The organism is Pseudomonas cerasi (genome assembly GCF_027983475.1).
GTDB lineage: Bacteria > Pseudomonadota > Gammaproteobacteria > Pseudomonadales > Pseudomonadaceae > Aquipseudomonas > Aquipseudomonas cerasi.
This window is the reverse complement of the sequence record NZ_JAQJVM010000002.1, coordinates 57,672-114,736: the sequence shown is the minus strand read 5'-3', so window position 1 is coordinate 114,736 and position 57,065 is coordinate 57,672. Positions and strand designations below refer to the sequence as shown.

The following is a 57,065-nucleotide window of genomic DNA, read 5'->3' as shown; positions in this document are numbered from 1 at the left end:
TCGGCATCTTTGGAGAAGCGCTTGGTGTCGTCGGTCTGAGCGTCAGGCTCATCGCTTTTCGGGTCCAGCGGTGGTTGACCGCCTTTCGGAGAGACCAGCGTAACGTCGGCGCCGGCCTCTTTGAACGCGTAATACGGCGCGACGAACTCTTCGAGCCAGAAACCGGTTTTCTTGCCGGTGTCGCCCAGTTGGTCATGGGATGTCAAAACCATCAGGATTTTCATGTGCATGCTCGTCTTCGAAGGGGTGAGAGGGTGTAGACAGGCAAAAACCTCAAGTGTTGTGAGAATTTTTTACCACCGAAACGAGCAGGGCCGGATGTCGACACAATGACGTGCGTCGACATCCGGCCCTGTTTCACCGCTGCGTTTAAAAACGTCGGATGAGGATCATTGCTCCTTGGTCAGATCCACCAGCGGTTCTTTGCGCACTTCGGTCTCGCGACCGTCCTGAATGTGCTTGACCTGCCCAAGGGCTTTGTCGACAGCACCTTTGTCAGCCAGCAGACTGTAGCTGATCTGGAACTGGCGTTGCTCTTTCGGCGCAATGGTTGGCACCAGATTCAGCGGTCGCTGGAAGCGGCGGTTGTAGGAGAAGCTGGTCCCCGGTTCCAGTCCGGTGACGTAGCCCTGGCCTTTGGTGTCGGTGTTTTTCCACAGCGAGAACACCGGCAACTGCTTGGTATTGAAACCGACCGACACGCCCAGGCTGCCAGCCTTGTTGTGCAGCACGGTCAGCGTGTCACCCTTGGCATCGCCGTAGGGCACGATGTTGTAGACCGTCTCGTCGTAATCCGGCGTCGGTGCGCGGTAGGTCTGCCAGTCGCCCAGGTCACCCTTGGCTTTTTCATTGAACGGCGAGACCTGCTTGACCGGCGCTTCGAAACGCGCCCCCTGTTCGAGGAACGGCGTGCTGAAGTTGCTGTGGTACAGCGCCTGGTATTCTTTCGGATAGTCGCCATTGTTGGTCAGCGTATCGTTGAGCGAAAAGCTCGTGCTGCCTGGCTCCGTGACCAGTTCGGTCTGCACCGAGAAGTCGACCTTCTTGAACGCCTGCTCCTTCAATTCACCCTTGAGACGGATCGCGTAGGGCGGTTTTTCGTCGATCTGCAGTGTCACCTTGCTCGCCGGAATGTTGGCCGCACGGCCGTGCAGGGTCAGCAGCTCGCCGTTGTCCATGCCTGGGTGGCCCACCCACTCATAGCCGCAGCGGGTCACTAACTCGTTGAAACCTTCCAGCCAGCCCAGGCCGCCGCGGCCATTGAGCTCGATGAAGGCCGGATTGACCACGTCCTTGACCGGAGAATCCCAGCCCATGCGCACATCGCCGACTGATGCCTGCAGCACGTTCATGCCACGGGTCGGGACGACTGACAGCTTCATCGTGCCATTATCGATATCGATAATGCTCACGCCTTCCTGACGACCGCCATGCAGCGTACGCATCGTGACAGTGAACGGCTTGTCGGTCTTCACGCCCAGCTGCTGACTGGTGATCTGCTGATTCTGCGCAGCCTTGTCGGTGTCGAGCAGCACATAATCCCAGGCAAACACACTGGAAGCGGCTGTAAGAGCGCCGAGGCCTACGAGCAGAGGAAGGGATTTCATGGTGATGGTCCTTCTGTAATTATTGGAATTATGGTGTTGCATACCGTCTGAACAGCTATTTAACGCCGAGTTAAACGATTCAGCAATGGGCAGAGTCCAGGCAAAGCGCTTTTAACCACGATGGCACTGACGGCGCAGAGTGCGACGTCAGTGACAGGGCGAAGGAACCCAACGAAGTCGGGCCGCAAGCAGGAGCGGGGACGTTGCTCACGTTGGTCCCTCAAAGTGAGTCGCCGAGGGCGAAAAGGTGACCTGAGTCAAACCTCAATCCACCTGACAAAGAAAAACTGCTGTGTGACGCAGAGCGTCACGAACTGCATTCCCACGCGGAGCGTGAGGAACGAGAATCCGAGTCGAAGCTGAATCCACCCGATACCACAGCCCCCTTCGTGAACAAGTTTGCTCCCACGGCCTCCGGCCAGCATCAAAAGCAGACTTGTGTATGACGATGAGCGCGGACGATGAGGAACGAGAGGTGCCTCGCCGAGTATAGCCAGGCACGTTAATCACCGGTCATCGAGATTCAGGTGACTGCCCCCGAACCTGATCGAGCCCAAGCCGCTCGGCTGCCGCCTCACCCAGCAACCGCTCGATCTGCGCATGCTCCCAACCGCTGAGCAAACTCACCGGATCAGTGCGCAGCCAGCTTTCAAACGAGCCTTCCCGACCCAGCGGACAGCGACATGCCCGACAGCGGGTCGGGCTGCCCTCGGTGACTTCCAGCGTCAGCAACCAGCCGTCAATCTCGACCTGTTGCAGCCCGAAGCCGGAGGATGTGCCGATAAGCTTCAGCGACCGAGTACCCATCGCAGCATCCCGCAGTTGCTGATACACCTCACGAGTCGTCAGAGCTTTCACAGGCGTCACTCAAATCCATTTTGCTGAGTAAAGCACGATTCCGAATCGTGCCGGTTAAAGCAGACGCTTCAAAACGTCGATGGCGCACCAAACAGGCTTTCGATCTCGGGCCGGGTCTGGTTGATCGCACCCAACTGACGGATCAGTTCGGCCTGCCTGCTGCCGCGCACACCTGCAGTGGTCATCAGCGCATCGCGCACGTAGGTGTAGACGCCGCTGACACCGAACGGCGTGATGTAGCGAACATGCTGGCTGATGCCTTGGGTGATCGTCTTGAAATGCTCGCTGGCGTAATAGGTTCTGCGCGTCCAGGCCGATTCGAACACCAACTCCATCATGACGATATTCAGGCGCGACTCTTCGACCTCATGATTAACGTCCGGCGCAGGCGGCGCAGGCTTGGCGTTATCGTAGGGTTGCGCAAGGTGCAGGCGCAGTTTCAGCACAGCCTCGGAACCGGCCATGTCACGGGCGAGCTGCTCAATGGCTTTGCGGGCTGCGGGTAGATCATCGCCGGCGAGATGAAAGTGCAGATGCATCTTGTCCAGTGTGGCGGTTTCGTTGGGGATCGGGTCAGGCAGGCGATCCACCAGGGTGCTGGAGCCATCCGGTACGTCGTAGGCGATGGTTTCTTCGAACATATTCTGCTCGTCGGAGAACAGCAGGGCGCTGGCATCCTTGAATTGTTTCTGCGCTTCGGCGGACAGAAAGCCGATCTCCACACCACCATCCAGCACGTAGCCTGGCAAGGCCGTGACGCCCTCGATGACCGGCCACAGGTGGCCATCCTTTTCGCGCGTCAAGTGATGCTGAACATACCATCCCAGGCCCTCAAGCCTGGCGCACAGCGGGCCATGAACGTCGCGCCAGTAAGTCGCGAACAGTTCATGGGGAACACCCGTCTTGCGCAGCACGGTGGTGTAGGAGTTGATGACGATGTTTTCATCGCGAGCGGCGTGGTTGCCGGAAAAATGGCTGGCGGACACTGCTGAGTCAGGCATGAGAGCTCTCTGTCATGAAGATATTTCTCTCAGGCGTCTCGTCGTAGAAGTAAGTTCAAGGAAACTTACCGGCGGACGCACCCTTGTGCTGCGATGCAGGGCGAGACGAACAGGTAACCCCGGTAGGCGCCGGCCAGAGTACGTACCGCCACGACCGACCACATCAGTGCCAGCAGCGCAACGAGCCACGTGCCAAACACATCGAAGAAGCCCAGATGCAGGGTAGCGCCGAGTTTGAGCGTCGCCACTGCATACACGCCGAGCGGGAAGGTGAACGCCCACCAGCCCAGGTTGAAGCCGATGCCCTGTTTCACGTAGCGCGCCGTAATCAGCACGGCCAGCGCCATCCACCACAGACCCAGCCCCCAGAACAGCATACCGACCACCACACCGATGCCTGCTGCTACCGTGCCGATGGATGCGAGGCCGTGGGCGGCGAAGATGGCCGGGGCGTCGCTGCCCATCACCAGCATGCCCAGTGCGCCTGTACCGATGGGCCCGAGTGCCAGCCAGCTGGAGGCGGCCATGCTTTCGTGGGGCAGTTTGTGCAACGCCAGGCGCAACAGCAGAATCACCAGAATGCTCAACGCCACGGGCACCGAGTAGGCCCAGAGTACGTAGCTGGTGATCAGCACGGTGAACTGCGAGTCAGCGGTCGCAAGATGCGTTGTCAGCGATCCCCCACAGGCCGCTGCAACTTCGGCCGCCACCACCGGTAACAGCCAGACCGCGGTCATCTTCTCGATGCTGTGCTCCTGACGGGTGAACATCATGAAAGGGATCAGCACCCCACACGCCAGGGCCATCGCCACGTCCAGCCACCACAAGGCTTCGGCAACCGGAACAATGGCACTGCCCCAGCGCGCCGGGCCGAACACCAGCAGGCCATTGATGAGGGTGGCCAGGCCCATGGGAATGGTGCCGAAGAACATCGACACGGTGGAGTGCCCGAAGACCTGACGCGCCTCATGGAAAAACAGCAACCAGCGGCTGGCGTACATCACGCTGAACAGCGTGAACAGGGCGATGTTCAGGAACCACAGCGCTTCGCCCAACGCACGCAGCGGGGCAGGGCTGCCCGGCAGCTGCGCCAGCGCCAGCGACAGAATGCCGGTGCCCATGGTCACGGCGAACCAGTTGGGGGTGAATTGCCGAATCGCCTCCAGCGGGCTGTTCAGCGCTGTGAAGGGGGCGTTGCCCTTGATTAGGATTGCGAGTCTGCTCATGGCAGTCTCCTGCGGGTGATTTCGGGATGTGCCATCAGTCTACAGATCGACAGTCAATCTTCTAAATGGGTAATCTCTCTCATCGTTACCTGTTTTTCAGGTAGGTCTACCCGGCGCGAGAGACGGCTTTGAGAATCAACCTGCGGCAATTACAGATTTTTTGCGCGATCACCCGCTGTGGCAGCACCACCAGCGCAGGCAGCGCTTTAGCACTGTCCCAATCAGCCACCAGCGCGGCATTGAACGAGCTTGAAAGCGCGCTGGGTACGCGTTTGTTTGATCGGGTTGGCAAACGCCTGGTTCTGAATGACAGCGGCCAGACGTTGCTGCCGCGTGCCATGAAAATGCTGGAAAACGCCCAGCAGATCGAGGACAGCTTTCTATTGCCTGACGCGGCGTTGAAGGCTCGGCTGCGCATCGGCAGTAGCAGCACCATCGGCAATTACGTCGTGCCACAGATCGTCGGAGCATTGCGCAGCTCGACGCCTCAACTGCGAATCGATGTGGACATCGGCAACAGCGCGCTGATCGCGCGCAAGGTTGCGCAGTTTGAAATAGACATGGGGCTCATCGAGGCACCCTGTCATCTGCCGGAGTTGATCGCCGAGCCGTGGCTGGTCGATGAAATGGTCATCGTCGCCGGCTGCGCCCATCCGCTGGCCGGGCAGGAATACGTGTCACTGGGCGAACTGCAGGGCGCGGAGTGGCTACTGCGTGAGCAGGGTTCGGGGACGCGCGAAGAAGTCGAACACTTGCTGCTCAGGCATTTGCATGACCTGCAGGACATGCGTCAGGTAGGCAGTTCGGAAGCGATCATGCGCACCCTCGCGCAAGGCATTGGCATCAGTTGCCTGTCCCGTCGTGTGGTCGCCGACCTGCTGGCGAGCGGGCAGTTGCGCACGCTCGCCAGCCCGTTGCCGCCGCTCAATCGCCGGTTCTTCATGATCAGGCATCGCGACAAGTTCATCTCGCCGAGCCTGGAGCGCTTCAGGGAGGCCTGCCGCCAGGCTGCCGATCAGGCTGACACGTTGCGCCATGGCTTGAGCCACAACGCCAGCCCGACCAGCAGCAGCGCGCCGTAAACACAGCTCAGGCCCAGTTGCAGCCAGGTGTCGTGCAATGGATGCAGCAACAGGGCGGCGATAGTCATCAGCAGGCTGGCCAGTAACCAGTGGCTACGCCACGGCAAGACATGCAGCAACGACTGGCGACGCATCAGCAGCACGCCGGTGACCAGCGCGCCGCCCAGCGCGGCGAGGGCAATGCCGGTCAGGCCGAAGGCAAAGGGCAGTGCGCCGAGCAGCAGTGCATTGCACAGGCTGCCCACTAGCTCGCAGTTGAGCGGCAGGCGCGTGTCGCCAGCGGCGTAGGCATAGCGCGCCAGCAAGGCATTCCAGGCACCGAACATCAGCGGCACGGCAAACCAGGCGAGCAGTTCCGGCAGCGGCCCGCCCTGGGTCTGGTTGGGCAGCAGCAGGGCCACCAGCGCCCCGGCTGCACCGATCAGACCGGCCACTGCCGGCAAGGTCAGCAAGGTCGCGCTGCCCAGCCCGCGCTTGAGCAACGACAGGCGCTGATCGCCGGCACTGCCGCTCATCAGGCCGAGCAGCACCTGATTCAGGCTCATCAAGGCAATCAACGGCAGGTTGATCAGTTTGCGCGCCAGGTTGACCCAGGTCACCGCGCCTTCGCCGAGCAGCGAAGCCACCATGCGCTCCAGCAGGGCAAGCCCCTGGCTGGCCAGGTTGCTGCTCAGCAGCGGGCCGATACGCTGTAACAGCTCACGCATTGCGCCGGCTTCCGATTGCCACTGCCAGGGCCGCCAGCCCGAACGATACAAGGCAGGCAACAACACACCCGGCATCAGCACGCTACCCAGCACGCACGCGCTGGCCAGCCCGGTCGACGTCGAGGCATGGCTGAATGTGGCGAGGTAGATGACCGGCGGCAGGTTGAACAGCAGCGAGCCGAGCCCGGCCAGCACGAAGCGCGAGCGAGCCTGTAGCGGTACGCAAAACAGCGCATGCAGCATGAACCCCGGAGCGCACCATGCCAGCCAGCGCAAGCCACTGGCAGCCTGCGCGTAGCCATCGGCGTCCAGCCCCGGACCGATCAGCCGCACCAGTCCCTCTGCGCTCAACAGCAGAATGACGCTAACTGCCAGCCCGGTCAGCAACAGACGCGGTGCCATGCCTCCCAGCCAGCGCTGTTGCCGTTCAACGCTGCGCTGCTGATAAAGGGGCAGGGCAGCGGCGCTGAGCAAGCCCGCGGCCAGTGACATGCGCAGCGCCTCGGGGAGGAACATCGAAACCAGAAACGCGTCGCTCTGACCTCCGGCACCCCAGGCGGCCACCAGCAGCCATTCGCGGGCAAATCCGGCAGCCAGACCAGTAAGGGTGGCCAGTGTCAGCCACAGTGTCGAACCCAGCATCGTCTGTGCTTCTGATCAGTGAAACAAGGTGAACAGGCCTTTGCCGCCCACTTTGTACTTGAGGCCGCGAGCGCGCTCGCCCTTGATCTCTGCGTTCGGGCCACTGACGATGGCGTAGGGCGGAACCGGTTTGGAGACCACGCTGTTACCGCCCACCACGGCACCTTCGCCGATGTCGGCGCCGAACGAGAGCAGCGCGCGGCTGCAGATCCACGCGTAGTCGCCGATGAACACCGGTCCGCCTACCGCCCAGAATTCAGGTTCGTTGAGATCGTGTCCACCGGCGATGATCAGCACATGTGAAGCGATGGTGACGTGATCGCCGATCACCAGCCCACCGCGTGCGTCGAGTTGGCAGTGCCAGCCCACCGTGCAGTCATTGCCGATGCGCAGGCTGTCGACGCCGAGCACCTCGGTATTGCGCCAGACCGTCGAGCCCTTGCCGATCTTCGCGCCGCCGATGCGCAACCACAGCAGGCGCAGGGTGTGGCTGGGGATCTTGCAGATGAGGATGTTGTAAGCCTGCTCCCAGGTCCGCAACATGCGGTCGCGCAGGGTCGGCCAGTTGATCCCGTACAGCGGAATAAGCGCGCCTTTGGTTTCGCTGGCCAGCAGCTTGTAGAAGCGTCGCGCCAGCGGGTGTTCGATTCTCGGCTCGATATTCAGGTAGCAGATGAACGACAGGGTGCGTTCCTTGATCCGCGTTTCAAAGCACACTTCGTTGTCCAGCATCCACTGATAGGCGGCTTCCAGCTCTTCGAGCGGCACCGCCATCTTGCGCGCGTAATCGGGCAGTGCCTCTCTGAGATTATGAGAATGCAGCATGCGGTGTTTCATGAGGAGGCTCCCGGCTCGGGTGAGGCGTCAAGGTGTCTGGATGTCATGTCGGGCCTGGCGCGCAGGCGTCTGGTTTCGTGCAGGCTGATGCCGAGCAAGAGCCAGAACAACGCAACCAGCACACTGGTGAAGCTGAAGTAATGGTCGAACAGACCGCTGAACAACGCAGCCAGTACACCGGTGGTGCAGCCCAGCGCAATGGCGTTTTCGCGAGTCAGCACGACCCGGCCGCTTCCGGGACGCACTTCCTTCCACCAACTGAGGGTGATAGCGATGAACAGCAGCATGCCGGGTATGCCGATCTTGTAGATGAAGTTCAGCCACAGGTTGGAAATGCCGAATTCTGTGTAGCCCAGCACCGGTGGGTCGGTCTTGAAACCGATGCCGAACGGGAAGGTGGCCACTGCGTCGGGGAAATGGCCGTATTCCAGGAAGCGAATCGCGGTACTGGCATCGTCATTGCTGAACAGCCCCATCAGCCGGTCTTGCAGGGGCGGGTAGAACATCAGCAGAAGAATGCCGGCCACCATGCCACCCATCAACAGCCGTCCCAGATGCGGAATGCGTCGCCGGGCCATCAGCAGCATCACTGCGATCAGGCTCAACAGCGCGCCGCGTGAGCCGGTCAGCAACAGGCCGACCACGCCAAGGGCCGCTACCGCAAGGCCCAGCCTGCGGGCCGTGCCGCTGCGCGTCATGCCGAAGCAGAAGGCCAGCGGCAGTAGCATCGCCAGCGCACCCCCCGCAACGTTGGGGTGCATCCACGGCGAACCCATGCGGCTGGCGAACGAAAGCAGGCTCTCGCTCAACACGTCGGCACCGCTGTAGCCCAGGCTGCCGAGGATCGGAATGATTGCAGTGGCCGAGCCTTTGGTGACGTAGACACCGATCGACAGCACCAGCAACAACAGCGTCCCGCCGAGCAGCGCGATGACTGCGTTTTCCAGCGTTTTGAGGTCGGTCAGCAGACGGGGCACCAGAAACAGGATCGACAGGTTGAACAGCCAGCGGATCCAGTTGATCGGGCCGTTGCCCTCGGCGATGACGGTCAACTGGCCGACCAGAAACGGAAACGCACTGAACAGCATCAACGCCACCAGCAGCCGTTCGGGGCGCAGCATATGGGGCACACGGTGGCGTTCCTGAAAGACTGCATGCAGCAGATAGCTGGCCCAGGTCAGCATGATCAGCGCTTCGGAGACCGTGGTGCGAATGCCGATCTGAATCGTCGAGTAGGGCAGGAAGGTTCCGATCAGGCAGAACAGCAGCAGCCCGCGTACCGGCCGGCGGATGATCGTGGCAACCGCCACGATACCGATTGCCGCCGCTACCACGAAGGGCGCCGGCAGCATCCAGATCATTACGCCGAACAGCAGGCTGAACAGCAGCCCCAAGGGCAAGGCCAATGGCATCAGCGCAATTCCTCCAGCGCCACGTGCACGCGTTCGCAAAAGGCTTTCAACTGGTAGCGCTGCGTCCAGTCTGTGGCAATCGCCGGATCCTCTTCAGGCGCCTGCGACAGGGTCCCCATCAACCTGATCAGGTTACCGCTGTCGACCGGCGAAAAGCGTGGACTGTCGGGCGGTGCGACTTCGTCCAGCGAGGAGCCCGAGGCCACTGCAACCGGTGTGCCGCTGTTCAGTGCTTCAATCACCGGCAGCCCGAAACCTTCACTTTTGGAGGGTTGCCAGAGCCGTTCGGCATTTTTGTAGACGGCGTGCAGTTCGGCGTCGCTCAGGCCGCTGAGCACATGCAGACCCGGTAACTGGCGCTGCGCTTCGGTCAGCGGATCATCGCCACCGACCAGCACCAGTTCCGGGGTATCGACGAATTGCATGCGCGCGGTCTGCCAGGCATCCACGAACCATTTGATGTTCTTGCGCGGTTCGCGCGTGCCCACGCACAGCCAGTAACGCAGCGGCAGGCGCAGTTGCGCGATGTCGGCCGGCTCACCCTTGAAGGCTTCCACCAACAGCGGTATGACGCGCAGCTTGGCTTTGATCCTGGGGAACATCCGTGCAGCCTCGTTTGCAGTGAATTGCGAAGGCACCCAGATCTGGTCGGCAACCTTCAGCGACCAGGCAATCGACAGGTAGTCGGTCATCCGGTAGATCCTGGCTTTCAGTCGCGAACCGTGACTGTTGTGCTGCGTGAGCTGAAACAGATCGTGCAGTTGCAGTACGTAACGCATATCGGCCGGCTTGCGCCCCAGCGGCAGGCCCATGTTGATATTGGCCATGTAGATCTGAATGCCGGCATCGCGCAGGGCTGCAGGCAGGAACTGGCCTTCGAAGCGCAGGCGATCCGGCAGCCGATGAACTGAATTCAATGGGGCAGCCCAGCGCGGGGCATGCATCAGGCGGCGTACCGGATGATCGTAGGGGGCCACGCCGAACAGCTGCAATTGCACGTCCGGGTGTTCACGGAATGCCCGTTCCAGTGCCAGGTTCTGGCGTCCGATGCCGCTGGTGGGGTAACCGGCTGCGGCGCGGTAGTCGAGTCCTATACGCATGAGCGCAATCCTTGCTTGGAGAACGAAAAGCGGGTGTAAATCACTTCCAGCTGAGCGGCGGAAACGGACCAGTCATGCCGGGCGCGAACATAAATGCGGCCGGCTTCGCCAATCTGCTCAAGCTGCAGTGGTTTGTCGGTGTATTCGGCGATCAGTGTCGCCAGCCCTGACGCATCCTCGCTGCCCAGGTAATGTTCGCCATGCCGCACCGCCAGTCCGGAAACACCCTGTGCGGTGGTCACCACTGGCAGGCCGGCGGCCATGGCTTCCAGGGTCTTGAGCTTGGAGCCGCCGCCCTGGCGCAGGGGTGCGAAGAACATCGAGGCAGTGGCCTGCAAGGCACGCAGGTCAGCTACATAACCCAGCCATTCAATGCGCGGGTCAGACCAGCGCTCGCGCCAGGCGGGCGGCATGCCGAAGCCGCCGATGGCAAAACGCACATGGGGTGCCAGGGCCCAGACCTTTGGCATGATCTCGTCCAGCGCCCATTCGATGGCGTCGACATTGGGGCCGTATTCATAGTTGCCGATGAACAGCAGGCGATGGCTGTGACGGTCCGCGTGGACGCTGGCGTAGTAATCGCAGTCGACACTGTTGACGACATAGGACGTCGCCCTGCCGCTGAGACGCGAAAGCGCCTTGGCATCGTCCTCGGTGACCGCGATCAGCTCACCGGTCTGGCGAAACACGCGGGTTTCCCAGCGCCGGTAGCGCCAGCGGTCATAGACCGCGAAGGCATTGGCCCAGCGTGGCAGACGGTCATAGCTGGCGGCACCCAGGTCCGATTCGACATTGTGCTCGGTCAGCACGAAGGGTTTGCCGGAGCGCTTGAGCGCATGCTCGAAGGGCTGAAAGGCATAAGTGTGCTGCAACTGAATAATGTCCCAGTCTTCCTCCAGCAACTGTTCGAAGGCCTTTTCCAGTTGCGGTGCGTAGCCGTTCACGCTGGCCAGCATCGGTGGCGGGGCAAACGCCACGGCCAGCAGGGTACGCAAGCTGAGCAACGGGCGTCGATCGATCACGATCAGGCGTTCCAGCCAAGGCTCCAGTGCCGCGCGGGCATCGTCGTCCAGCGGGTTCTTGGACTGCACCAGCAGCGTGATGCGATGACCACGTGCTGCCAGGTTGCGCAGCAAATGGTATTCCCGGGTTTTGCCGCCACTGGTGGTGGGCCAGGGCAGATAGGGGAGCGTCCACAGGATTCGCATGGCTCAGGGCTTCCATTCCAGAATTTGCAGAGTCGGCTTCAGCAGCAGGGTGATCCCCTGGCTGCCGGACAACGGGGTGCGGCTACCGGTCAATGGGTCGTGGACCACCGCATCGGTGATAGCCGGGAAAGTCAGCGATGTGCCCGCCGCACTCCAGAACATCAGCAAGTGCGAGCCATCCGCGCGCGTCCATGGTATGGCATACAGGTCGTCCGGTACGCTGCTTACGGCGGGTGGTTCGGCGGGCAGCAGACGTGGCCCGGTGATTTTCAGAAAGTTCTGCAGCGCGGTGTAGGCCGGTTTGGGACTGGCTTGCAGGTCAAGCAGCCCGTAACCCTGATCGCGGGCCGAGGCGCGCTCGTCCAGATCGCTGAGGTTGAACAGGAAGATGCGCTGGAAATCCATGGCGCTCATCAGCGCCAGACGCCGCAGGGTGTAGTCAGCCTGGCCGGAGGTGCCAATCAGGTGCTGCATCTCCACCGGGCCTGCATAGCTCGACCAGCCCCATTCAGTGGCCCACACCTGCTTGACGCCATTGCTGTGCAACAACTGGTTCATGGCATTGGCACGCACCAGAAAATCGCGATCCGGTATGGAATCGCCTTCCGGGTACTCGGAGTAGGGGTGATAGGCCGCGACGATATTCTGCTGGCCCAGGCCATTATCGAGCAGCGTCTGCAGCATGTAGCCAGAGGTGCTATGCATCTGACTGTAGTAAGCCATGCCTGACGTGACAATCGTCTTGTTCGGCAGGACGGCGCGGATCGCATTGGCAGTGGTGGTCAGCAAGCGGCCATAGGCAGCCGGATCCTCTTTGGGCAGCCAGACGATGTTCGGCTCGTTCCAGACCTGCCAGTTGTTGACCTGCGGATAGCGCTGGGCCAGGGCGGTCATGCGTGCGGCGAACACGTTGAAATCCGTCGGGGGGTATTGATCGCGGCTCTTTGCATCGGCCGGCGCGCTGCTGGCGAAAGGCGCTGACCCGACCAGGTACGCCAGGGTGTTGTAATTGTGCGCCTTGATCGCGGTCATGGCGGCGTCCAGCTCGGTCAGGGCGTAGCGGTCCTTTTGCGGCTCGATCACCGGCCAGTGAATGGTCAGCCTAACCCAGTTCAGGCCCAGTTCGTCCAGACGGCTCATCTGCTGTTGGTAGATGTCCGGGGCGAAGTACTGAAACTGTACGTTGACGCCCAGAAAGTCTGCCCAGACCACCTCGCGAGGCGCCTTGAGGACCGTTGCCGCCTGGGCGGCGCAGCTCATTGCTGCGCCGAGCAGTATGCTGGTGACGAGTTGCCCGAATCTGGATGGACGCTGCATGTCACTTCTCCTGGCAAGCCTGGCGAAATACATCCTGAAAATGTTCTGCGGTATGGCTCCAGACCCGGGCCTTGCCCATCTGCGCGGCGTTGTCGGCCCACTGCCTGACCAGCTCCGGTGTTGCGCAGGCGCGGGCGAGGGCTTGCGCCAGCCCGTCGACATCGCCTTGCGGGTAGATCATGCCGTTGCCATGCGAGACTTCTTCGGCAAACGAGCGCGCATCCGAAGTGATCACGCCACGTCCGCAGGCTACCGCCCAGGACAGCGCGCCACTGGTGCCGCGCAGCTTGCCGAGAATCTTCAGTTTGCTCGACTCGCGATAGGGCAGAACCATCACGTGGTGGGCCTGGATCACCTGCGCAATCTGTTCGGCAGGCAGGTCCAGTTGCCAGTCGATCAGATCGACAAGACCCAGTTGGCGGATGCGCAGTCGTAGTTGTTCCAGATAACTGCCGGACGGGCCAAAGGCCATTTCCGGCTCGCTGCCGCCGGCCAGGGTCAGGCGTACGGTCGAGCGCAGCGCAGGCTGGGCGGTGAATACGCTGGACAGTGCATCGAGCAGGTCCTCGATACCCTTGCCGCGATAAATGAAACCGAAATACAACAGACGCAAGGGATTCAACGGCGGTAACGGCATGGGGGCGATGTCGAGGTTGCCGTGATTGATGACGGCCATCTGCGCTGCCGTCAGCCCCATGCGCTGGCGCAGGCTCTGACTGCCTGCCTGGGTCAGGGTCACCAGCCGGGTCATGTGCCGCGCCAGCTGCCGTTCTTCATGCAGGCACAGCGGATCGGCCAGTACTGTGGCGATTTCCGGCAGCGGCGAGCGCATGCCGCTGACCATCGATAATGGCCACGGCAGTTTTTCGCGTCGCCAGACCAGGCGCTCGGGATCGTGCACGGTCGCGGTCAACGGCAGCCTCGGGAAACGCCGACGCAATGCGCGCAGGGCTTGAAACTCCGCCAGTCGACCGCCGCCCAGTTCGGCGTGGACCAGATCGATGCCGCTCCAGTCGGTTTCGGCCACCCGCTGTTGTGCAGCGCGGGGATCGTTGCCAACACCCTGCAGCGGTGTACTGACCTGCAGACCCAGGCCTTCAAGCGCATGCCGCAGATGTCCGGCGTAATCGGCGATGCCGTTCTGTTCGGGCGGCAGCGGCGCAAGCAACGCTATTCGCATCAGCCTCGGCTCCCGATCCGCTTGAGGAAATTCAGGACCTTTTCAGGCACTTCGAAGCGCCGACGGTTGATGATGATACCGTCGACTTTCTTGAACGCGGTGTTGAGGTTGTTGAGCGTGTCTTCCAGCATTGGCACGGTGGTGTCCTGGGCGCGAACCACCAGCACGATCAGGTCAGCCTTGCGCAAGAGCACGAAGGCGTCCTGATTCGCCGAAAGCGCCGACGCATTGATCAGCACGATTTCGCCAGGACTGGCCGGGCCGCGGCCCTCGGTACGCACCCGATGGCCCTGTTCGATCAGCAGCGCGCTTAACCGCGCGATCACGAACGATACGCCAGCTCCGTACTTGACCGAGGTAAAACCGATGGTCAATCCGCGCTCTTCTACCTGATCAAGCGGCAGAATGCCGTACACCCGATGCAGATTCGAGGTGAACGCTGCACTGCGTTCCTGAGCACGTTCCAGGTCGGGGAGGCTGGTCCAGACCGGAACACCGAAGCTGCTCTCGATCTTGTCGCCGTCGTGAATGCGCTGGTCCAGCAGGTAGAAGAAGTACAGCGCCACGGCACCGACCACAATACTCAGCGGGAATGCCAGAAACAGCATCAGCAGGCTTTTCGGGAATACACGGCTGGGGTTGAAAGTCGCGTCCTCGACGGTCGCGATATTGCTGATCTGGCTGTTGTCGAGCTCACGGTCGATACGCGATTTTTCCAGGCTGTCCTTGTACAGCGCATAGCTTTTCTCCGCTGCATCGAGTTCGTTCTGCAGGCGCGACAGTTCCGGTTCCAGATTCAGCGCCTGCTGGCGGTCGCTTTCCAGCTGGGCAATCTGCGCATTCTGTTGGGCAAGTTGGGTTTGCAAGCGCGCGTAGCTGGTCTGCTGGTCGGCATACACATTCTGCATGCGGTTGTAGATGGGGTTGGGCGTGATGCTTTCGGAACGCTGCACGGTGGCGTCCTGTTCCTTGAGCAGTTTTTTGAGGTTATTGATTTCCTCGTTGACGGCCCGAATCGGTGGCGCCTCTTCCTTGAACGAGCGAAGCATTTCCTGGCGCTCGACTTCCTTGCCGTTGATGCGGTTCTGAAGGTCCTGACGATTGGGGTTGAGGGCCAGTTCACGGCCTGCAGAGACGGTCTTGGGTTGTTCTGCCAGTTGTTTTTTCAGCAGGTCCAGACCTGCCTTGGTCGAGGCAATCGAGCGGGTGGTGTTGTTGCGCTCGGTGCGCAGATCGTTGAGCCCCTGCGAAGTGTCGGCCAGACGCTGGGAAATACTGACCGCGCTCAACTGGTTCAGGTAGTTCTGAATTTGCTTCTTGTACTCGATGATGTTCGCACCGGTCGTCTTCACTTCCCCTTCGTAAAACGCGTACAGGCTGACACGGCCCAGCGTTTTGGTGCGCTGCGTCTGGTACTCGGTGATCCAGGTCTTGAGTACGGTCTGCGCGATTTCCGGGTCGTTCCAGGTAAATCTCAACTCCATCACCGACGAGCCCGGTTCATGGCTGACCTTGAAGTTTTTCTCCAGATCCTCGGCCAGACGTTCGACCTGAGAGCGGTTTTCCACCAGCCCGATGAACTGCAGAACGTTGCGCACGCCGTTGACGAGCGCTCCGACTACGGTCTTGATGCCGTTCTTCACCGAGGCCAGAACGCCGGTTTCAGGTGGCACCATGGACAGTTCGGCGAGGTATTTCTCGGACACTGCACGCATGATCGGCCGCCCGCTGAGCATGCGCTCCTCGTCGAGCAGCGGATCGCGCAGACCGCTCGGAATCACAATGGCCTGACGATCAGACAACTCGATCGGCACCGTGCTGCTGTCGCGGCCCGGCTTGACCAGCAGCAGGGCGGTGGACTCATAGCGGTTGGGGAGCAGAAACGCGCCCAGAAGAATGATGACGAAGGTCGCCAGCACGGTAATCCTGACTTCGCGCTGGAAGATGAAGAGCAGGCGCAGCAGGTCGCGGAATGAGCGGATGTTGATCATGTCTGTTTCCCTGACAATTAATTGTTGTTGCGCAGCTCGTAATTCATGCCCAGGCCGATCGACTTCGCGAAGGGGATCAACTGGTTGAAATACAGGGACACGCCGTCAACCTTGTTGCCGACCGACGATTTGGGAACGAACACGATATCGCCGCGTTTCAACAGGACAGGTGCGCTGGGGCCACCGGCGCCGCCGGCCCAGAGAAACTTGCTGTAATCGAAGAAGTAAGTCTTGTAGAGGCCGTTTTCTTCCTGACGCAGCAAGGCGACCTGACCGGCATCGGCGTCAAGCGCCACGCCGCCAGCGCCGACAATCGCCTGGTCAAGGTTGGTAGCGACGTTGACCGGCAAAGTGACCGAGTTGCGCACCGCGCCGCCGACAAACACGGTATTGCCCGGTGACTGGGAAATGTTGATGGTCAGCGCGGTCTCTCGGTAGACGTTCTGCAGCTTGCTTTCCAGCAGGTCGTTGAGTTGCTGGAGGGTCAGGCCTGCGGCCTTGACGGTGCCGATGTAAGGGTAGGAAAAGGTGCCGTCGTTGAGCACCTGAAACAGGGTCAGTTCATAGATGGAGTTGGCGGTGAACGCCGAAATCGACGGCGCCTCGCCACTGTTGCGCACGATGCGCAGCGTGTCGCCGGGGCGGATCCGCTCCGGTGGCAGCGGCTTGCCTGCCAGCGCGCGCCCCGCCGCCTGACCGGCCTCGATTTGCGCACGGTCATCGGGCAGGCCCACCCTGGAAGGGGTATTGCACGCACTTAACAGCAATAAGCTGGCGATCAGCATCATGCTTTTCATTGGTCCTGAGCTCCTGTCATGCACAAATACGGCTCCCTTGCGGGTAATAAATTCATGTTGGCGGGTCATGCGTGTTCCGGGTGCTGTCAATTGCGTGCCGCGTGAATCAAGCGGCGCTTGCTGCTGCGCCGATCAGCTCTTCACGGCCTTGTCGGGTACACGTCCATAAATGTCGGTAAAACGTACGATGTCGTCCTCGCCCAGGTACTCGCCGCTCTGCACCTCGATCATCACCAGATCGATGACGCCAGGGTTGACCAGACGATGCGTGTGGCCCGGCTTGATGAAGGTCGATTCGTTGGTATCCAGCATGAACTCGCGCTCGCCGTTGGTGACGCGGGCCATGCCGCTGACCACGATCCAGTGTTCGCTGCGGTGATGGTGCATCTGCAACGACAGTGACGCCTGCGGGCGAACCACGATGCGCTTGATCTTGAAGCGCTTGCCCTCTTCGAGGACGGTATAAGTGCCCCAGGGGCGTGTGACTGTGCGGTGCAGGCGGTAGGCATCATGGCCCTGACGCTTGAGCTCCTGAGCGATGATCTTGACGTCCTGACTGCGGCGACCGTCGGCGATCAGCAAAGCGTCGGGGGTGTCGATGATGATCAGATTGTCGAGGCCGATAGCGCCTACCAGACGTTTGGGAGAGTCGATGTAGCAGTTGCTGACGTCGTGCAGCACGGTTTCGCCATTGCAGTAGTTGCCTTGAGCATCGCCGGGAGACAGTTCACGCACCGCCTGCCACGAGCCGATATCACTCCAGCCAAGCTGGCAGGGCACCACGGCGACTTTGTCGGAGCGTTCCATCAGCGCGTAATCGATGGAAATGTCCGGTGTCAGGGCAAACGACTCACTGTCCAGCTCGACTTGCAGCTCACGGTTGCCTTCCTTGCGCGGGCTGGATTCCAGGCACGCGCTGACGGCGCTCAGGACGTCCGGCGCATGTGTGCGCAGCTCGCGCAGCACGGCGTCGGCGCGCATGCAGAACATGCCGGCATTCCAGAAATGCTGACCACTGTCCAGATAGCCTTGGGCGGTGATCGCGTCGGGTTTTTCGACAAAACGGGCGACCTGACAGGCGTCGGCATTGAGTGCCGGGCCTTTCTCGATGTAGCCGAAACCGGTTTCCGGCGCGGTCGGCAGGATGCCGAACGTCACCAGCCAGCCCTCTGCGGCCAGCTTCTGTGCAGCGCTCACTGCTCTGGAGAATTCCGCCACGTCGGTGATCAGGTGATCGGCAGGCAACACCAGCAGTTGCGCTTCGTCGCCATACAGTTGGCTGACGTGCAATGCCGCGGCGGCAACGGCAGCTGCTGTATTACGACCGAAGGGTTCGAGGATGAAATCCAGACGTGCATTGCCTTTGTTCAACTGGCGGTAGTCGTCCACCGTGCGGAAATACACTTCCCGGTTGGTGACGGTCAGCAGACGCTCGACGCCGGGCAGACCGACCGCACGCAGAAAGGTCTTCTGCAGCAGGCTTTGGCCGTCTGGCAGGCGCATGAACGGCTTGGGCATCGCTTCACGGGAAACCGGCCAAAGACGGGTGCCGGAGCCGCCGGCAATGATGCAGGGAATGAGCGTGCTCATCAGTAAGCCTCACGGGTGAATAGCACTGCAGGCACAGTGCGCATAAGGATGTAGAGGTCGAACCAGACGGACCAGTTTTCTATGTACTCAAGGTCGAACTCGACGCGTTTTTCGATTTTTTCAACGGTGTCGGTTTCGCCCCGATAGCCGTTGATCTGCGCCAGTCCGGTAATGCCTGGTTTGACGCGGTGCCGCGAGGTGTATTCCTTCACCGCCTGCTCGAACAGAATCCCGGCTGCCTTGGTCGCCGTGGCGTGCGGACGCGGTCCGACCATCGACATGCTGCCCGCCACCACGTTGAACAGCTGTGGCAGTTCATCCAGGCTGGTTTTGCGAATGAAGCGACCGACCCGCGTTATTCTGGCGTCACCGCGGGTGGTTTGCCGTTCGGCCGTTGCATCGGCCTGGTGCTGATGCATGGAGCGGAACTTGAACACTTCGATCAGGCGATTGTTGTACCCGTAGCGCTTCTGACGGAAAAACACCGGTCCTGGCGAATCGAGCTTGATCGCCAGCGCGACCAGCAGCATCAAGGGTGATAGCGCCAGAAGCGCCAGCGATGACAGCACGATGTCTTCAGCGCGTTTAATGAACGGCGACCAGCCACTGAGCGGCAGATCCGAGGCATTGAACATCGGCAGCCGGGCGACTTCGGTGATGCGGTTGTGGGTGTGCCGAAAGGCGATCATGTCCGGCACCAGCAATACGTTGACCGGTAGCCTGCGCAGTTCGCGGATGATGTAGTCCATGCGGTTTTCCGCTGTCCAGGGCAGGGCGACCAGCACTTGGGTCACTTTCTCTTCGCGGATCAGCCGCTCCAGATCGCTGGTATTGCCCAGCAGTGGCAGGTTGGCTACGGTCTTGGGCATGCGCCCGATACGGTCGTCGATAAAGCCGGTCACCCCCGAACGAATGTCCTGATGTTCAAGCAGGTATTCGGCGAGGCGCTGGCCATTCTCCGTCGCGCCAAGAATCACGGCGTGCTGCAGGAACACGCCCTTGCGCATCTGACGTTTGAACAGCATCAGCAGCAGCAGGCGAATGATGCCGAACAGCGCAAGGCTGGTCAGGTACCAGATCAGCAGTTCTTCCGGCGGGAGGTAGCCGAACAGGCCCATTGCCTGCTGCATGAACAGCAACAGTCCGAAGGCGGCCGTCCAGGCCAGCGCCATCGCGCCCATGCGCAGATCGTTGCTGAACAGTGCTTCGGAATAGACCCCCATGGCCTGGAACACCAGCACCCCGACAAAGCCGAAAAACAGCAGCATGGTCAGGTAACCCTGCTGTGTTTCCGCTCCGCCATCCTTGATCAGCAGAATGATCACAAGGCCCGGCAGTATGCAGGCGATGCCGTGAGCCAGGCGGATGCCGAAAAGAAAGTATTCGACCAGGCTGGTGCGGGTCAGCGAAAGGCTGTCGACGGGCTGCAACCTCATGGAAATCCCTTACTCCCTGTGTGCGCCTGAATTCTGCTGACCCAGGACGTATTTCTATTTTTTGTAAGACCCGAGAGGTGTTTCTACGGGGACTGTGTCCAAGCGTAGCCAGTTACAGGTCGTGCTGATGAGGAATCCGGACCGTCTTTTGTGAATATCACTTTATATATGTCGTCCCTTACCGGATTTTATTTAAGCCTTTTCAATCATTTGTGAAGGAAATTTCCCTCAAGTGAGGGTACTGCTGTCAGTAAAGCTCATGAAACGAATAGTGACAGGACAAAAGTGCTTCAGCCCTGACGCAGGCGTTGATCCGGACAGCCCGTTGCGAGGTTCTCCCCAGTACCTGCGGGGGCAAGCGAGCTGTTGCAGAGGTGAAAAAAATTTCCGCAACGGATGGGCTTTTTCCGGCTGCCCGGGGTCAGAGTCATGCGTCGTGCGAAATGTATGCGGGCGCCGATTACACCAAGAGCGTCGCTCGCAGGTTTCAATTCGTAGGGTTCGGCAGAGGAGGTGTCATGACACAACGCAGGGCAATGCTCATTCTTCACGGTAAACAGGCACTCAACGAAGACGTGCGTGACGCGGTGGCAGACAAGCGCAAGCAGGGTTGGGAACTGGACGTGCGACTGACCTGGGAAGCCGGCGATGCCCAGCGCCTGGTCGGCGAGGCCCTGGCCGCCGGTCATCGGCATATCGTCGCAGGTGGTGGCGACGGCACCTTGCGCGATATCGCCGAAGCCTTGGCAATGGCCGAAACCAAGGCCAGCCTGACTATTCTGCCGCTGGGGACTGCCAACGATTTTGCCCGTGCGGCTGGCGTGCCTCTGGAAGTCTCCAGGGCCCTGCAACTGATGGACGTGGCTCCGCGTGCCGTCGATCTGGGTGAGGTCGGCGGCAAGCTGTTCCTCAATATGGCGACCGGTGGGTTTGGCAGCCAGGTCACGGCCAGCACGTCCGAAGACCTGAAGAAGGTGCTGGGTGGCGCTGCCTACCTGTTTACCGGCCTGACCCGATTCAGCGAGCTGCATGCGGCCCACGGCGAACTCACCGGGCCGGATTTTCACTGGCGCGGCGACCTGCTTGCACTGGGTATCGGCAATGGTCGGCAGGCGGGCGGTGGACACGAGCTGTGCCCGACCGCGCTGGCCGATGACGGTCTGCTCGACATCAGTATCCTGCCGGCGCCTCAGGAAGTGGTCGGCACGCTGAGGAGTCTTCTGGAAGGCGGGCTGGGCATCGACAATATGTTCGTTCGAGCGCGTTTGCCGTGGGTAGAACTCAAGTCCGCCCAGGGCCTGGATATCAATCTGGACGGTGAGCCGCTGTCGGGCGAGTACCTGCGTTTCGAGGCCCGGCCGGGGGCACTTCAGGTGCACCTGCCAACCGATTCGCCGGTACTGAGCGGCGCACCTGAGCTCAATCGTCCAGACTGATAATCCGTTCGCGAACGCAGAACAGCACCAACCCGGCCACGTCGAATATCTGCAGGCGCTTCATGACCTGGGCACGGTGAGTCTCGATGGTCTTGACGCTGAGTCCCAGGCCATCGGCAATCTCGCGTGTGGACTTGCCGCGCACGATCAGGCGCAGGATTTCAAGTTGGCGAGCGGTCAGGCGATAACGCTCCTTCGCCGCCTGAGCCCGGTCCGAGGGTGTACCGCGCAATGCGCACTCGATGACCATCTGAGCAATGGCCGGGCTCAGGTAGCGCTCGTTGCTGAGCAGCGCCCCGAGTGCCTGTTCGAGTTCCGCAGCCGTAGTGTCCTTGAGCAGATAACCATGCGCGCCGATGTCGAGCGCACGCATGATCATGTCCGGATCATTCTGCATCGACAGGATCAATACCTTGCAGTGCGGTAGCACCTGCAGCAGGTGCTCGAGTGCATCCAGGCCGTCGACACTTTTCATGCAGATGTCGAGCAGAATGATGTCGGGCCTGAGCTGCTGCGCAAGGCTTGCCAATTGCGCGCCGTCAGCCGTTTCGCCCACGATGGTGTATCCGGGCATGTCTGCAACCAGCGCTCGCACGCCGGCTCTGATAAGGGAGTGGTCGTCGACCAATAACAGATTGCAGGTCATTGTGATTTCTTGTGCAAATGGGACCGCTCAAGCGCGTGTGCAGTCTCTGGTCATACGTGAAGACGATGTCAACAGCAGTAAAGACAATGAACGGAAAATGCTGGCGTGACAACGCTGCCTCAATGACATCGCGATACGATTCTCAACGGCGGGCGTGATCGAGCGTTATTGGCGGGTTGCATCTTTCGGCAAGGCCGATTGCGCGGAGGCGCTGGCCAGTTTTTCCAGCAGTTCGAGCTGTTCGTGGTCGTCCATCGTCAATTCGCCGGTCAGCGGATCGAGAAGCTCGACTTGCCAATACATCAGCGTCAGGCAGTTCTTGACGGCCAGCAGGGCTTCCTGGGAAAGCTCGTTGGTCTGACTGCCGGTTTTCAACAACTGGCACAGCTGGCGGGAAAAATCGGCAATGCACGGCACAGGAACGGCCTCTGCCTCCTGCGCGAGCTTGCGCAGGGTTGTCAGCAGGCAGCCGGTAGCGTCCTCGTCGTTGGGGATCAGCTCCAGATGCGAAAGACATTCTTCCGACTTGTGCAAAAGTGCCTGAGACAGGCTCAGGAACTGGTCGTGCTTGTGCTGCCAATCGTTGTGGCTCAGCATCCTTTGTCTCCACTGATCATGGATAGCGAACTTCCGCCCGCGGCGAATGGCTGACAGTTAATGTCGATTTCAAACAAAAGTATGTAGGACGTTTCTGAATGTCGCCAGCGCCACTCGATTGCAGGGATTGGGACGCGGACACAAATCGAACGCCATTCATGTAGTGAGAATGCCGTCACAATAGTGGCAATTAGATGTCGATCATATCAGGTTATCCCTGATTGACTTTTTGCGGATATATGATTTTGCTCTGGGCGCAAAGAGGCGCCGAGGCATTTTCGGCGCGGGTTTGAAGCTGTATTTGTGTGTCTTGAAAGCGACATCAGTAAAGCATGATGGTAAAATGACATCAATGCTTGAGAGTGGCCGTTCATCGCCATTAAGGTCCGGCTGATTTCAGCCGATACAGGCTCAACAGAATCAACGCGACCATCGCTTCAGGAGCTAATAATGGCAGGCATTCTCGACACAGTAGATCAGCGCACACAACTGGTGGGCGAGAATCGCCTGGAAATCCTCATGTTTCGCCTTGCCGGTCGGCAGTTGTTTGCGATCAACGTGTTCAAGGTCCAGGAAGTATTGCAGCTACCCAAGCTGACCCTCATGCCGCAACGCCATTCGTTCGTGTGTGGTGTGGTCAACCTGCGCGGCCAGACCCTTCCGGTGATCGACCTCTCCCAGGCCATCGGCATGCGCCCACTGGTACCGGGTCCGGGCAGCACAATCATCGTCACCGAATACAACCGGTCGGTTCAGGCTTTTCTTGTTGGCGGTGTCGACCGTATCGTCAACATGAACTGGGATGCAATCATGCCACCGCCGGTCAGCGCAGGTCGTCAGCATTACCTGACCGCCATCAGCAAGGTCGATGATCAACTCGTAGAGATCATCGACGTTGAAAAAGTGCTCGCCGAGATCGTGCCTTACAACGCCAAGGTATCCCGCGAGAAGCTCGAAGATCCGGTGCTGGAAAATGCCCGTGGTCGGGAAGTGTTGCTGGTCGACGATTCCAAGGTCGCGCTGGCGCAGTTGCGCGATACGCTGTCTCAGTTAGGCCTCAAGCTGCACGTCGCCAGCGACGGCCTCAAGGCGCTGAACATGCTCAAGGCCTGGGCGGACGCAGGCGAGAACGTGCACGAGAAGCTGCTGATGGTGTTCACCGATGCGGAAATGCCGGAAATGGACGGCTACCGTCTGACCACTGAGATTCGCAACGATGCACGCCTGCGCGGTCTGTACATCGTCCTGCATACTTCGTTGTCCGGCAGCTTCAACGAATCGATGGTCAAGAAGGTCGGCTGTGACAACTTCCTCTCCAAGTTCCAGCCCGACAAGCTGGTCGAGGTCGTGCGCGAACGTCTTTTGATGATTGTCTGACACCGCGCTCGATTCTTCATCGCGAGTGCTGCCGGCTCCGGCTTCGGATAAGCTTTGCTGTCTGCATCAAAGCTTATCCAGCCCCAAAGGAATCGGCGCACATGTTACGTCTCAGCTCGCTCTATCGTTTCCCCCTCAAATCCTGCAAGGCCGAGCCGATGCAGCGCGCCTCGTTCGATGCGTTGGGGTTGGCGGGCGATCGACGCTGGATGCTGGTCGACGCCAGTAATGGCCGATTCTTCACTCAGCGCGCCCTGCCGCACATGTCCCGACTGTCGGTATTGTGGAACACCAGCGGTGGTGTAACCCTTTCGGCACCTGGCTTCGAGCCTCTGGACGTCGCGATTCCGCTGGATATCGACTCTAATTTGCGTGGCGTGACCGTCTGGCGTGACTCGCTGCAGGTTCCGGATGCGGGTGATGAGGCCGGCGAATGGGTCAGCCGGTTTATCGGCAAGCCCACGCGCATGGTCTACCTGCCAGCGGAGCGTGCGCGCTGGATCCCTGGCGGCTACCAGACGGTCAACGACCGGGTGAGCTTTGCCGATGGTTTTCCATTGCTGCTGATCGGCCAGGGATCGCTCGATGACCTGTCAGCGCGCATGGGCAGGCCGATGGAAATGCTGCGTTTCAGACCCAATCTGGTGATCGAAGGGGCCGAGGCCTTTGCCGAGGATGGCTGGAAACGCATCCGTATCGGCGACATCGAGTTCCAGTTGCTCACGCCTTGCGCACGCTGCATCCTGACCACTGTCGACCCGGCAACCGGCGAGCGCAGTGCAGATCGCGAACCGTTTGCCACGCTCAAGACTTATCGGGAAGTTGAAGGCAACGTGCTGTTCGGTCAGAACGTGGTCAACGAGGGGGTGGGCGAGCTTGAAGTGGGCATGTCCGTCGAAGTGCTGGAGTAGGGGCGGGCAGCGCTATTGTCCGGCAGGAGTGCTGTGCGCGGCACTCCTGCCGACACCGGTCACTGGTCGTCGAAAAACCGTTCGTGCCAGTCCACCAGAGGCTGCGGCGAGTTGAGCTTCTGGCCGTAGATCACCGAGTACGACAATACGTTTTGCACGTACTGACGGGTTTCATCGAACGGAATGCTCTCTACCCAGACATCGAAGGCCAGATGATTGGCACCTTTAAGCCATTGGCGCACGCGCCCCGGGCCAGCGTTGTAGGCGGCTGAGGCGAGCACCCGGTTGCCGTTGAACTGCGCATGCACCGAGCTCAGGTAGGCGGCGCCCAACTGGATGTTGGTGTCCGGGTCGAGCACCTGCTGAGGCGAGGCCAGCGGGATGCTGTACTTGCGCGCGGTCTCCTTGGCGGTGGCAGGCATCAATTGCATCAGCCCGCTGGCACCGACGCCCGAGCGGGCATCATCCATGAAGGCGCTTTCCTGACGCGTGATGGCGAACACCCAGCTCGAATGCAGGCCGCGCACCTTGGCTTCGCGTACCAGCGTGTCGCGGTGCGCCATCGGGAAGCGAATATCCAGATCGTCCCAGTATTGCGCCTGGCTGATGGTGCGGATTGCCGGGAAATACCACTGCATGTCGTAGGCCAGCTTGGCCTGGGCAACCATCTCGTCACGATTGAACAGGCGGCTCACGTGATACCACTCGCGCCGACCGTTGACGATCTCGCCGCGATCATGAAACTCCAGTGCGCGACGCACGCCCGGCGTGTTGCGTACCTTGTTGATCAGCGCCTGGCTCAGCACCAGCGGCTTATTGTTGAGCTGGTATGGGCTCTGGGTGCGATCGGCAGCCAGAAAGCCGTAGAAGTCACGCTCCTTGGCGACATCCTTGTACAGCGCAGCAATCAGCGGGCTGTTGGGTTGCGCCAGTTCCAGAGAGCGGGCTTCCCAGTAACGCCAGCGATTGGTCGCCGCCAGATCCTTGGGCAGCCGGCGCGCGAGCTCATAGGCGTCTTCCCAGCGACCCAGGCGCAGCAACAGGCGCAGGCGCCATTCGGTCACGGTGTCGTCACGCAACTCGGGGTCATATTTGGTCATGACCTCCAGTGCGCGGTCGTCATAACGACGCGCCAGGGTCAGGCCGATTTCCTTGGCAATTTCGACCTGCTCTTCGCGGGAGAAATGCATGGTCACGGCGTAGCCATCGAGCATCGACAGGGCTTTCTGCGGGTCCTGCTTGGCGAGCCGACGCAGGCCGAGACCGACCACGTCGGACATCGCTTCGTCTACCGGGGCAAATTGCGACGGGTTGTTGACCATCTCCGGTTTCTGCGCGACAGCCAGTAGCAGGCGTCCTTGCGGTGCCAGCGAGTTGAGGCTGTCCACCAGCGTGCTGGCCAGACTGTAATTACGCGTCTGCGCCGCCAGCTTGGCGCGCTGCCAGCGCTTCTGTTCGGTCAGCTGGCCGGCGGCCGCCCACTGGGCAAAGAAACCGTCACAGGCGGCGGGTAATGTCTTGCCGGTCATCCAGAGCTTTTCAGCACTGGCGAAGCCTTCGGCGCGTTTGTTGTTGTTCAATTGGTACTGCCCGTACAGGCAGTCCAGCTCGACGAACTTCATCTTCGGGTCGTAATACTTGACGAAGGTTTGCCAGTCGCCACGCTCGGCCAGCCAGCGCAACCAGCGCAGCTTCATCCAGTTGGCTTGCGGCAGGTCGCCGTGCTCGGCAAGGAACTTCTCGATTTCGGGATTGCTTGCCGTTTTCAGGCGCGCCGTCAGTTCGTCGTATTCGAGGTAAGGCTCCAGCGGATAGTCGGCCAGGGCTGTGGCGTACATCTGGTAGGGGCCGGAATCGCCCTTGGCCAGTGCGCGCTTTGCTTCGTCGTAATACTTGCGTTGTTGGTTGAGGTCTACCGCATGAGCAGTCTGGACGGCGGTGGCGGAGAGGAGCAGGCACGATAAAAAGCTGAACAAACGACTGCGCATGAGACTTCCGAGCAGATGAGTCGGTGAAAAGTATTGCTAGCTTAGCCTTTTGCCAGCTCTTGGTGAAAGCATTGCCGACGAGCTTGTCTCATATGGAAATAATTGGCGGTCATAAAGTCTTGTCGAGGCGCGCAGCGGTGCCATGAATGCCGACATCTGCCTGCTATCTCAGGTAGAATGCGCGCCCGGTTTTTGGAGAAGCTCATGACCCTGCTCAAATTCAGCGATGTGTCCCTTGCTTTCGGCGCCATGCCGTTATTGGACAAGGTGTCCTGGCAGATCGCCCGTGGCGAGCGGGTGTGCATCATCGGCCGTAACGGCACAGGCAAATCCAGCATGTTGAAGCTGGTAAAAGGCGTTCAGAAGCCTGATGACGGGGCTGTCTGGCGCGCGCCCGGCCTCAAGATCGGCGAATTGCCCCAGGAATTGCCGGTAGCCGACGGACGGACTGTGTTCGACGTGGTGGCCGAAGGTCTGGATGGCGTCGGTGCCTTGCTGGCCGAGTACCACCACCTGGCGCAGAACTGCGTCACCGAGGAAGACCTGAACAAGCTGATGCATGTTCAGCAGGACCTCGAAGCCCGTGATGGCTGGCGCCTGCAGCAGTTGGTCGAGAGCACTCTCAGCCGCTTGCAGTTGCCTGCCGACAAGACCCTGGCCGAACTGTCCGGTGGCTGGCGTCGCCGTGTTCTGCTGGCCCAGGCGTTGGTGTCCGAGCCGGACCTGCTGTTGCTCGACGAGCCGACCAACCACCTGGATATCGGCGCCATCGCCTGGCTTGAAGAAGCCCTCAAGGATTTCCAGGGTGCAGTGCTGTTCATCACGCACGACCGGGCATTCCTGCAAAACCTTGCGACCCGCATCCTTGAGCTGGACCGCGGCGGCCTGATCGACTGGGATGGCGACTACGCCAGTTTTCTGGTCCACAAGGAAGCTGCGCTGGCTGCCGAAGAAACCGCCAACGCGCTGTTCGACAAGCGTCTGGCCCAGGAAGAAGTCTGGATCCGCCAGGGCATCAAGGCTCGTCGCACCCGTAACGAAGGTCGCGTGCGTGCGCTCAAGGAGCTGCGCGTAGAGCGCAGCGAGCGTCGTGAGCGTACCGGCAAGGCCAACATTCAGCTCGACACTGCCGAGAAGTCCGGCAAGCAGGTCATGGTGCTCGATAACGTCAGCTTCGCCCATCCGGGCGGGCCGACCCTGATCAAGGATTTCTCCATGGTCCTGCAGCGCGAGGACCGTATCGGTCTGCTCGGCGCCAACGGTACCGGCAAGACCACGCTGCTCAAGCTGATGCTCGACAACCTGCAGCCAACCGCAGGCAAGGTTGAAGTCGGTACGCGTCTGGATGTGGCCTATTTCGACCAGTTGCGTCACCAGCTCGATCTGGAAAAGACCGTAATCGACAACGTTGCCGAGGGACGTGATTTCATCGATATCGATGGCCAGAGCCGTCATGTGCTGAGCTACCTCGGCGACTTCCTGTTCAGCCCGCAGCGTGCCCGCACGCCGGTCAAGGCGCTTTCCGGTGGCGAGCGTGCCCGTCTGTTGCTGGCCAAGCTGTTCAGCAAGCCAGCCAACCTGCTGGTGCTCGACGAACCCACCAACGACCTGGACGTCGAAACCCTGGAGCTGCTCGAAGAGGTTCTGCTGACCTTCAAAGGCACTGTGCTGATGGTCAGTCACGACCGGGCATTCCTCGACAACGTCGTCACCAGTACGCTGGTGTTCGAAGGCGAAGGCAAGGTTCGCGAGTACGTGGGTGGTTATCAGGACTGGCTGCGTCAGGGCGGGTCACCGCGTCTGCTGGGCGTCGCCGACACCAAGTCGGGCAAGGCCGAGCTGGCCAGCGCTGTGGTGCAGGCCGCACCGGTTGCCGCTCAGGACATGCCGGTGGCGAAGAAGAAGCTCAGCTACAAGCTTCAGCGTGAGCTGGAGGCGTTGCCTGCGCAGATCGATGAAGTCGAAGGCAAGATGGCCGCGCTGAACGCGGAAATGGCCGAGCCGGGCTTCTACCAGCGCTCGTCCGAGCAGACTGCAGCCGTGCTGGCGCAGCTGGAAAACCTGCAGGCCGAACTGGACAAGCTGCTGGAGCGTTGGGCCGAACTGGACGAGTGATCGTCCGGCGCGTCTCAGGTTGCAGGAAAAGCCCGGGTCACCGGGCTTTTTGCTATAGCGGGCCCGGGATTATTCAGGCTTCTTGTCTTCCTGTTTGTTGAGGCGTACGGCCAGTACGTCACAGGGCGCGCCATGCACGACGTCGTTGGTGGTCGAGCCTAGCAGCAGGGCCAGGCCATGGCGGCCGTGGCTGCCGACAACGATTACGTCGCAACCCTTGTTCTTGGCCAGTTGATGGATTTCCTGACGCGGCTGGCCATACACAAGATGGCTTTCGCCTTCGTTGAGCAGCGGGAATCTTAGCTTGAGCGAGTCCTGTACTTTCTTGAGTTTTTCCTTGGCCTGGTCGAATTGCTGCTGCTGCAACTGCGACAGGTCCATGGGTACATCACCGCCAAAGGCCATTGCCATGGGTTCGACGATGTGCACGATCGACAGCTTCGCGCCGCTGTCTTTTGCCAGCATGCTGGCGCGGTGGATGACCGATTCACACTCATCGGTGAGGTCGATGGCAACCAGAACGTGTTTGTATGGCATGAGGGTGTCCTCCGGGAGAATTGCAATGATGGGAGTATGGCTCTTTCGTTCGCATCTGGGCAGGCCCCCGTGCAAGTCATTGTTTTCAAGAATGTTGTAAAGAGCCTGAAATCGGCTGGGGGCAAGAAATATGACGGTCTGGATAGTCCTGTCAATCATTGGTGTAATGCTGAGTCCGCTGGTGTGGTTACGTCCCTCGCGCCAGCAAAGCGGCAGGATGGCGTTGCGCATGCAGGCGCGGCGGCTGGGCATGGGTATGCAACTGACCCCGCAGGAGTGGCCGCACTGGCTGAGCAAAGAGCCGCCCAGCCCTTGCGCGCAGTACCATCGTCCGCGTCTGGGCTCGCATGCAGATACCTGGGTGTACTGGCAAAGCGAACCGGGCGTATGGCTTAACCGCTGGCGCGAGCCTTGCGAGGACGCGAGGCTGCTGCCCCACCTGCAAACGTTGCCCGTGGATGCCTACAAGGTCGAGGCTGATGGGCAACTGATTGCGGTGTACTGGGCCGAGCGGGGCGAGGCAGAAGTGTTACAGCGTATTGATGCGGTGCTCAGGGCGCTGGCCTGACCCTGAATCGCAGGCATTAAAAAGCCCGATAACAACATCGGGCCGGGGTTGGCCAGGCAGGCCGATAATTCGTCGCGTGCCGACAGGCTTTCGCTGCCATGTCGGCTTTCGCTGTTGCGCACCCGCAAATCAGCTGCATTGCGAGCCTCTTGTGGCGCAGTGCTGCGACTCTAGACCTTTTGCTCCTTTTTGTCGCGATTCCTGCAAATATTTTTTGCATGTGCCCTCGTGCGGTGCGTTCCTGGCTGATTTTCCCCGCGCTTATCGATTGTCACGCATCGCGATTATTGTCATGCAGAGGCCCGTCGTCCCTGGCGTGGCGGCTTATTACCGCGCTCCGCGTCCAGCAACTGCAGGGCATTCAAGTGAGCACTATCATTACCGCGAATGATGGAAGATCTTAGGTTGCAGCGGGCATTATGGGGCCTCGGCATGTTCCTGTTAAAACGCGAATTTTCAGGCGTTTTGTCGAATTGACAATCTTGTGGTTATGCCTGATGGTGTGCGTACCCAAATCAAACGGGCGTATGAAATGAGCGTTTGGTCGTCAGAGGGCTCTCACAGAATCCCGACTACCACGTCGCGGCGGTAAGCGTGTGATTTGGCGTGTTCATCGACGGCGACGTCGTAGCCCCGTCGGACATTGAGGTCCGGCGGGTATTGTTCAGCTTCCATATTGTGGAGATCAGTTGATGATTTACGAAGGTAAAGCCATCACGGTTAAGGCTCTTGAAAGTGGCATCGTCGAATTGAATTTCGACCTCAAGGGTGAGTCCGTCAACAAGTTCAACCGTCTCACCCTCAATGAGTTCCGCCAGGCAGTCGACGCGCTCAAGGCCGACGCATCGGTCAAGGGCGTGATCGTCACCAGTGGCAAAGATTCATTCATTGTCGGCGCCGATATCACCGAATTCGTCGACAACTTCAAGTTGCCGGAAGCTGAACTGGTCGCTGGCAATCTGGAAGCGAACAGGATTTTCAGTGATTTCGAAGACCTGAACGTGCCGACTGTCGTCGCAATCAACGGTATTGCGCTGGGCGGCGGTCTGGAAATGTGCCTGGCCGCAGATTATCGAGTCATCTCCAGCAGCGCTCGCGTCGGTCTGCCCGAGGTCAAGCTCGGCCTGTACCCGGGTTTTGGCGGCACCGTGCGTCTGCCACGCATTATCGGCGCTGACAACGCGATCGAGTGGATCGCCTCGGGCAAGGAAAACGCCGCAGAAGATGCGCTCAAGGTTGGTGCCGTGGACGCGGTGGTTGCGCCAGACAAGCTGCAGGCTGCTGCCCTTGATTTGATCCAGCGCGCCATTTCCGGCGAGTTCGATTACAAGGCCAAGCGTCAGCCGAAGCTGGACAAGCTCAAGCTCAATGCCATCGAGCAGATGATGGCATTCGAAACCGCAAAAGGCTTTGTCGCAGGTCAGGCCGGCCCGAACTATCCGGCCCCGGTAGAAGCCATCAAGACCATCCAGAAAGCCGCCAACTTCGGTCGTGACAAGGCGCTGGAGATCGAAGCTGCCGGTTTCGTGAAAATGGCCAAGACTGCTGCTGCGCAGAGCCTGATCGGCCTGTTCCTGAACGATCAGGAGCTGAAAAAGAAAGCCAAGGGTTACGACAAAATCGCCAAGGACGTGAAACAGGCTGCCGTACTGGGCGCCGGGATCATGGGCGGCGGTATTGCCTATCAGTCGGCAGTCAAAGGCACGCCGATCCTGATGAAGGATATTCGCGAAGAAGCCATTCAACTGGGTCTGAACGAAGCGTCCAAACTGCTTGGCGGTCGTCTGGAGAAAGGTCGTCTGACCGCTGCGAAGATGGCCGAAGCGCTTAACGCCATTCGTCCTACGCTGTCCTACGGCGATTTCGGTAACGTCGATCTGGTCGTCGAAGCAGTCGTCGAGAATCCCAAGGTCAAGCAGGCGGTACTGGCCGAAGTCGAAGCCAATGTGGGTGAAAACACCATTCTGGCGTCCAACACCTCGACCATCTCGATCAGCCTGCTGGCCCAGGCCCTCAAGCGCCCGGAAAACTTCGTCGGCATGCACTTCTTCAACCCTGTGCACATGATGCCGCTGGTGGAAGTGATCCGTGGCGAGAAATCCAGTGAAGAAGCGGTCGCCACGACCGTTGCCTACGCCAAGAAAATGGGCAAGAACCCGATCGTGGTCAACGACTGCCCGGGCTTCCTGGTGAACCGCGTGCTGTTCCCGTATTTCGGTGGTTTCGCCAGACTGGTCAGTGCAGGCGTGGATTTTGTGCGCATCGACAAGATCATGGAGAAATTCGGCTGGCCGATGGGGCCTGCCTATCTGATGGACGTGGTCGGTATCGACACCGGACACCACGGGCGTGATGTCATGGCCGAAGGCTTCCCTGATCGCATGAAGGACGATCGCCGCTCTGCGATCGACGCTCTGTACGATGCCAAGCGCCTCGGGCAGAAGAACGGCAAGGGTTTCTACGCGTACGAGACCGACAAGAAGGGCAAGCCCAAGAAGGTCAATGACCCGGCGGTGCTGGACGTGCTCAAGCCGATTGTCTACGAACAACGCGAGGTCAGCGATGAAGACATCGTCAACTGGATGATGATCCCGCTGTGCCTGGAAACGGTCCGCTGCCTGGAAGACGGCATTGTCGAAACCGCTGCCGAGGCTGACATGGGCCTGATCTACGGTATCGGTTTCCCTCCGTTCCGTGGCGGCGCGCTGCGCTACATCGATTCCATCGGTGTTGCCGAATTCGTTGCCCTGGCTGACCAATACGCCGAACTGGGTGCCCTGTATCAACCGACCGCGAAGCTGCGTGAGATGGCCGCCAATGGCCAGAGCTTCTTCGGTCAAGCGTCTTCCGAGGAATGAACCAATGAGCCTTAATCCAAGAGACGTCGTGATTGTCGACTTCGGTCGCACCCCGATGGGCCGCTCCAAGGGCGGCATGCACCGCAACACCCGCGCTGAAGATATGTCCGCGCACCTGATCAGCAAGTTGCTCGAGCGCAACAACAAGGTCGATCCGGCCGAAGTCGAGGATGTGATCTGGGGCTGCGTCAACCAGACCCTGGAGCAGGGCTGGAACATTGCGCGCATGGCGTCATTGCTGACCCAGATCCCGCACACCTCGGCCGCCCAGACGGTCAGCCGTCTTTGTGGTTCGTCCATGAGCGCGCTGCACACGGCTGCTCAGGCAATCATGACCAACAACGGTGACGTGTTCGTCATCGGCGGTGTCGAGCACATGGGGCATGTCAGCATGATGCATGGCGTCGACCCGAACCCGCACATGTCCCTGCACGCCGCCAAGGCCTCCGGCATGATGGGCCTGACCGCTGAAATGCTCGGGAAAATGCACGGCATCACCCGCGAGCAGCAGGACGCTTTCGGCCTGCGTTCCCACCAGCTGGCGCACAAGGCAACGCTGGAAGGCAAGTTCAAGGACGAGATCATCCCGATGCAGGGCTATGACGAGAGCGGTTTCCTCAAGGTCTTCGACTACGATGAGACTATTCGTCCGGACACCACCCTGGAAAGTCTGGCGGCACTCAAGCCTGCCTTCAATCCAAAAGGTGGCACCGTGACTGCCGGTACGTCTTCGCAGATCACCGACGGTGCGTCGTGCATGATCGTCATGTCGGCCCAGCGTGCCCAGGACCTCGGCATCCAGCCGATGGCGGTGATTCGTTCGATGGCGGTGGCCGGTGTCGACCCCGCAATCATGGGTTATGGTCCGGTTCCGGCCACTCAGAAAGCGCTCAAGCGCGCTGGTCTGAGTATTGCCGATATCGACTTCTTCGAGCTCAACGAAGCCTTCGCTGCACAGGCCTTGCCGGTGTTGAAAGATTTGAAAGTGCTCGACAAGATGAACGAGAAGGTTAACCTGCACGGCGGCGCCATCGCTCTGGGGCATCCTTTCGGGTGTTCCGGTGCACGCATCTCCGGCACTTTGCTCAATGTCATGAAGCAAAATGGCGGCACCTTCGGTGTGTCGACCATGTGTATTGGTCTGGGTCAGGGCATCGCGACCGTTTTCGAACGCGTCTGATTCCTGAGTGTGATGCGAGCCGGGGCTTGGTGCCCCGGCTTTTGTTTTTTGGAAAAATGGTTTCAGGCAAATTTTCTGGACGTGTTACAAGAGGACCGCGACATGCAATTGCAGCCAGGGCTCTATCGCCATTACAAGGGCCCGCACTACCGGGTTTTCAGCGTTGCAAAACATTCCGAAACCGAAGAGGAAGTCGTGTTCTATCAGGCTTTGTACGGCGATTTCGGCATGTGGGTACGTCCCTTGAGCATGTTTCTGGAGTCGGTCGAGGTTGACGGCGAGCACGTCCCGCGCTTTGCTCTGATTGAGGCTGAACCCAGCCTGTTTTCCCGAACGTGAGAGGCGATTGCACAACAGGCTGTGCTTGACCTCACCTTGTAGCCACTATATATAGCGTGGCCTTTACAAGCTCCTCACTGTCTTTCATCTAGTATTCAGGAATTTTCTGATCCATGGGCAAATCGCTGGTCATCGTGGAATCCCCGGCTAAGGCCAAGACCATCAACAAGTATTTGGGCAACCAGTACGTGGTGAAGTCGAGTATCGGCCATATCCGAGACCTGCCCACCAGCGGTTCGGCGAGTGCCGCCAAAGATCCTGCCGCCAAGCGTGGCAAGGCCGCTGCGGGCGAAGGCCCGGTACTGACGCCGAAAGAAAAGGCGCAACGCCAGCTGGTCTCGCGCATGGGAGTCGATCCGGAACACGGCTGGAAAGCCAAGTACGAGATCCTCCCCGGCAAGGAAAAGGTCATCGAAGAGCTGCGCAAGCTCGCCAAGGATGCAGACACCATCTATCTCGCGACGGACTTGGACCGCGAAGGGGAAGCCATTGCCTGGCACCTGCGCGAAGCCATCGGTGGTGATGACAGCCGCTACAAGCGCGTGGTGTTCAACGAGATCACCAAAAAAGCCATTCAGGAGGCGTTTTCCAAGCCAGGCGAACTGGACATTGCCCGGGTCAATGCCCAGCAGGCGCGTCGCTTCCTCGACCGCGTCGTCGGCTACATGGTTTCCCCACTGCTCTGGCAGAAAGTTGCCCGTGGCTTGTCCGCCGGGCGTGTGCAGTCGGTTGCGGTGAAGCTGGTGGTCGAGCGCGAGCGTGAAATCCGCGCGTTCAACCCTGAAGAATACTGGGAGATCCACGCCGATCTGGGCACCGCCAAGGGCGCCAACGTGCGTTTCGAAGTAGCGCGTGAAAACGGCGAAGCGTTCAAACCGCTCAATGAAACCCAGGCCATGGCCGCTCTTGAAAAGCTCAAGGCGTCCAGCTACAGCATCGTCAAGCGTGAAGACAAGCCGACCAGCAGCAAGCCATCGGCGCCGTTCATCACCTCGACCCTGCAGCAGGCGGCGAGCAACCGTCTGGGTTTCGGCGTAAAGAAGACCATGATGATGGCCCAGCGCTTGTACGAAGCTGGCTACATCACTTACATGCGTACCGACTCGACCAACCTGTCGGCTGATGCAGTCAGCATGGCGCGTGACTACATCCAGACCGAATTCGGCAAGAAGTACCTGCCGGAGTCGCCCAACGTCTACAGCAGCAAGGAAGGCGCGCAAGAGGCTCACGAAGCGATTCGACCTTCCGACGTCAACACTCACCCGAGCAAACTGACCGGGATGGAGCGTGACGCCGAGCGTCTTTACGAGTTGATCTGGCGCCAGTTCGTGGCCTGCCAGATGCTGCCTGCGCAATACCTGTCGACCACCGTCACGGTCGCCGCCAGCGATTTCGAGCTGCGCGCCAAGGGCCGCATCCTGAAATTCGATGGTTATACCCGTGCGCTGCCGCAGATGGCCAAGCCGGGCGATGACGATGTTTTGCCGGACATGGCACAGGGCGAAACCCTGAAACTGAACAAGCTCGATCCAAGCCAGCACTTCACCAAGCCGCCTGCGCGTTACTCGGAAGCGAGTCTGGTCAAGGAGATGGAAAAACGGGGCATTGGTCGCCCGTCGACCTACGCAGCGATCATCTCGACCATCCAGGACCGTGGCTACGTGGCGTTGCATAACCGCCGCTTCTACTCGGAAAAGATGGGCGACATCGTCACCGGACGTCTGTCCGAAAGCTTTTCCAACCTGATGGACTATGGCTTTACCGCCGGGATGGAAGAAAACCTCGATGACGTGGCTCAGGGGGAGCGCGACTGGAAAAACGTGCTGGACGAGTTCTACGGTGATTTTCGTAAAAAGCTCGACGTGGCCGAGGCCGCTGATGGCGGCATGCGCGCCAACCAGCCGGTGATGACCGACATCCCGTGCAAAGTGTGCGGCCGTCCGATGCAGATCCGTACAGCCTCGACGGGCGTTTTCCTGGGTTGCTCCGGCTACAGCCTGCCACCCAAGGAACGCTGCAAGGCGACCGTCAATCTGACTCCCGGCGACGAAATTGCCGACGATGACGAGGGTGAGTCCGAATCGCGGGTTCTGCGCGGCAAGCATCGCTGCCCGATCTGCAGCACGGCGATGGACGCCTACCTGCTGGACGAGAAGCACAAGCTGCATATTTGCGGCAACAACCCTGATTGCACTGGTTACGAGATCGAGGAAGGCACTTACCGTATCAAAGGCTATGAAGGTCCGAGCCTGGAATGTGACAAGTGTGGCAGCGAGATGCAGCTCAAGACCGGCCGTTTCGGCAAGTTCTTCGGCTGCACCAACCCGGACTGCAAGAACACCCGCAAACTGCTGAAAAGCGGTGACGCAGCGCCGCCGAAGATGGACCCGGTGAAGATGCCGGAGCTCAAGTGCGACAAGGTTGACGATACCTACATACTGCGTGATGGCGCTTCGGGCCTGTTCCTGGCCGCCAGCCAGTTCCCGAAGAATCGCGAAACCCGCGCACCGCTGGTCATCGAAATCGCCCCGCACAAGGACGAAATCGATCCCAAGTATCACTTCCTTTGCGAAGCGCCGAAGAAGGATCCGGACGGTCGTCCAGCAGTGATCCGCTACAGTCGCAAGACCAAAGAGCAATACGTCCAGACCGAAGTAGAGGGCAAGCCTACCGGCTGGCGTGCGTTCTACGACGGCAGCGCCTGGAAGGTTGAAGACAAGCGTTGATCGCAAGCGCCCGGCTCAAGGTAGCCGGGCGCTGTTTTCGATAGGCATCAGCCTGTTTCGCCGGCCTGTCCAGGCGCCGCAGGCTATGCTGTTCTCTATCCCATCGTTGTGGAGAGTGTCGCCATGGCCCATGAGCTCTATACCCGTACCAACCAGAAAATCTATTTCGCAGGGCTCTCGCTCGAGGCGTTGGGCAGGGCGGAGAAGGGGCAGGCGGTGAACTCTCCTGCGTTGTTGCAGGCAGAGCGCGAGTCCGTGCTGTTTCATCTCTACGGTGCGCTGCTGGGCCTGTGCCACGAGATCGCAGGCTACTACCGTCTGCCACAAGCCGGTACGCGTCGTGCGGAGGAATTGTTGACGCAGGAAGTGTTGGACGCCATCGCCATCCCAGAAATGGCCGAGCTGGTAGAGCTTGCCCAGAATCGCCAGACTTGGCTTGCGCAACTGCTGTCGGCCTATAACGCATTATATGAGCCGCCTCGTGCGCCGAAAAAGCTCAAGGGTGATGTCACGCAGCCGATGATACAGGCAGTGAACCTGGATGCCGAGCCGGAGTCTGAACTCTCACGTGAAGAGCTTGAAAATTGGCGTCAACAACTCAAAGGGTTGGCCATCCGTTTTCGTGAAGGCCTGAGCGAATGCTGAAAACCAATGAAGTAAGGGCTGGCAGGCTGTTACAATGCCGGCTTATCGCGGAGTAACTGTACCAATGCCTACCTCTTTCCTGGAAATTGTCGAACTACCTGACGGACGTATAGAGCTGCGTCGTGCCGATGACGAGGGTTCCCTGGTAACGCTTGATTTCTCTGCGGATGCCAAAGCGTTCATGCAAGGTCAGCATGTCGAAGTCGCCAAAGCCATGTTGAGTGTGGGTGTGCAGATGGCTGGCCGCCTGGCTGAAGGCGAAATCGAAAAGGATGATGTGCCTCACGTTCTGCACTGATCGACGACTGGGCCTCAGCCCAGCCGGATGTTCAGGCTCTGTGCTTCCCCGATTTTTGCTGCACTGATCAATTGCTGACGCGCTATGGCGCCCAGCGGGTTGATCCAGCTCACCACCGTATGACTACGGCCCAGTCGAAGTGCTTCGCGCGTCAGCTCCAGTACGCTTTGCGTGCCGCGTGGCTGCAGCAGAAGAATTCGCTCTCTGTTGAGCCCCGCATCGCGCAGCCATGTCTGGGTCAGGCTGGATGGCGGTGCGATCAGCGTCAGCCAGCGCGCATCCAGTTCCTCGCTCAATTCCCGAAGGATGGGTGCAAGAAGGTTGAGGCAGTTCCCGGCAGCGCCACGCAATGACAGTTCACTGAAGGGCTCTGGGTCGTTGCTCCACGGCGTTTCGACTGCATCTGTGAGCAGAGGGGCGATGGGCTGGGCCAGAAACGCCTCGAACAGCGGCAATTGCGAATGCGGTGCTTGATGGAACTGCATAACGTCTCCTTAGCGGCGAATGACGCCGACGCTTAAACCTTCGATCACCAGTTCCTGATCCTTGAGATCGACCTCGATGGGTGCGAAATCAGGGTTTTCCGCCAGCAGCCAGACCTTGCTGCCTTCGCGCTTGAAGCGCTTGACGGTCACTTCATCGCCGATCCGGGCAACCACGATCTGGCCGTTGCGGGCCTCGCGCGTGGTGTGCACGGCGAGCAGATCGCCATCCAGAATGCCGACGTCCTTCATGCTCATGCCGTGAACGCGCAACAGGTAGTTGGCGCTCGGGTGGAAGAAGGACGGGTTGATGTTGCAGGACTCTTCGATGTGTTGCTGAGCCAGGATCGGTGCACCTGCTGCGACGCGGCCGATGACCGGCAGGCTGCTGTCATCGGGCCGCGCTTCGAAGCCGGGAATTCGAATGCCGCGTGAAGCACCCGGAGTCATTTCGATGGCGCCCTTACGGGCCAGGGCCTTGAGGTGCTCTTCCGCCGCGTTGGGCGATTTGAAGCCCAGCTCCTGAGCGATTTCCGCACGTGTCGGCGGGAACCCGTTGTCTTCCAGGCAGCGTTTGATGAAACCCAGGATTTCAGCCTGGCGTGGCGTCAGTTTGATCATGAGGGGCGCTCTGGCTTTTTATACAGTGACTGGGATTATATACAGTGAAGGCGCGTTGGCAATCATCCATTTCATTTTCGCCGCCAGGCGGTGGTCAACCCGCGTAGCGCTTCTCGTCCAAAACCTCGGTAACACCTGCGTTTTGTCATTTAACATCCATTACCGTGACTGTTCGGCCACAAAATGAACGGCCCGGCTTGACAACCGAGGCGTTTGATACGTATGTTTCAAACGTTCGTTTGTTAGGCAGAGAGCCATGGCCCAGTCGGAAACCGTTGAACGCATTCTTGATGCTGCCGAGCAGTTGTTTGCAGAGAAAGGCTTTGCCGAAACGTCCTTGCGCCTTATCACCAGCAAGGCGTCGGTCAATCTGGCAGCAGTGAACTATCACTTCGGCTCGAAGAAGGCGTTGATCCAGGCCGTATTCTCGCGTTTTCTGGGACCCTTCTGCATCAGTCTTGATCGCGAACTGGAACGTCGCCAGGCAAAGCCCGAGCACAAGCCAAGCCTTGAGGAACTGCTGGAGATTCTCGTCGAGCAGGCGCTTGTGGTGCAGCCACGCAGCGGTAACGACCTGTCGATCTTCATGCGCCTGCTGGGGCTTGCCTTCAGTCAGAGCCAGGGCCACCTGCGCCGCTACCTCGAAGACATGTATGGCAAGGTGTTCCGTCGCTACATGACACTGGTCAACGAAGCGGCCCCGCGCATTCCGCCCATCGAGCTGTTCTGGCGCGTGCACTTCATGCTCGGTGCTGCCGCGTTCAGCATGTCCGGCATCAAGGCCCTGCGCGCCATTGCCGAGACCGATTTCGGCGTCAATACCTCCATCGAGCAGGTCATGCGCCTGATGGTACCGTTTCTGGCCGCCGGCATGCGCGCCGACACCGGCGTCAGCGACCCGGCAATGATCGCCGCGCAGCTCAGGCCGCGTACCAAGAGCAGCACCGGCACACCAGCGGTCGCCAAGGCCTGAAGCCCTTGCCCTGAATCAAGCGGCACCGGCGTGTCGGATTGCGTCGGGCTTCAGGATCAAGCACCATGCCCGGATTGTGAACGAGCACTGGTGTGTAAGGGTTTTTCTATGAGTTCTGGCCTGCAAGGCTCCCTGATGGTCGATGTCGCCGGCACCTGGCTGACCAGCGAAGACCGTCAGTTTTTGCGTCAGCCCGAAGTGGGCGGTTTGATCATCTTTGCCCGAAACATCGAGCATCCCCGTCAGGTTCGTGAGCTGAGCGCCGCAATTCGGGCCGTGCGCCCGGACCTGCTGCTGGCCGTCGACCAGGAGGGCGGCAGGGTGCAGCGCCTGCGTGAGGGGTTCGTACGCTTGCCGCCAATGCGTGCCATTGCCGACAAGCCTGATGCCGAGCTTCTGGCTGAACACTGCGGCTGGCTGATGGCGACCGAAGTGCTGGCGGTCGGACTGGACCTGAGCTTCGCCCCGGTGCTGGACCTCGACTACCAGCGCAGCGCCGTGGTCGGCACGCGTTCGTTCGAAGGCGATCCGCAGCGCGCGGCGTTGCTGGCAGGGGCGTTCATTCGTGGGATGAACGCTGCAGGCATGGCTGCCACCGGCAAGCATTTTCCCGGCCACGGCTGGGCTGAAGCCGATTCTCATGTGGCTATTCCGAATGACGAGCGCAGCCTCGAAGAGATCCGCGCCAGTGATCTGGTGCCGTTTGCACGTCTGAGTCAGCAACTGGCTGCAGTGATGCCGGCGCATGTCATCTACCCGAAAGTCGATTCGCAGCCCGCAGGCTTTTCAAGGCGCTGGTTGCAGGACATTTTGCGCGACGAACTGCAATTTGACGGTGTTATTTTCAGTGACGACCTGTCGATGGCCGGCGCTCATGTGGTCGGGGATGCGGCGAGCCGTATCGAAGCGGCGCTGACAGCCGGATGCGACATGGGCCTGGTGTGCAACGACCGGGCGGCCGCCGAGCTTGCGCTGGGCGCTGCGCAGCGTCTGAAGGTCAAGCCTTCGCCACGTATCGCGCGCATGCGCGGTCAGGCATCGGCCAGTACCGACTATCGGCAACACCCGCGCTGGCAGACCGCGCTCCAGGCTCTGCGCGCTGCTCAACTGATCGATTAAGGATTTGCGATGACTGTTTACGCGATTATTGGCGGCACCGGCCTGACCCAGCTCGAGGGCCTGAACATTCGGCAATCCCTGCCGATGAACACCCCTTATGGCGCACCTTCCAGCGAAATCCAGATCGGCGACTATGCCGGTCGCGAGGTGATGTTTCTGGCGCGCCACGGCCACCCGCACCGCTTGCCGCCGCATCAGGTCAACTACCGGGCCAATATCTGGGCACTGAAGCAGGCGGGTGCCGAAGCGATTCTTGCGGTCAACGCAGTCGGTGGCATTCATCCGGCCATGGGCACCGGGCATTTCTGTGTGCCGCATGATCTGGTCGACTACACCAGCGGTCGCCAGCACACGTTCTTTGCCGATGATCTGGAAGAGGTCACGCACATCGACTTCAGCTATCCATACAGCGAGCCCCTGCGCGCCCGGCTGATTGCAGCATTGACTGCCGAGGGATGCGCGTTCTCCGACCGGGGCGTCTATGCCTGCACCCAGGGACCGCGTCTGGAGACCGTTGCCGAAATCATCCGCCTGGAGCGCGATGGCTGCGACATCGTTGGCATGACTGGCATGCCCGAGGCCGCGCTGGCTCGTGAGCTGGAGCTTGAATACGCCTGCCTGGCGCTGGTGGTCAATCCGGCAGCGGGCAAGTCGACGACCGTCATTACCATGGCGGAAATCGAACAGGCCCTGCGTGAGGGGATGGGCAAGGTGAAGGCCACGCTTGCCCGGGTCCTGTCGGCGTCCTGAGTTACAGCATGCGCTTGAGGGTATTGTCCTTGCGCACCAGGTGGTGCCAGAGCGCAGCAATCACATGCAGACCGATGACATAGTAGAAGATCGAGCCCAGCAGTTTGTGCACGTCTTCGAACGTCTCGGCCAGGTGGTCCGAGGTGGCCAGCGGCCAGGGAATCTGCAGATCGGTGAGGGGAATGGGCAGCGCGCCTTTTTCCACCATCACTGTCAGCAGGCCCAGTAACGGCTGGGCAAACAGGAACGCATACAGCGCGTAATGGGTCAGGGTTGCGACGATGCGCAACGCTCCTTCAAGCGGCGGTGTGATCCCGGGCGGACGATGACGTCGACGCTCGGCGACACGGAAAAACGCCATGATCAGAATCAGAATGCCGACCCAGTAGTGGCTCTGCACGACCAGCAAGCGGTATTCCGAGCCCTTGCTGAACTGGGTGCGGCTCAGAATCAGGGTGTACGCCAGCACGATCAGAATGGCCATGGCCCAGTGCAGCCATCTGGCTCGGGCGGTGTAGCGTTGAGAAGTCGATGCATCCACGGTTTGATTCCTTGTCTCTTTTTTTGCAGGACTGATAGACAGCTTAGGCTGTCTATCAGGCGCCTGCGTTTCATGTTGGCCTGATTTTTTTCACGTGTATCTCTGCGCCACTGCATATGGCAAATACACAGCACGTGAGATACGCGACGGAACCTGTGCTCACGGGTGGCTTCATATGCCGTGAATATTCACCCGGGAGCAAGTCTTGACCAGTGCCAATCCACCTGTCGGCCCAGCGACACCTGTGTCCGCCAGTGTTTCATTGAATGTACTGACCATGAACATGCACATGGGCTTTGGCATTTTCAATCGCCGCTTCATTCTGCCCGAGCTGCGTGAAGCTGTGCGCACTGTATCGGCCGATATCGTGTTTCTTCAGGAAGTGCACGGCGAACACCAGAGCCACGCGCGCAGGGTCAAGGACTGGCCGACGATTTCGCAGTACGAGTTTCTGGCCGACAGCATGTGGAGTGATTTTGCCTACGGCCGCAACGCGGTGTATCCGGATGGCGATCATGGCAACGCGTTGCTGTCCAAATACCCGATCATCCAGCATGAAAACCTCGACATTTCCATTCATGGCACCGAGCAGCGCGGCTTGTTGCACTGCATTCTCGAGGTGCCACACGCGGGCCGGGTGCATGCGGTCTGTGTGCACCTGGGACTGCGTGAAAGCCATCGACGTCAGCAGCTCAAACTGCTTAACGAGCTGATGGCGCGTATTCCCGAAGGCGAGCCGGTGATCGTTGCCGGTGACTTCAATGACTGGCGCCAACGCGCCGATGCGTCGCTGCAGGGCAGCGGGCTGCACGAGGTTTTCGTAGAGCGCTTCGGGGCGCCGGCGAAAAGCTTTCCGGCCCGTTGGCCATTACTCCGGCTGGACCGGATCTATGTGCGCAATGCAACGTCCCACCGGCCGAAAGTGTTGTCCAGCCGACCGTGGTCCCACCTTTCCGATCATGCACCGCTGGCGGTGGAGTTGACCTTATGAGCAATACGACAGGGCAGTGGCGCGACGGCAACTCGGTAGAGTTGCTGATCAATGGCGAGGATTTTTACGCCCGGGTATTCGAGTGCATACGTGCCGCGCGCAAAGAGGTGCTGATCGAGACCTTCATCATTTTTGAAGACCGAATCGGCGAGGGTCTGCAACAGGCGTTGCTCGAAGCCGCTGCGAATGGCGCGAAGGTGGTCGTCACGGTGGATGACTATGGCACCTCGGACCTGAGTTCGACGTTTGTCAAAACCATGATCGACGCCGGTATCCAGATTCAGCTGTTCGATCCGCGCCCAAGGTTCATGGGCATGCGCACCAACCTGTTTCGCCGGCTGCACCGCAAGGTGGTGGTGATCGACGGCGAATTGGGCTTTATCGGCGGCATCAATTACAGCGTCGATCACATGACTGACACGGGGGTGACGGCCAAACAGGACTATGCCGTTCTGGTCCGTGGCCCGATTGTTGGCGATATTCACCACAGCGCGTTGAATATGCTCAGCAAGGTCGTTCGTGACAAATTGCCGCCCGTTGCACTGAAGCTGGACCGCGCCGGTGACGCCAGCATGCTGCTCGCCGAGCGTGACAATGACGAGCACAGTACCGATATCGAAGAGCAGTACCTGAAGGCGATTCGCGCTGCGAAGCAACGGATCACTTTGGCCAATGCGTATTTTTACCCCAGCTACCGCTTTCTGCGTGAGCTGCGCAATGCATCACGGCGGGGCGTCAAGGTCACCCTCATTTTGCAAGGTCAGCCCGACATGCCGTTCGTACGGGTTTGCTCGCGGTTGACGTATACCTACCTGCTGCGCGACGGCGTGGTCATTCATGAGTACAAGCAACGTGCACTTCACGGCAAGGTCGCGCTGATCGATCAGGACTGGTCTACCGTGGGCTCCAGCAATCTTGACCCGCTGAGCCTCGCGCTGAACCTGGAAGCCAATCTGTTCATTCGTGATCGCGGGCTCAATGAGCATCTGCAAAACCACCTGATGGAGCTTGCCGCTGCGCACAGCAAGCAGATGAGCCTCAAGGGCGCGGCGCGTGGCCAGTGGTGGCGTGCTCCGATGATCGTCTTGAGTTTCTTTTTCCTGCGCCGTTTTCCGGCCATTGCCGGTTTGTTCCCGGTTCACGGTGTGCGCCTCAAGCCCCTGCGTGCCGGTGATGTAGTGCCCGAAGCGAAAGTGATCGAACAGCAGCAGAACAACCATCCGATGGACCAGGAGAAAACCCTATGACCCAAGCCACGCAGGCAGCGCCGCAAAGCGCGCAGGGAACCAAGTGGAAATGGGCAAAGCGGGCGTTCAATCTGTTTTTCTTTATCGCCGTCCCGGTTCTGCTGTTTATGCTGGTCAAGAAGCTTGACTGGCAAGAGGTGAAACAGGCGTTGGCGTCCTACAAGGCCAGCACCCTGGCTATCGCGGCTGTTGTGGCCTTTGCCAGCTACGCGACCTACTGCGGCTTTGACGTGTTGGCGCGTTATTACACCCGGCACACATTGTCGATCAAGCAGATCGTGCCGGTGACGTTTGTCTGCTACGCGTTCAACCTCAACCTCAGTTCCTGGGTGGGCGGCATTGCCTTGCGTTACCGCTTGTATTCGCGACTGGGGCTGGATGTTTCGACCATCACGCGGATTCTCAGCCTGAGCCTGATTACCAACTGGCTGGGCTACATGCTGCTGGCCGGTTTTGTGTTTTCGATGCGCTTTCTGGAGTTGCCCAAGGAGTGGTCGATCGGCACCACAACCCTGCAATTGATCGGCTTCGGACTGTTGGCCGTGTGTTTTGCGTACCTGCTGGCCTGCCGGTTTTCGAAGAAACGCTCATGGACCATCCGTGATCAGGAGTTCAATCTGCCGTCGATGAAGCAGGCGCTGATGCAGGCCAGTCTGGGCGCTCTGAACTGGTCGTTGATGGCCGCGGTGATTTACACCCTGCTGCCGGACAAGGCGTTTTATCCGGCGATTCTCGGTGTGTTGCTGATCAGCAGCATCGCCGGTGTGATCACCCACATTCCAGCGGGCCTCGGTGTGCTTGAGACCGTGTTCATCACCTTGCTGGCGCACCAGTTCTCCAAGGGCAGCCTGCTCGCAGCGTTGATCGGCTATCGCGCGATCTACTTCCTGCTGCCGCTGCTGCTGGCACTGGTGGTGTATCTGGTGCTGGAAAAACGCGCGAAGAAAATGGGCGAGAAGAACCAGCAACGCATGGGCGAGGAAGCCAAATCCTGAGGGCTCAGCCCTCAGTCATCAAACCCGACCTGCTCGTGTATTTCATCGACCTTGAGTTCCAGGCGATAGGCCACGGCAATGAACAGCGCCTGGCACAGGCATAGCGTGGCGCTCAGCGAGCGGAAGGCGAACGAGCTGCCTTCGTTGACCAGTAGCACCGAGTTGGCGCGCTTGGCCAGCGGCGACAGGTTGCTGTCGGTGATGATCAGCGTCTTGGCCTGGTGGTGCTGGGCGATGCGCAGGCAGTGCTGGGTCTCCTTGCCATAGGGCGTGAAGCTGATGGCAATCACCAGGTCATTGGCGCGCACACTGCGCATTTGCTCACGATAGCTGCCCCCCAGGCCGGAGATGAGATGAATGCGCTTGTTGGTGTGTTGCAGGTTGTAGACCAGATAATCAGCCACCGCGAATGAGCGGCGCACGCCCACCACATAGATGTTGTCGGCGTTGACCACCAGGTCCACGGCTTTCTCGAATTCATCGTCATCCAGCTCGACACTCAGGCGTTCCAGGCCGGAGAGGGTGGCGCTGACGCATTCACGTGCCAGATCGCCTGCATTGGCCTTCTGTGACTTGTTGGCGATCAGGCTACGGATACGCTGCTGGTAATTCTGCACCGGCGTGGTCTTGTGCGTATAAGCCTCGCGAAACAACGCCTGCATCTCGCTGAAACCGCTGAACCCGAAACGCTGGGAAAATCGTACGATGGCCGAAGGGTGGACTTCGCACTCGCGGGCGATGTCACTGATCCGGTCAACCATGATCCGGTCGCTCTGCTGGCTCATATAGCTGGCAATCCGCTTGAGCTGACGCGGCAGGCCCTCGTATTCATCAGTGATCAGCCGCAACAAGCCTTCGGCACTGTTCGGCGGCATGTCGACGCTCGTCCCGGGCAGAGTGGGCTGATCGGCGCTGGTCATATTCAAATCCTTTCTGCTTGTTCTTCTTCAGGGCAACGGCGCGCACAGCACGACCGTTGTGGGCCTGACGGTGGAGGCTGCCTTGGGGCAGGAACGACGACTATATCCTACCCGCCTGCGCAGTGTGCCAGCACTTGAGTGGTGGTATGGAAAAAATATTCCACTAAAAATAATTATAGAAAAAATATTGATTGATGTGTCTTGACGTTTTACGCTGCATTCACAAAGCAGCGTGTACACATGATGCAGGCGCTGCAGGCTGATAAAAATAACAGGAGCCACCATGGGCCAGACACGCTTTGCCACTGGGCGTCAGTTGGATCTGATTTGCCTCGGACGCCTGGGCGTCGACCTTTATGCGCAACAAGTGGGGGCGCGACTCGAAGACGTTTCCAGTTTCGCCAAGTACCTGGGCGGCTCGTCGGCCAATATCGCCTTCGGCACGGCCAGGCTCGGTCTCAGGTCGGCCATGCTCAGCAGGGTCGGCGACGACCACATGGGCCGTTTTCTGGTCGAGTCCCTGGCCCGTGAAGGCTGTGATGTCAGCGCCATCAAGCGCGACCCCGAGCGTCTGACGGCGATGGTGCTGCTGGGGTTGAAGGATCGTGAAACCTTCCCCTTGGTGTTCTACCGTGAAAACTGCGCTGACATGGCCCTGCGCGCCGAGGACATCGACGAGCAGCAGATTGCCTCGAGCAAGGCGCTGCTGATCACCGGCACGCATTTCTCCACTGATCAGGTGTTCAGGGCCAGCAGTCAGGCGCTCGACTATGCCGAGAAGCACAACGTCAAGCGCGTGCTGGATATCGACTACCGCCCGGTGCTCTGGGGGCTGGCAGGCAAGGCCGATGGTGAGACCCGGTTCGTTGCCGATCAGAAGGTTAGCCAGCATGTGCAGCGCATCCTGCCGCGTTTCGACCTGATCGTCGGCACCGAAGAGGAATTCCAGATTGCCGGCGGTTCGACCGATTTGCTCGCGGCCCTGCGTAAGGTGCGTGAACTGACGGCCGCAACGCTGGTGGTCAAGCTCGGCCCGCAAGGCTGCACGGTGATTCCCGGGGCCATTCCTGCGCGGCTGGAAGAGGGCGCCATCTACCCCGGCGTGCAGGTCGAAGTACTCAACGTGCTCGGTGCGGGCGACGCGTTCATGTCCGGTTTTCTCAGCGGCTGGCTCAAGGAAGCCAGTGACGAACGCTGCTGCCAGCTGGCCAATGCCTGTGGCGGGCTGGTGGTGTCGCGGCATGCCTGTGCGCCCGCGATGCCGACCCCGGCCGAACTCGATTACCTGTTCAACAGCCCTGAACCCATTACCCGTCCTGATCAGGATGTCGCCCTGCAACGGCTGCATCAGGTCAGCGTGCCGCGCAAGCAGTGGCGGCAGTTGTTCATCTTTGCCTTCGATCATCGCGGCCAGCTAGTCGAACTGGCGCAACAGGCCGGGCGTGATCTGGGCAGCATCAGCCAGCTCAAGCAGCTGTTCGTGCAGGCGGTCGAGCGGGTCGAAGCCGACCTGCGCAAGCGCGGCATCGAAGCCGATGTCGGTCTGCTTGCCGACCAGCGCTTCGGTCAGGATTCACTCAACGCCGCAACCGGTCGCGGCTGGTGGGTGGCGCGTCCGGTGGAAGTACAGGGCTCAAGGCCGCTGGCCTTCGAGCACGGTCGCTCCATCGGCAGCAATCTGCTCGCCTGGCCGCAAGAGCAGATCATCAAGTGCCTGGTGCAATATCACCCCGATGACGAGCCGATGTTGCGTCTGGAGCAGGAAGCGCAGATCAAGGCGCTCTACGACGCTTCGAAAGTCAGCGGCCATGAGTTGCTGCTGGAAATCATTCCGCCCAAGGATCACCCGTCGCCTCACCCGGACGTGATGCTTCGCTCGCTGAAGCGCTTGTACAACCTGGGCATCTACCCGGCGTGGTGGAAGATCGAGGCGCAGAGTGCGCAGGTCTGGCAGCAACTGGACGAACTGATCCAGCAACGCGATCCGTATTGCCGCGGCGTGGTACTGCTCGGGCTCAATGCGCCTGTCGAAGAGCTCGCTGCCGGCTTTGCCGAAGCTCGCCACAGCCGCGTCTGCCAGGGCTTTGCTGTCGGCCGGACAATATTCCGTGAGCCAAGCCGGGCCTGGATGGCCGGAGAAATAGACGATGCGACGCTGATCAGTCGGGTGCAGAGCACCTTCAACTGGTTGATCGAGTCCTGGCGCGAAAGCCGCGCCTGATTCGTTCCGGATTTCGACGCCACAACAACGTCGCGATAACAACAAAAAAGGTGCAGCCATGCCCGTTTCGACTTCCACACCCAGAATCCGCATCGGCATCAATCCGATCTCCTGGAGCAACGATGATTTGCCGGCCCTCGGCGGAGAAACCCCGCTGAGCACGGCGCTGAGCGAAGGCAAAGCCATTGGCTACGAGGGCTTCGAGCTCAACGGCAAGTTTCCGAAAGATGCCAAGGGCGTCGGCGATGTGTTGCGGCCCCATGGCCTGGCGCTGGTGTCCGGCTGGTATTCCAGCCGCCTGGCGCGGCGTTCGGTGGCCGAGGAAATCGAAGCCATCGCTGCGCATGTGCACCTGCTCGCCGAAAATGGCGCTTCGGTGCTGGTGTACGGCGAGGTGGCCGACTCGATTCAGGGGCAACGTATCCCGCTGGTCGAACGTCCACGTTTTCACACCGATGCCGCCTGGCATGAATACGCCGAAAAACTGACCGAGCTGGCACGTTTCACCCTGTCCCGAGGCGTGCGCCTGGCGTATCACCACCACATGGGCGCTTACGTCGAGTCGCCGCAGGATATCGACCGGCTGATGGCGCTGACCGGCGAGGAGGTCGGGCTGCTGTTCGATTCCGGGCATTGCTACATGGGCGGTGGCGAACCTCTTCAAGTGTTGAGCAAGCACATCCAGCGTATTTGCCATGTGCATTTCAAGGACGTGCGCAAGCCGGTGGTGCAACTGGCACGCAACAACCTGTGGAGCTTTCCGGACTGCATCATCAACGGCACTTTCACGGTGCCGGGGGACGGCGATATTGACTTCTCGGCGCTGCTCAAGGTCTTGCGGCAGGCCGGTTACAACGGCTGGCTGGTGGTCGAGGCCGAACAGGACCCCGCCGTAGCGCCCAGCTATGTGTACGCCAAAAAGGGCTATGACACGTTGCGCCAACTGCTGGCCGATGCACGATAAGGAGGACTGCAACATGAATCTGCTGACCAAGAGCAAATCCACTGGCCGCGACGTCGTAGCGCTGGCCCCCGGTTCGCTGGAATACGTGAGCTTCGCCGCCTACCGCCTGGAGTCCGGAGAAAACCTGCCGCTGAGCGCAGGAGAAAACGAGCTGTGCGTGGTCCTGCTGACCGGGCACGCCAGCGTCAGTGGCGAAGCGCCGGGGCAGGGCGCTTTCAGCTGGGAAAACATCGGCGACCGGCAATCGGTGTTCGAAGAAAAATCACCGTTCGCGGTCTACCTGCCGCCGCATAGCCAGGCGCAGTTTGTCGCACGCGGCGCGGTGCAGCTTGCCGTATGCACGGCGCCGGGCGATGCCGGCAAACATTTTCCGGCACGCTTGATCATGCCGGGCAGCATGAAGCGCAGCGTACGCGGCAAGGGCGCCAATACCCGTTATGTGTGCGACATATTGCCGGACAGCGAAGCGGCGCATTCGCTGCTGGTGGTCGAGGTGCGTACACCTTCCGGGCATTCCTCCAGTTACCCGCCGCACAAGCACGACCGGGACAACCTGCCGCACGAGAGCTTTCTCGAAGAAACCTATTACCACCAGGTCAACCCGCCGCAGGGCTTCGTTTTTCAGCGGGTTTATACCGACGACCGCAGCATCGATCAGGCCATGGCCGTGGAAAACAATGACCTGGTGACCGTGCCCAAGGGCTACCACCCGGTCTCCGTCCCCTACGGCTACGAATCCTGGTACCTGAACGTAATGGCCGGCCCGACGCGCGCCTGGCAGTTCCACAACGATCCGCAGCACAGCTGGCTGCTGGATCTCTGATTTCCCATTTTTGTTCTGGAGGCATGAGATGAACGAGTCACCGGTGATCGGCCACTACATCAACGGACACCTGAACAATGGCGAGGGTGAGCGTTACAGCGATGTCTTCAATCCGGCAATCGGCACGGTCCAGGCGCGTGTTGCGCTGGCCAGCGTGAAGACTGTGGATGAAGCGGTTGCGGCGGCCAAGGCGGCGTTTCCGGCCTGGGCCGAGCAGTCCTCGCTGCGCCGGGCGCGGGTGATGTTCAAGTTCAAGGAACTGCTGGACCGGCACCATGACGAACTGGCGCAGATCATTTGCCGCGAGCACGGCAAAGTGTTGTCCGACGCGCGCGGAGAGGTGGTGCGCGGTATCGAGATCGTCGAATTTGCCTGCGGTGCCCCCAGTCTTCTGAAGAGCGATTTCAGCGACAACATCGGCGGTGGTATCGATAACTGGAACCTGCGTCAGCCACTGGGCGTCTGCGCCGGGGTTACGCCGTTCAACTTTCCGGTCATGGTGCCCTTGTGGATGATTCCCATGGCGCTGGTGACCGGTAACTGCTTCATCCTCAAACCTTCCGAGCGCGATCCATCGGCCAGCCTGCTGATGGCGCGCCTGCTCAAGGAAGCCGGTCTGCCCGATGGCGTCTTCAATGTGGTGCAGGGTGACAAGGTGGCGGTCGATGCGTTGCTGCAACACCCTGACATCGAGGCCATTTCCTTCGTCGGCTCGACCCCGATCGCCGAGTACATCCATCAGCAAGGCACTGCCCATGGCAAGCGCGTGCAAGCACTGGGCGGCGCCAAGAACCATATGATCGTGATGCCCGATGCTGATCTGGATCAGGCCGCCGACGCCCTGATCGGGGCGGCTTATGGCTCGGCCGGAGAGCGCTGTATGGCGATCTCGATTGCCGTGGTGGTCGGCGATGTCGGCCAGCGCCTCATCGACAAGCTGCTGCCGCGCATCGACCAGCTCAAGGTCGGCAACGGCATGCAGGCCGATTCGGACATGGGGCCGCTGGTCACCGCTGTGCACAAGGCTAAGGTCGAGGGCTTCATCGATCAGGGCGTCAAAGAAGGCGCGAAGCTGATCGTCGATGGCCGCAACTTCAAGGTGCCGGGTGCCGAGCAGGGCTTTTTCGTCGGCGCTACGCTGTTCGATCACGTCACGCCGCAGATGCAGATCTACAAGGAAGAAATCTTCGGCCCGGTGCTGGGTATCGTGCACGTCGCGGATTTCGCCAGCGCCGTGGCGCTGATCAACGCCCATGAGTTCGGCAATGGCGTGTCGTGCTTCACCAGCGATGGCGGCGTGGCGCGCGCATTCGCTCGCAGCATCAAGGTCGGCATGGTCGGCATCAACGTGCCGATCCCGGTGCCCATGGCCTGGCATTCGTTTGGTGGCTGGAAACGTTCACTGTTTGGCGATCACCACGCGTATGGCGAAGAAGGCCTGCGTTTTTACAGCCGCTACAAAAGCGTCATGCAGCGCTGGCCGGACAGCATCGCCAAAGGCCCCGAGTTCAGTATGCCGACTGCCAAATAATTCGCGGCAACGCATCGCAACACTTTCCACCTCAAACAACAATAAGGTGTGAGCATGAGTACAACCCGACTGACCATGGCCCAGGCCCTGGTGAAGTTTCTCGATAATCAGTACGTCGAAGTCGACGGCGTGCAGAGCAAATTCGTCGCTGGCATCTTCACCATTTTCGGGCATGGCAACGTGCTGGGTCTTGGGCAAGCGCTGGAACAGGACAGCGGCGACCTGGTGGTTCATCAAGGCCGTAACGAGCAGGGCATGTGCCACGCCGCCATCGGTTTTGCCAAGCAGCACCTGCGGCGCAAAATCTACGCGTGCAGCTCTTCGGTCGGGCCTGGCGCGGCGAACATGATCACCGCCGCCGCAACCGCCTCGGCCAACCGCATTCCATTGCTGCTGTTGCCGGGTGACGTCTATGCCAGCCGCCAGCCCGATCCGGTGCTGCAACAGATCGAGCAGTTTCACGACCTGAGCATCAGTACCAACGATGCATTCAAGGCGGTGAGCAAATACTGGGACCGTATCAACCGTCCCGAGCAGTTGATGAGCGCTGCGCTCAATGCCATGCGCGTATTGACCGATCCGGCCGATACGGGCGCAGTCACGCTGGCGCTGCCTCAGGATGTGCAGGCCGAGGCCTACGATTATCCGGACAGTTTCCTGCAAAAACGTGTGCACCGTATTGATCGTCGCCCACCGAGCCAGGCCATGCTCGATGATGCGTTGCACCTGCTGGCACGCAAGCGCAAGCCGTTGCTGATCTGCGGCGGCGGGGTGCGTTACTCCGGCGCGGCGGATGCCTTGCAAACCTTTGCCGAGCGCTTCGATATCCCGTTCGCCGAAACCCAGGCCGGCAAGAGTGCCCTCGTTTCGGCACACCCGTTGAACATGGGCGGCATCGGCGAAACCGGTACGCTGGCGGCCAATCGGCTGGCAAAAGAGGCGGACCTGATTATTGGTGTCGGTACCCGCTATAGCGACTTCACCACTGCGTCGAAATGGCTGTTCCAGAACCCGGATGTGCAGTTTCTCAACCTCAATGTCGGTGCTTTCGATGTGCAGAAGCTGGACGGCGTGCAGTTGCTGGCCGATGCACAGGTGGCTTTGCAGGCGCTGACCGAAAGCCTTCAAGCCAGCGGCTATCGTGCGGCCTGGGGCGATGCACCAAAGACCGCGCGTGCCGAGCTGGAGGCCGAGGTGGATCGCCTGTACGCGGTCGAGTACCAGAGCGAGGATTTTGTCCCGGAAATCAACGATCACCTGGACCCGGCCGTGTTGCGCGAATTCATCGAGCTGACCGGCTCGTGCCTGACCCAGAGCGGCGTGCTGGGCATCCTCAATCAGAACGTGCCTGACGACGCGGTGATCGTCGCGGCGGCAGGCAGCCTGCCGGGTGATCTGCAGCGCGCCTGGCGCAGCACCGGGGTCGACACCTATCACGTCGAATACGGCTATTCCTGCATGGGCTATGAGGTTAACGCCGCACTGGGCGTGAAACTCGCAGCGCCGCACCGCGAAGTCTTTGCACTGGTCGGCGATGGCTCTTACATGATGCTCCATTCGGAGCTGGCCACCTCGATCCAGGAGCGACGCAAGATCAACGTGGTGTTGCTCGACAACATGACCTTCGGCTGCATCAACAACCTGCAAATGGGCAACGGCATGAACAGCTTCGGTACCGAGTTCCGTTTCCGTAACCCGCAAACCGGCAAGCTGGATGGCGACTTTGTGCCGGTGGATTTCGCCATGAGCGCTGCCGCCTATGGCTGCAAGACCTACAAGGTCAGCACCGCCGAACAGCTGCGCGATGCACTGGCCGATGCGCAACAGCAGACAGTCTCGACCCTGATCGACATCAAGGTCCTGCCCAAGACCATGATCCACAACTACCTGTCCTGGTGGCGTGTCGGGGTTGCCGAAGTGTCGACCACCGGCACCACAGCGCAGGTGTACGAAAAACTCAGTCGCGAGCTGGCCAAGGCGCGTCAGTACTGATCGTTTTCTCGTTCGGACTCCATGACTCCCTTTCCGGGAATACCTAATAAAAAAAGGAACATGAACATGGCATTGAAACTCGGCGTGATCGGCACAGGCGCAATCGGTCAGGATCATATCCGGCGTTGCAGCAAGACGCTGGTCGGCAGTCAGGTGGTGGCCGTCACCGACATCAATCTCGAGCAGGCAGCGAAGGTCGTGCGCGAGCTGGACATCGGTGCCGAAGTGTATGCCGACGGGCACGCACTGATCGCCGCGGCGGACGTCGAGGCGGTTCTGGTCTGCTCCTGGGGGCCCAGTCACGAAGAGTTCGTGCTGGCGGCCATCGCTGCGGGCAAACCGGTGTTCTGCGAAAAGCCGCTGGCAGTCACTGCCGAGGGCTGCCGGCACATTGTCGAAGCCGAGATCGCCAGTGGCAGGCGTCTGGTGCAGGTGGGGTTCATGCGCCCTTATGATCAGGGCTATCGCGCCCTTAAATCGGTGATCGACAGCGGCCGGATAGGTGAGCCGCTGATGCTGCATTGTGCGCACCGCAACCCGCGTGTGGGCGAGAACTACAAGACCGACATGGCTATCACCGACACGCTGATTCACGAACTCAATGTACTGCGCTGGCTGCTCAACGATGACTACGTGTCGGTGCAGGTAGTCTTCCCGCGCAAGACCAGCAAGGCTCTGGCACACATGAAAGACCCGCAGATCGTGATGTTGGAAACGGCACGCGGTACACGCATCGACGTTGAGGTCTTCGTCAACTGTCAGTACGGTTACGACATCCAGTGCGAAGTGGTGGGCGAGAGCGGCATCGCCAGGTTGCCCGAGCCGTCACAGGTACAACTGCGCAGTGAAGCCAAGCTGTCGAACGAAATCCTTATGGACTGGAAGGACCGCTTCATCGCTGCCTATGACGTTGAACTGCAGGATTTCATCGACGGGGTGAAGGCGGGGACGATCTTCGGGCCTTCCGCCTGGGATGGTTATGCAGCCGCCGTGGCCGCCGATGCCTGTATTCTGGCGCAGAACAGCGGGGCGATCGTCCCTGTCACACTGGAAATGCGTCCGGCTTTCTACGGCTGACGCCCGACACATACAGGAGACATGCATGCGAGCAGGATTGGTAGGCTACGGAAAGGGAGGGCGTTACTTTCATGCGACGCTGATTTCAAGTTTGCCGGGTGCCACGTTTGTGGGCGTCGTCACACGCTCCGAAGAGCGCAAGCAGGAAGTGGCCAAAGACCTTCCCGGCGTGGCGACCTTCGATACGCTGGCCGATCTGGTCGCTGCCGGGGTTGATGTGGTGGTGATTTCCACACCGCTGGCCTCGCGACGAGCGTTGATCCTCGAAGCGATAGAGCTGGGTGTCGGGGTCGTCAGCGACAAACCCTTCGCCAGTGATGCAGCCCAGGCGCGCGAGCTGGTGGACGCGGCCGAGCGTCGTGGCGTGCTGCTCAGCGTTTATCAGAACCGCCGCTGGGATTCGGACTTCCTCACCGTGCGCAAGTTGCTCGACAGCGAGGCACTGGGCGCGGTCTGCCGGTTCGAGTCCAGCATCGAGCGTTATTCGCCACGGTCTGTCGGCAAGGCCAGCGGCGGTGGCGTGCTGCGTGACCTGGGCAGTCATCTGGTGGATCAGGCGCTGGTGCTGTTCGGCCCGGTCGAACGGGTGTATGCGGAACTGCAATTCGCTGCGCCGCACGACGAACTGGATCACACGTTCTTCGTTTCCCTGCGCCATGCCGGCGGCGTGACCTCGCACCTGTCCGGCAGCTGCCTGCAAAACACTGCCAAGCCGCGTTTCAGGGTCAGTGGAGCGAAGGGTTGTTACAGCGTCGACGGGCTGGATGGCCAGGAAGAGGCCGCCTTTGCCGGGCTTACGCCAAGGTCCGAGGGCGAGCGCTGGGGTGTCGAGGAGCATCGGCGCTGGGGCTGGTTCGAGCAGGGCGAGCATCGCGAGCGTGTGCCGTCGGAGCGTGGTTGCTGGCTGGAGTTCTACCGCCAGTTGCAAAGCGCGGTTGACGAGCAGGGCAGTAATCCGGTCAATCCGCATGATGCGATAGCCTCGGCGCAAATCATGGATGCCGCGCGCCTGAGTGCCAGAGAAGGGCGCGTTGTGGTGCTGTAGCCATTGCGCGCTGCAGCGCATCCAGCGGCCCGTTATCGAAGAGAGCCTGACGCTTGCCATGCGTCGGGCTTTGTCGTCTCTGTAACCGAATAAAATGAAATGGAATAAAATTCTAAAATCAGTTGAATTGGAAAATATTTTCCAATAGAGTCGTTTTCAGGTTGCCGACTATCGAATCCCTCGCGTTTTGAAGGTTTTTCAAAGCACGAGAAGCAAGCCCGACAAAAACAATACAAAAGATAGGTACTGTCGATGAAAACCCCTACCTCTGGCGTCACCGCCAAGCGTTCTGCCACCTCGTCATTCTGGATCCGGACCCTGGAGCGATTTCTCACCGTCGTCGCCCTGAGCCTGTGCGTGCGCCACAAGGATGCGCAACTGTTCTGCATTCCCGGTGCCACCGGGATCCGCCTGTCACGCTGATTCGCTGCATCCGAACAACAACAATAATTTGGAGACAGATCCTCATGAAGACCAAGATTGCTTTGACCTCATTGGCGATGGCGCTGATGGTGGGCAGCGGTGCAGCTTTGGCCGATATCAAGATTGGTGTGGCCATGT

The 57,065-nt window shown here is 60.1% G+C and carries 51 protein-coding genes (2 of these 51 cut by a window edge); 27 read left to right on the top strand and 24 right to left on the bottom strand.

Translation table 11 applies throughout. From position 1 onward, the window contains the following. From PI739_RS09620 to PI739_RS09600, 5 genes are all read right to left on the bottom strand, one after another. Nucleotides 1-224, bottom strand: partial view of a type 1 glutamine amidotransferase domain-containing protein gene (locus tag PI739_RS09620; protein WP_003370448.1) — the 5' end (the start) only. 454 nt of this gene lie to the left of the window's left edge; the window shows 224 of its 678 coding nt (coding positions 1-224); it begins with the start codon at nucleotides 222-224; its stop codon lies off the left edge, out of view. A gap of 165 nt (nucleotides 225-389) precedes the next feature. Beyond that, the gene (locus tag PI739_RS09615; protein ID WP_003436312.1) at nucleotides 390-1,607 is read right to left on the bottom strand and encodes an aldose 1-epimerase family protein; all 1,218 of its coding nucleotides are present in this window, start codon (nucleotides 1,605-1,607) and stop codon (nucleotides 390-392) included. A 513-nt stretch (nucleotides 1,608-2,120) separates the two neighbouring features. After that, nucleotides 2,121-2,465 (bottom strand): DUF7693 family protein, encoded by a 345-nt coding sequence (locus tag PI739_RS09610; protein ID WP_003436314.1) that lies wholly within the window; start codon nucleotides 2,463-2,465, stop codon nucleotides 2,121-2,123. Nucleotides 2,466-2,533: 68 nt separating this feature from the next. After that, entirely contained in the window at nucleotides 2,534-3,466 is a 933-nt protein-coding gene (locus PI739_RS09605) for a hypothetical protein (RefSeq protein ID WP_054081612.1), read from the bottom strand. Nucleotides 3,467-3,531: 65 nt separating this feature from the next. Continuing rightward, a complete protein-coding gene (locus tag PI739_RS09600; protein WP_054081613.1) occupies nucleotides 3,532-4,692 on the bottom strand; it encodes a TDT family transporter in 1,161 nt (386 codons plus the stop codon). 128 nt (nucleotides 4,693-4,820) lie between these two features. Between PI739_RS09600 and PI739_RS09595 the strand changes: the two genes are divergently transcribed. Further along, nucleotides 4,821-5,774 carry a LysR family transcriptional regulator gene (locus PI739_RS09595; RefSeq protein WP_024662788.1) on the top strand — a complete coding sequence of 318 codons (954 nt, stop codon included), beginning with the start codon at nucleotides 4,821-4,823 and terminating at the stop codon, nucleotides 5,772-5,774. Here the strand turns inward: PI739_RS09595 and PI739_RS09590 are convergent. The 11 genes from PI739_RS09590 to PI739_RS09540 all read right to left on the bottom strand — a co-directional run bounded on the left by PI739_RS09590 (nucleotide 5,708) and on the right by PI739_RS09540 (nucleotide 19,991). Beyond that, entirely contained in the window at nucleotides 5,708-7,123 is a 1,416-nt protein-coding gene (locus PI739_RS09590) for a lipid II flippase MurJ (RefSeq protein WP_054081614.1), read from the bottom strand. The two genes, PI739_RS09595 and PI739_RS09590, sit on opposite strands and share 67 nt — an antisense overlap. Nucleotides 7,124-7,138: 15 nt before the next feature. Beyond that, nucleotides 7,139-7,960, bottom strand: a complete 822-nt coding sequence (locus PI739_RS09585; RefSeq protein ID WP_054081615.1) for an acyltransferase — start codon at nucleotides 7,958-7,960, stop codon at nucleotides 7,139-7,141. Then, nucleotides 7,957-9,372 carry an O-antigen ligase family protein gene (locus PI739_RS09580; RefSeq protein ID WP_271351780.1) on the bottom strand — a complete coding sequence of 472 codons (1,416 nt, stop codon included), beginning with the start codon at nucleotides 9,370-9,372 and terminating at the stop codon, nucleotides 7,957-7,959. Before PI739_RS09580 ends, PI739_RS09585 begins: the two co-directional genes overlap by 4 nt. Beyond that, nucleotides 9,372-10,472 (bottom strand): glycosyltransferase family 4 protein, encoded by a 1,101-nt coding sequence (locus PI739_RS09575; RefSeq protein ID WP_003436327.1) that lies wholly within the window; start codon nucleotides 10,470-10,472, stop codon nucleotides 9,372-9,374. The genes PI739_RS09580 and PI739_RS09575 overlap by 1 nt, the downstream gene beginning before the upstream one ends. Beyond that, nucleotides 10,463-11,680: a glycosyltransferase family 4 protein gene (locus PI739_RS09570; protein WP_003436329.1), complete on the bottom strand. Its 1,218-nt coding sequence runs from the start codon at nucleotides 11,678-11,680 to the stop codon at nucleotides 10,463-10,465. The genes PI739_RS09575 and PI739_RS09570 overlap by 10 nt, the downstream gene beginning before the upstream one ends. Nucleotides 11,681-11,683: 3 nt before the next feature. Further along, nucleotides 11,684-12,997 (bottom strand): cellulase family glycosylhydrolase, encoded by a 1,314-nt coding sequence (locus tag PI739_RS09565; protein WP_003370465.1) that lies wholly within the window; start codon nucleotides 12,995-12,997, stop codon nucleotides 11,684-11,686. 1 nt (nucleotide 12,998) lies between these two features. Beyond that, nucleotides 12,999-14,177, bottom strand: a complete 1,179-nt coding sequence (locus tag PI739_RS09560; protein ID WP_003370466.1) for a glycosyltransferase — start codon at nucleotides 14,175-14,177, stop codon at nucleotides 12,999-13,001. Further along, entirely contained in the window at nucleotides 14,177-16,168 is a 1,992-nt protein-coding gene (locus tag PI739_RS09555) for a GumC family protein (RefSeq protein WP_054081616.1), read from the bottom strand. The genes PI739_RS09560 and PI739_RS09555 overlap by 1 nt, the downstream gene beginning before the upstream one ends. Nucleotides 16,169-16,185: 17 nt before the next feature. Then, entirely contained in the window at nucleotides 16,186-16,965 is a 780-nt protein-coding gene (locus PI739_RS09550) for a polysaccharide biosynthesis/export family protein (RefSeq protein WP_003370469.1), read from the bottom strand. A gap of 132 nt (nucleotides 16,966-17,097) precedes the next feature. Further along, the gene (locus PI739_RS09545; RefSeq protein ID WP_003436334.1) at nucleotides 17,098-18,555 is read right to left on the bottom strand and encodes a mannose-1-phosphate guanylyltransferase/mannose-6-phosphate isomerase; all 1,458 of its coding nucleotides are present in this window, start codon (nucleotides 18,553-18,555) and stop codon (nucleotides 17,098-17,100) included. Next, the gene (locus PI739_RS09540; protein ID WP_003370475.1) at nucleotides 18,555-19,991 is read right to left on the bottom strand and encodes an undecaprenyl-phosphate glucose phosphotransferase; all 1,437 of its coding nucleotides are present in this window, start codon (nucleotides 19,989-19,991) and stop codon (nucleotides 18,555-18,557) included. Before PI739_RS09540 ends, PI739_RS09545 begins: the two co-directional genes overlap by 1 nt. Nucleotides 19,992-20,509: 518 nt before the next feature. Here PI739_RS09540 and yegS point away from each other — a divergent pair. Continuing rightward, on the top strand, nucleotides 20,510-21,427 hold the full coding sequence (gene yegS, locus PI739_RS09535; RefSeq protein WP_003436337.1) for a lipid kinase YegS: 918 nt from the start codon (nucleotides 20,510-20,512) through the stop codon (nucleotides 21,425-21,427). Here the strand turns inward: yegS and PI739_RS09530 are convergent. Together PI739_RS09530 and PI739_RS09525 are read right to left on the bottom strand one after the other, a co-directional pair. Next, nucleotides 21,411-22,073, bottom strand: a complete 663-nt coding sequence (locus tag PI739_RS09530; protein WP_054081617.1) for a response regulator — start codon at nucleotides 22,071-22,073, stop codon at nucleotides 21,411-21,413. The genes yegS and PI739_RS09530 overlap by 17 nt on opposite strands. 165 nt (nucleotides 22,074-22,238) lie before the next feature. After that, nucleotides 22,239-22,670, bottom strand: coding sequence for a hypothetical protein (locus tag PI739_RS09525; protein ID WP_003370480.1), 432 nt, complete (start codon nucleotides 22,668-22,670; stop codon nucleotides 22,239-22,241). 450 nt (nucleotides 22,671-23,120) lie between these two features. Between PI739_RS09525 and PI739_RS09520 the strand changes: the two genes are divergently transcribed. Further along, a complete protein-coding gene (locus PI739_RS09520) occupies nucleotides 23,121-24,047 on the top strand; it encodes a chemotaxis protein CheV (RefSeq protein WP_003315817.1) in 927 nt (308 codons plus the stop codon). 101 nt (nucleotides 24,048-24,148) lie between these two features. Continuing rightward, nucleotides 24,149-24,958: an MOSC domain-containing protein gene (locus PI739_RS09515; RefSeq protein ID WP_058416952.1), complete on the top strand. Its 810-nt coding sequence runs from the start codon at nucleotides 24,149-24,151 to the stop codon at nucleotides 24,956-24,958. Between the two features lie 59 nt (nucleotides 24,959-25,017). On the opposite strand, the gene PI739_RS09510 is transcribed toward PI739_RS09515, so the two are convergent. Then, nucleotides 25,018-26,946 (bottom strand): transglycosylase SLT domain-containing protein, encoded by a 1,929-nt coding sequence (locus tag PI739_RS09510; RefSeq protein ID WP_003370486.1) that lies wholly within the window; start codon nucleotides 26,944-26,946, stop codon nucleotides 25,018-25,020. Between the two features lie 204 nt (nucleotides 26,947-27,150). Between PI739_RS09510 and PI739_RS09505 the strand changes: the two genes are divergently transcribed. After that, nucleotides 27,151-29,061 (top strand): ATP-binding cassette domain-containing protein, encoded by a 1,911-nt coding sequence (locus tag PI739_RS09505; RefSeq protein WP_003436344.1) that lies wholly within the window; start codon nucleotides 27,151-27,153, stop codon nucleotides 29,059-29,061. 69 nt (nucleotides 29,062-29,130) lie between these two features. Here the strand turns inward: PI739_RS09505 and PI739_RS09500 are convergent, their stop codons facing one another. Continuing rightward, nucleotides 29,131-29,598, bottom strand: coding sequence for a universal stress protein (locus tag PI739_RS09500; RefSeq protein WP_003370492.1), 468 nt, complete (start codon nucleotides 29,596-29,598; stop codon nucleotides 29,131-29,133). Between the two features lie 130 nt (nucleotides 29,599-29,728). Between PI739_RS09500 and PI739_RS09495 the strand changes: the two genes are divergently transcribed. From PI739_RS09495 to PI739_RS09465, 7 genes are all read left to right on the top strand, one after another. Then, nucleotides 29,729-30,166 carry a hypothetical protein gene (locus PI739_RS09495; RefSeq protein WP_032609932.1) on the top strand — a complete coding sequence of 146 codons (438 nt, stop codon included), beginning with the start codon at nucleotides 29,729-29,731 and terminating at the stop codon, nucleotides 30,164-30,166. 692 nt (nucleotides 30,167-30,858) lie between these two features. Then, nucleotides 30,859-33,024 (top strand): fatty acid oxidation complex subunit alpha FadB, encoded by a 2,166-nt coding sequence (gene fadB / locus PI739_RS09490; RefSeq protein ID WP_054081618.1) that lies wholly within the window; start codon nucleotides 30,859-30,861, stop codon nucleotides 33,022-33,024. 4 nt (nucleotides 33,025-33,028) lie between these two features. Next, nucleotides 33,029-34,204, top strand: a complete 1,176-nt coding sequence (gene fadA, locus PI739_RS09485) for an acetyl-CoA C-acyltransferase FadA (RefSeq protein WP_054081619.1) — start codon at nucleotides 33,029-33,031, stop codon at nucleotides 34,202-34,204. 102 nt (nucleotides 34,205-34,306) lie between these two features. Further along, the gene (locus PI739_RS09480; RefSeq protein ID WP_003370499.1) at nucleotides 34,307-34,543 is read left to right on the top strand and encodes a DUF1653 domain-containing protein; all 237 of its coding nucleotides are present in this window, start codon (nucleotides 34,307-34,309) and stop codon (nucleotides 34,541-34,543) included. 113 nt (nucleotides 34,544-34,656) lie between these two features. Continuing rightward, nucleotides 34,657-37,269, top strand: coding sequence for a type I DNA topoisomerase (gene topA / locus PI739_RS09475; protein WP_003436352.1), 2,613 nt, complete (start codon nucleotides 34,657-34,659; stop codon nucleotides 37,267-37,269). A 123-nt stretch (nucleotides 37,270-37,392) separates the two neighbouring features. After that, entirely contained in the window at nucleotides 37,393-37,914 is a 522-nt protein-coding gene (locus tag PI739_RS09470; RefSeq protein ID WP_003436354.1) for a DUF6586 family protein, read from the top strand. Between the two features lie 64 nt (nucleotides 37,915-37,978). Next, on the top strand, nucleotides 37,979-38,212 hold the full coding sequence (locus PI739_RS09465; RefSeq protein WP_003315798.1) for a hypothetical protein: 234 nt from the start codon (nucleotides 37,979-37,981) through the stop codon (nucleotides 38,210-38,212). A gap of 14 nt (nucleotides 38,213-38,226) precedes the next feature. On the opposite strand, the gene sulA is transcribed toward PI739_RS09465, so the two are convergent. Both sulA and lexA read right to left on the bottom strand, forming a co-directional pair. Then, entirely contained in the window at nucleotides 38,227-38,697 is a 471-nt protein-coding gene (sulA, locus tag PI739_RS09460; RefSeq protein WP_054081620.1) for an SOS-induced cell division inhibitor SulA, read from the bottom strand. Nucleotides 38,698-38,706: 9 nt separating this feature from the next. Then, nucleotides 38,707-39,315, bottom strand: a complete 609-nt coding sequence (gene lexA, locus PI739_RS09455; RefSeq protein ID WP_003315796.1) for a transcriptional repressor LexA — start codon at nucleotides 39,313-39,315, stop codon at nucleotides 38,707-38,709. A gap of 256 nt (nucleotides 39,316-39,571) precedes the next feature. Between lexA and psrA the strand changes: the two genes are divergently transcribed. From psrA to PI739_RS09440, 3 genes are all read left to right on the top strand, one after another. Continuing rightward, on the top strand, nucleotides 39,572-40,288 hold the full coding sequence (gene psrA / locus PI739_RS09450; RefSeq protein ID WP_003370508.1) for a transcriptional regulator PsrA: 717 nt from the start codon (nucleotides 39,572-39,574) through the stop codon (nucleotides 40,286-40,288). Between the two features lie 120 nt (nucleotides 40,289-40,408). Further along, complete coding sequence (gene nagZ, locus PI739_RS09445) at nucleotides 40,409-41,407, top strand: beta-N-acetylhexosaminidase (protein ID WP_170846041.1); 999 nt, start codon at nucleotides 40,409-40,411, stop codon at nucleotides 41,405-41,407. Between the two features lie 9 nt (nucleotides 41,408-41,416). Continuing rightward, entirely contained in the window at nucleotides 41,417-42,157 is a 741-nt protein-coding gene (locus tag PI739_RS09440; RefSeq protein WP_054081621.1) for an S-methyl-5'-thioinosine phosphorylase, read from the top strand. Between the two features lies 1 nt (nucleotide 42,158). Here the strand turns inward: PI739_RS09440 and PI739_RS09435 are convergent, their stop codons facing one another. Beyond that, a complete protein-coding gene (locus PI739_RS09435) occupies nucleotides 42,159-42,698 on the bottom strand; it encodes a cytochrome b (RefSeq protein ID WP_003370513.1) in 540 nt (179 codons plus the stop codon). Nucleotides 42,699-42,903: 205 nt separating this feature from the next. Between PI739_RS09435 and PI739_RS09430 the strand changes: the two genes are divergently transcribed. From PI739_RS09430 to PI739_RS09420, 3 genes are read left to right on the top strand one after another with little or no spacing between them, the layout of a single operon-like run. Beyond that, nucleotides 42,904-43,689 (top strand): endonuclease/exonuclease/phosphatase family protein, encoded by a 786-nt coding sequence (locus PI739_RS09430; protein WP_003370515.1) that lies wholly within the window; start codon nucleotides 42,904-42,906, stop codon nucleotides 43,687-43,689. Further along, the gene (gene clsB, locus PI739_RS09425; RefSeq protein ID WP_044308554.1) at nucleotides 43,686-44,936 is read left to right on the top strand and encodes a cardiolipin synthase ClsB; all 1,251 of its coding nucleotides are present in this window, start codon (nucleotides 43,686-43,688) and stop codon (nucleotides 44,934-44,936) included. Before PI739_RS09430 ends, clsB begins: the two co-directional genes overlap by 4 nt. Continuing rightward, nucleotides 44,933-45,931 (top strand): lysylphosphatidylglycerol synthase domain-containing protein, encoded by a 999-nt coding sequence (locus PI739_RS09420; protein WP_054081622.1) that lies wholly within the window; start codon nucleotides 44,933-44,935, stop codon nucleotides 45,929-45,931. Before clsB ends, PI739_RS09420 begins: the two co-directional genes overlap by 4 nt. Nucleotides 45,932-45,942: 11 nt before the next feature. Here the strand turns inward: PI739_RS09420 and PI739_RS09415 are convergent, their stop codons facing one another. Next, nucleotides 45,943-46,851, bottom strand: a complete 909-nt coding sequence (locus tag PI739_RS09415; protein ID WP_003315787.1) for a MurR/RpiR family transcriptional regulator — start codon at nucleotides 46,849-46,851, stop codon at nucleotides 45,943-45,945. A gap of 283 nt (nucleotides 46,852-47,134) precedes the next feature. On the opposite strand from PI739_RS09415, the gene PI739_RS09410 reads away from it, so the two are divergent. The 9 genes from PI739_RS09410 to PI739_RS09370 form a co-directional block, all read left to right on the top strand. Then, nucleotides 47,135-49,072, top strand: coding sequence for a bifunctional 5-dehydro-2-deoxygluconokinase/5-dehydro-2-deoxyphosphogluconate aldolase (locus PI739_RS09410; protein WP_054081623.1), 1,938 nt, complete (start codon nucleotides 47,135-47,137; stop codon nucleotides 49,070-49,072). Nucleotides 49,073-49,130: 58 nt separating this feature from the next. After that, nucleotides 49,131-50,036 carry a myo-inosose-2 dehydratase gene (iolE, locus tag PI739_RS09405; protein ID WP_003436374.1) on the top strand — a complete coding sequence of 302 codons (906 nt, stop codon included), beginning with the start codon at nucleotides 49,131-49,133 and terminating at the stop codon, nucleotides 50,034-50,036. A gap of 13 nt (nucleotides 50,037-50,049) precedes the next feature. After that, nucleotides 50,050-50,859 (top strand): 5-deoxy-glucuronate isomerase, encoded by an 810-nt coding sequence (gene iolB / locus PI739_RS09400; RefSeq protein WP_096120293.1) that lies wholly within the window; start codon nucleotides 50,050-50,052, stop codon nucleotides 50,857-50,859. 28 nt (nucleotides 50,860-50,887) lie between these two features. Then, the gene (locus PI739_RS09395) at nucleotides 50,888-52,390 is read left to right on the top strand and encodes a CoA-acylating methylmalonate-semialdehyde dehydrogenase (RefSeq protein ID WP_096127892.1); all 1,503 of its coding nucleotides are present in this window, start codon (nucleotides 50,888-50,890) and stop codon (nucleotides 52,388-52,390) included. Nucleotides 52,391-52,444: 54 nt separating this feature from the next. Next, entirely contained in the window at nucleotides 52,445-54,382 is a 1,938-nt protein-coding gene (gene iolD / locus PI739_RS09390) for a 3D-(3,5/4)-trihydroxycyclohexane-1,2-dione acylhydrolase (decyclizing) (protein ID WP_060707991.1), read from the top strand. A gap of 66 nt (nucleotides 54,383-54,448) precedes the next feature. Continuing rightward, nucleotides 54,449-55,459 carry a bifunctional inositol 2-dehydrogenase/D-chiro-inositol 1-dehydrogenase gene (locus PI739_RS09385; protein ID WP_003370531.1) on the top strand — a complete coding sequence of 337 codons (1,011 nt, stop codon included), beginning with the start codon at nucleotides 54,449-54,451 and terminating at the stop codon, nucleotides 55,457-55,459. Nucleotides 55,460-55,484: 25 nt separating this feature from the next. Further along, the gene (locus PI739_RS09380) at nucleotides 55,485-56,504 is read left to right on the top strand and encodes a Gfo/Idh/MocA family protein (protein WP_096127893.1); all 1,020 of its coding nucleotides are present in this window, start codon (nucleotides 55,485-55,487) and stop codon (nucleotides 56,502-56,504) included. 252 nt (nucleotides 56,505-56,756) lie between these two features. Further along, nucleotides 56,757-56,927, top strand: coding sequence for a hypothetical protein (locus tag PI739_RS09375; protein WP_003370533.1), 171 nt, complete (start codon nucleotides 56,757-56,759; stop codon nucleotides 56,925-56,927). A 44-nt stretch (nucleotides 56,928-56,971) separates the two neighbouring features. Next, on the top strand, nucleotides 56,972-57,065 hold the start of the coding sequence (locus PI739_RS09370) for a sugar ABC transporter substrate-binding protein (RefSeq protein WP_003370534.1). 842 nt of this gene lie beyond the right edge of the window; 94 of the gene's 936 nt are visible here — the first part of the coding sequence; the start codon lies at nucleotides 56,972-56,974; its stop codon lies beyond the right edge, outside the window.

Bases quoted from the DNA above. Each gene is read 5' to 3' on its own strand.
- PI739_RS09615 (WP_003436312.1), bottom strand. From the start codon at position 1,607: ATGAAATCCCTTCCTCTGCTCGTAGGCCTCGGCGCTCTTACAGCCGCT.
- PI739_RS09605 (WP_054081612.1), bottom strand. From the start codon at position 3,466: ATGCCTGACTCAGCAGTGTCCGCCAGCCATTTTTCCGGCAACCACGCC.
- PI739_RS09600 (WP_054081613.1), bottom strand. From the start codon at position 4,692: ATGAGCAGACTCGCAATCCTAATCAAGGGCAACGCCCCCTTCACAGCG.
- PI739_RS09590 (WP_054081614.1), bottom strand. From the start codon at position 7,123: ATGCTGGGTTCGACACTGTGGCTGACACTGGCCACCCTTACTGGTCTG.
- PI739_RS09585 (WP_054081615.1), bottom strand. From the start codon at position 7,960: ATGAAACACCGCATGCTGCATTCTCATAATCTCAGAGAGGCACTGCCC.
- PI739_RS09580 (WP_271351780.1), bottom strand. From the start codon at position 9,372: ATGCCATTGGCCTTGCCCTTGGGGCTGCTGTTCAGCCTGCTGTTCGGC.
- PI739_RS09575 (WP_003436327.1), bottom strand. From the start codon at position 10,472: ATGCGTATAGGACTCGACTACCGCGCCGCAGCCGGTTACCCCACCAGC.
- PI739_RS09570 (WP_003436329.1), bottom strand. From the start codon at position 11,680: ATGCGAATCCTGTGGACGCTCCCCTATCTGCCCTGGCCCACCACCAGT.
- PI739_RS09565 (WP_003370465.1), bottom strand. From the start codon at position 12,997: ATGCAGCGTCCATCCAGATTCGGGCAACTCGTCACCAGCATACTGCTC.
- PI739_RS09560 (WP_003370466.1), bottom strand. From the start codon at position 14,177: ATGCGAATAGCGTTGCTTGCGCCGCTGCCGCCCGAACAGAACGGCATC.
- PI739_RS09555 (WP_054081616.1), bottom strand. From the start codon at position 16,168: ATGATCAACATCCGCTCATTCCGCGACCTGCTGCGCCTGCTCTTCATC.
- PI739_RS09550 (WP_003370469.1), bottom strand. From the start codon at position 16,965: ATGAAAAGCATGATGCTGATCGCCAGCTTATTGCTGTTAAGTGCGTGC.
- PI739_RS09545 (WP_003436334.1), bottom strand. From the start codon at position 18,555: ATGAGCACGCTCATTCCCTGCATCATTGCCGGCGGCTCCGGCACCCGT.
- PI739_RS09540 (WP_003370475.1), bottom strand. From the start codon at position 19,991: ATGAGGTTGCAGCCCGTCGACAGCCTTTCGCTGACCCGCACCAGCCTG.
- yegS (WP_003436337.1), top strand. From the start codon at position 20,510: ATGACACAACGCAGGGCAATGCTCATTCTTCACGGTAAACAGGCACTC.
- PI739_RS09530 (WP_054081617.1), bottom strand. From the start codon at position 22,073: ATGACCTGCAATCTGTTATTGGTCGACGACCACTCCCTTATCAGAGCC.
- PI739_RS09525 (WP_003370480.1), bottom strand. From the start codon at position 22,670: ATGCTGAGCCACAACGATTGGCAGCACAAGCACGACCAGTTCCTGAGC.
- PI739_RS09520 (WP_003315817.1), top strand. From the start codon at position 23,121: ATGGCAGGCATTCTCGACACAGTAGATCAGCGCACACAACTGGTGGGC.
- PI739_RS09515 (WP_058416952.1), top strand. From the start codon at position 24,149: ATGTTACGTCTCAGCTCGCTCTATCGTTTCCCCCTCAAATCCTGCAAG.
- PI739_RS09510 (WP_003370486.1), bottom strand. From the start codon at position 26,946: ATGCGCAGTCGTTTGTTCAGCTTTTTATCGTGCCTGCTCCTCTCCGCC.
- PI739_RS09505 (WP_003436344.1), top strand. From the start codon at position 27,151: ATGACCCTGCTCAAATTCAGCGATGTGTCCCTTGCTTTCGGCGCCATG.
- PI739_RS09500 (WP_003370492.1), bottom strand. From the start codon at position 29,598: ATGCCATACAAACACGTTCTGGTTGCCATCGACCTCACCGATGAGTGT.
- PI739_RS09495 (WP_032609932.1), top strand. From the start codon at position 29,729: ATGACGGTCTGGATAGTCCTGTCAATCATTGGTGTAATGCTGAGTCCG.
- fadB (WP_054081618.1), top strand. From the start codon at position 30,859: ATGATTTACGAAGGTAAAGCCATCACGGTTAAGGCTCTTGAAAGTGGC.
- fadA (WP_054081619.1), top strand. From the start codon at position 33,029: ATGAGCCTTAATCCAAGAGACGTCGTGATTGTCGACTTCGGTCGCACC.
- PI739_RS09480 (WP_003370499.1), top strand. From the start codon at position 34,307: ATGCAATTGCAGCCAGGGCTCTATCGCCATTACAAGGGCCCGCACTAC.
- topA (WP_003436352.1), top strand. From the start codon at position 34,657: ATGGGCAAATCGCTGGTCATCGTGGAATCCCCGGCTAAGGCCAAGACC.
- PI739_RS09470 (WP_003436354.1), top strand. From the start codon at position 37,393: ATGGCCCATGAGCTCTATACCCGTACCAACCAGAAAATCTATTTCGCA.
- PI739_RS09465 (WP_003315798.1), top strand. From the start codon at position 37,979: ATGCCTACCTCTTTCCTGGAAATTGTCGAACTACCTGACGGACGTATA.
- sulA (WP_054081620.1), bottom strand. From the start codon at position 38,697: ATGCAGTTCCATCAAGCACCGCATTCGCAATTGCCGCTGTTCGAGGCG.
- lexA (WP_003315796.1), bottom strand. From the start codon at position 39,315: ATGATCAAACTGACGCCACGCCAGGCTGAAATCCTGGGTTTCATCAAA.
- psrA (WP_003370508.1), top strand. From the start codon at position 39,572: ATGGCCCAGTCGGAAACCGTTGAACGCATTCTTGATGCTGCCGAGCAG.
- PI739_RS09440 (WP_054081621.1), top strand. From the start codon at position 41,417: ATGACTGTTTACGCGATTATTGGCGGCACCGGCCTGACCCAGCTCGAG.
- clsB (WP_044308554.1), top strand. From the start codon at position 43,686: ATGAGCAATACGACAGGGCAGTGGCGCGACGGCAACTCGGTAGAGTTG.
- PI739_RS09420 (WP_054081622.1), top strand. From the start codon at position 44,933: ATGACCCAAGCCACGCAGGCAGCGCCGCAAAGCGCGCAGGGAACCAAG.
- PI739_RS09415 (WP_003315787.1), bottom strand. From the start codon at position 46,851: ATGACCAGCGCCGATCAGCCCACTCTGCCCGGGACGAGCGTCGACATG.
- PI739_RS09410 (WP_054081623.1), top strand. From the start codon at position 47,135: ATGGGCCAGACACGCTTTGCCACTGGGCGTCAGTTGGATCTGATTTGC.
- iolE (WP_003436374.1), top strand. From the start codon at position 49,131: ATGCCCGTTTCGACTTCCACACCCAGAATCCGCATCGGCATCAATCCG.
- iolB (WP_096120293.1), top strand. From the start codon at position 50,050: ATGAATCTGCTGACCAAGAGCAAATCCACTGGCCGCGACGTCGTAGCG.
- PI739_RS09395 (WP_096127892.1), top strand. From the start codon at position 50,888: ATGAACGAGTCACCGGTGATCGGCCACTACATCAACGGACACCTGAAC.
- iolD (WP_060707991.1), top strand. From the start codon at position 52,445: ATGAGTACAACCCGACTGACCATGGCCCAGGCCCTGGTGAAGTTTCTC.
- PI739_RS09385 (WP_003370531.1), top strand. From the start codon at position 54,449: ATGGCATTGAAACTCGGCGTGATCGGCACAGGCGCAATCGGTCAGGAT.
- PI739_RS09380 (WP_096127893.1), top strand. From the start codon at position 55,485: ATGCGAGCAGGATTGGTAGGCTACGGAAAGGGAGGGCGTTACTTTCAT.
- PI739_RS09375 (WP_003370533.1), top strand. From the start codon at position 56,757: ATGAAAACCCCTACCTCTGGCGTCACCGCCAAGCGTTCTGCCACCTCG.